Source organism: Candidatus Margulisiibacteriota bacterium (genome assembly GCA_041650855.1).
In the GTDB taxonomy this organism is placed as follows: Bacteria; Margulisbacteria; WOR-1; order O2-12-FULL-45-9; family XYB2-FULL-48-7; genus JALOPZ01.
The window spans coordinates 54,102-111,554 of sequence record JBAZKJ010000001.1; the positions used below are offsets into that span (position 1 = coordinate 54,102).

A 57,453-nucleotide genomic window follows, 5' to 3' on the forward strand; every position below is an offset into this window, starting at 1 on the left:
GCCGAGCGACTTGCTCATCTTCTGCTTGTTGACGTTGACAAAACCGTTGTGGAGCCAGTATTTGACCCAGGGGGACTTGCCGGTCAGCGCTTCGGTCTGCGCCGTCTCGTTCTCGTGGTGCGGGAATTCGAGATCGAGTCCGCCGCCGTGGATGTCGAACTGCTCGCCGAGATATTTGGTCGACATCACCGAACATTCGATGTGCCAGCCGGGACGACCCTCTCCCCACGGGCTCGGCCAAGACGGCTCGCCCGGTTTGGCTTTTTTCCATAACGCGAAGTCCAAGGGATTCTTCTTCGCCCCTTTAACCTCGACCCGGGCGCCCGATTCCTGATCTTCTTTTTTCTTACCAGACAATTTCCCGTAAGCCTCGAATTTATCGACTTCAAAGTAAACGCCGTCGTCCAACTGGTAAGCGTAGCCCTTTTCCATCAGGCCGGCGATCCATTTGATCATGCCGTCGATATTCTCCGTCGCTTTCGGGTACTCCGTCGCCCGCCGCACGTTCAGTCGGTCCATCACTTCGTAGAACGAAGCGGTATATTTCCCCGCGATCTCGCTAACCCCTACCCCCTGCTCCTTCGCCTTCGCGATGATCTTGTCATCGATATCGGTGATATTCTGGATATGTTTGACCTGATACCCGGAGTATTCCAGATAGCGCTTAATGACATCGAATGTCACGTACGCCCGGGCGTGGCCAAGATGCGTCTCGTCGTAGGGGGTAATGCCGCAGACGTACATGCCGACCGCGGGAGGCTGCAGCGGCTGGAACTCCTCTTTCCGGCGGGTGAGAGTATTGTAGACCTTAAGCGCCATTTACTTCAGCTTTTCTTCCAGTGCCTTGAGGCGGGTGTTCAGTTCGTCAAGCGCCCGGTGGACCGGGTCCGGCAATGCGCCGTGCTCCAGCGGATCGAGCCGCCGCCCTTCCTGCTTCAGGATCCAGGCCGGGTTGCCGACCACGGTCGTATCGGGCGGCACTTCCTTGGTCACCACGGCGCCGGCGCCGATCCGGGCATTGTCGCCGACCTTGATGTTCCCCAGCACGATCGCCCCCGCGCCGATCACTACGTTGTTGCCGATCGTCGGATGCCTTTTCCCCTTTTCCTTGCCGGTCCCGGCCAGGGAAACCCCCTGGTAGATCATCACGTCGTTGCCGATGACCGTCGTCTCGCCGATCACCGTGCCGTTGCCGTGGTCGATAAAAAAGCGCCGGCCGATGGTCGCGCCGGGGTGGATCTCGATCTGGGTCAAGAGCCGCATGATCTGCGAGATCAAACGGGGAAAGAACGGGATGTGCCAGCGGTAAAGGAGATGGGTTAGCCGGTGGACCCAGATCGCCCACAGCCCCTGGTAAAGCAGGACCTCAAGGTTCCTGGCCGCCGGGTCTTTTTCAAATATTACTTTGATATCGTCAAACATATTTCACTTCCTGTCAAAAAATGGGTTCTTGCTCGAAACGGACAGCGGTATTCCCAAGGCGATGGCGACTTCGGGACCGAGCAGTTTCATTTCGACCGCCGCTTTACCGACGGTGTACATCACCCGGTTATCGATCCGGTGGTCGGCCGCGACCGAGACCGCCGAACCGACCGCGATCCCCAGGTCGACGGAATTTAAAGCGCAAACCGCGCCGGCCCGCTCCGCTTCGTCGCACGAGGGGTAACCGCAGAATGAGCAATAGCGCAGCCCGACGACTTTCTGCTTCGTCCCGATCAGCAGTATCGCTTGGGCGCCTTTGATGTTCTCACTGTCGCGCAGGAAGGTCTGGTGTTTCTCCCGCTCGCCGATCGCCTGCATCTGGGCCGACAGCTTGGCAATATCGGCACCGGTCAGGACCAGTACCTCCAGCAGGTCCAAGCCGCGCCCTTTCGGAGCCGTCCTGGCCGCCAGCGCCAGCTCCTCGGCCACCCGGGCGACCGCGGCCGCGCGGAACGCCGGCTCCTGCCCGCTCATTTTATGCCGTCCCGCCGGTGCTTGATGGCGATATCGGCAATATGTTTGCCGGCCGTCAGGTAAGGCGAGATCACCCGGTTCGCTCCCGCTTTCTTCAATTTTTCTTCCGCGTCGGGATACCCGGCCCGGGCAATAATATACAGATCAGGGTTCAGGACGCGGGCGGAAAGCGTCACAAAGACGTTGGCGGTGTCGGAATCGGCCGAAGCGATCAGCCCCTTGGCCTGCATGATCCCGGCTTCCTTGAGGATCGCGTCCGAGGTGATGTCGCCGAGCAGGTGGGGAATGCCTTGCGGCTCCAGTTCCAGCGCGACTTCCGCCTTGGTGTCGATCACGACGCAGGGAACGCGCGCGTCGCTCAGCTCTTGGGCGATCTGGTGCCCTACCCGGCCGAAGCCGCAGATTATAAAATGGTCCTTCATCTCCCTGATCATGTTCTCCATTTTCTTTTTCCTCCTGTAACCGATGATCTGCCCTTCCAGGATAATTTCGATGATCTGGCCGGCGGCGTACAGCGCGGTGCTGACCCCGGTGATGATGATCACCATCGTTAAGATCCGCCCGGCCGCGTTGAGCTCGTGTACTTCGCGGAAACCGACCGTCGAGAGCGTAATGACGATCATGTAGAGCGCGTCGAGGAAATTCCACCCTTCCAGCACCATGTACCCGCTGATGCCGACGATCACGATCGCCAGGAGCAGCAAGCCCGGCACGATCAGCCGCCGGAGCGGGTTCATCTGGAACTTCACGATATCGAGTTTTTTGTTTTCCATTTCGTTATTTCAACATATAGACCGTAAAGTCGCCGGCATGGTAATCGTGCCGCAAAACGTAACGGCCGCACACGAACCGGACATAGCTCAGGATCAGCTCCGGGCTGAAAAAGAAATAGCGCCCGGAATTCAGGTCGCCCGGGTCGGCGATCGGCATCATCCCTTCTCCCAGAAAATTGAGCGCCGCCCCGTGCTTGGCCAGGTCGTACATCCGGAAGATCATCTCCTTGACGAACTCCAGATGCTCTTCCCGCCCGGCCGTCCGGATGTTCAGCGCGCCCGAACAGAAAACGTAATCGAACTGCGGCACCTGCCGGTCGGCCAGGATGTCTTTGAGCGCGAACCGGGCGTCCGGGTACTTTTTCCTGCCTACATCCAGTATTTTAGGCGAAATATCGTAGCCTGTATAGCTGATTTTATGCCGGTTCAGCAATCCTTCCGCTTTAAAAAAGCCGAAGAGGTCGCCAAACCCGCAGCCGACGTCCAGGACCGAGACCCCGGACCCTTTTTTGCCGTAAACGAAAAGCTCTTTCAAGACATGGTAGCGGAGCCGCTGGCTTTCCCGCGAGTTCCAGTCGAGGGCCTGAGGGCTGTCGCCGTGCTTCGCCAAGAGGTCCTCGTAATAATCGATCTGCGCCTGGTGGTCCATGGTTTGATTATAGCAAATCCGGACTGAAATTTATTGAGCTATCAGCCGACATTATGGTATGAACATCTTGGGCGTTTCCGCGGCCATGAACGCGATCAGACAGGTCGGCAAGCCGCCGATAAAATTTAACGGCTTCCATTTTGCCAAGCTCGATCACAAGAACCGCTTTGTGCTGCCGGCCGCCTTTCAGCGGATGATCGGTCAGAACCGCCTGGTAATGACCGTGATGCAGGAAACGGAGCGGATCATCGTCGGTTTCGAGGATGCTCAGTGGCGTGAGAACGTCGCCCGTCTCGCTTCACCGGCCTTGGAATCGATCACCGCTTTCACTTTTGAGCCAAAGGACTACCAGCACGGCCGCTACCGGATACCCGAGTCGGTCATGGAGCTAGTCGGCTTGCAAAAGAACGAGGAGCTGGCCGTGGTCGGGTGCGGCGATCATCTGCAGATCTGGAAAAAAAGCAGCTGGCTAGAACAGGTCCTGCCTAAATAAGTCCGTCCGCGATCATCCGCTCGGCGATCAGCACCGCGTTGAGCGCGGCACCCCGGCGCAGATTATCGGCCACGATCCACATTTCGATCCCGTTCGGGATGGAGATATCCTCGCGGATCCGGCCGACGAAGGTGTCGTCTTTGCCGACGCAATCGATCGGAGTCGGATAGCCGCCGTTCTTAGGGTCGTCCACTACGGTAACGGTCGGGAACTTGCCGATAAGCTCGCGGACCTGCTGCGCGGTGATCTTCTTTTTGGTCTGGATGTTCACGGACTCGCTGTGGCCGATCGCGACCGGCACCCGCACGGTGGTCGCCGTGATCTTGATGGACTCATCCTCCAGGATCTTCCGCGTTTCGTTGACCATCTTCAGTTCTTCCTTGGTGTAGCCGTTATCGGTGAACGCGTCGATCTGCGGGATCACGTTGAAGGCGATCCGTTTTGGCAGGTACTTGACCGGCACTTTGGCGTTCGGGTCGTCCAGCACGAGCCTGGTCTGCTCGTACATCTCCGCGATCGCCTCTTTCCCCCACCCCGAGGTCGCCTGGTAGGTCGAAATGACCAGGCGTTCGATCCCGACGGCGTCGTAGATCGGCTTGAGCGGCAAAACCATCTGGGCGGTTGAGCAGTTCGGGTTGGCGATGATCCCCTTGTGCTGCTTAATGGCGTGGCCGTTCACTTCCGGCACGATCAGCGGCACGCTGGGGTCCAGCCGGAAATGGCTGGTGTTGTCGATCACGATGCAGCCCCGTTTGGCCGCCTCCGGGGCCAGCGCGGCCGACGGCTTGGCGCCGGCGGAGAACAGGCCGATCTCCATCCCCTCGAACGAGCCCGGCTCGGCCAGTTCCACGGTATATTCCCGCCCCTGGAAAGTCACTTTGCTCCCGGCCGTCCGTTCGGAGGCAAGCGGCAGGAACTTATTGACCGGGAAATTCCGCTGTTCCAGGACCTTCATCATCTCTTTGCCGACCATCCCGGTCGCGCCCAAAACGCAGACGTTATATTTTTTTGCCATCGCTAGACCACCTTTCCGTCAAAGAACTCGGCGACCGATTTGACCGACAGGGTCGGCGTTTTCGGCCGATCACTAATTATACACTCGACCGGGATCTTGTGTCCCACCACTTCCCGGATCGAGTCTTCCAGCGCTTGCTTGTTCTTTTGCTCTTCGAGCCGCTCCTTGTGGAAGGAATAGCCTTTGCGGAAACCGATCACCAGCTTGCCGCTCGCCGCCAGTTCGATCGGCTCTCCTTCATGGAGGGAAACGAAACCGTAGATGCTTTTCTTGCGCATGTTTTCTAAGATAGACTCCCAATGCTCCTTGATCGAGGCCAGCGATCCGTCTGTTGGGGATCGTTGTTCGGTTGCGGTTGCAACGCGCGTTTCGTTGGACTCTGCAACGCGCTTCACTTCCGCTACCACAGGCCGCTCACCGAGCAGCTCCAGCAGCGCTACTTCCAGCACCAGCCGCCCGTAAGGATGCCACTTCATGTCGAGCTCGGCGCGGGAGAGCGCGCGCAGCACCTCTTTGACCCGTTCCGCCGAGAACTTTTGGGCTTGTTCGGCCAGCCGCTGCCGTTGGTCGGCGGTCAGCTCCAGCGCGTCGCCGGCGCCGGCCTTGACGTGCATGAGATTGCGGAAATGGAAGACCAGCTCGCGCGTTACCTGCTGCATCGAGCGGCCTTCTTCCATCCCGCGGCGGACCAGGTCGAGCACTGCGGCCGGGTCGTTCGCCGCCACCGCGTCGGCAAAGCCGAACAGCAGCGCCTCGTCCGCCGTGCCGAGCAGGGTCACCACGTCGTCGTAGGTGATCTTGTCGCCCGAAAAAGAGACCAGCTGGTCGAGCAGCGAGATCGCGTCGCGCATCGCCCCTTCGGCCGAGCGGGCGATCAGCTCCAGCGCCTGGTCCTCGATCTGGAACTTTTCGCTCTGCGCGATCTTCTTAAGCTGGGCGACGATCTCCGGCATCTTGATCCGGCCGAAGTCGAGCCGCTGGCAGCGCGAGGCGATCGTCAGCGGCACTTTCTGCAGCTCGGTGGTCGCCAGGATGAACAGGGTATGCGCCGGCGGCTCTTCCAGCGTCTTGAGCAGCGCGTTGAACGCCTCCGGCGTCAGCATGTGGACCTCGTCGATGATGTAGACCTTGTAGCGGCCTTCCAGCGGCGCGTAGCGGACCCGCTCGCGCAGCTCCCGGATCTCGTCGATCCCGCGGTTGCTGGCGGCGTCGATCTCGATCACGTCGGCCGCCTGCCCGCTCTTGATCTTGGCGCAGTTCTCGCATTCGCCGCACGGGGTCGGCGTCGGCCCCTTTTTGCAGTTCAGCGCCTTGGCGAAGATCCGCGCGGTGGAGGTCTTGCCGGTCCCGCGCGGGCCGGCGAACAGGTAGGCGTGGGCGATCCGGTCCAGCTTGATCGCGTTCTGCAGCGTCTGCACGATCACCGGCTGGCCGACGATCTCGGCAAAGTTTTGCGACCGCCATTTGCGGTAGAGGGAAACGTAGCTCATTTGTACACCCGCGGCACCCGCTTGCCGATGCTGCACACGACCTCGTATGAAATGGTGTCTTCCAGCGCGGCGATCTCGTCGGCCGAGATCCCCTGCCCGTTCTGTTCGCCGATCAAGACGACCTCGTCCCCCATCTCCACCCGGCCGGCGCCGACGTTGACCAGCGTCAGGTCCATGGAGACCCGTCCGACCACGGGATAGCGCTTGCCGCGGATCAGGACCGACCCCTTGTTGGAGAGGCGGCGGCTGAAACCGTCGGCGTAGCCGACCGGGATCGTGGCGATCGTCGTTTCCGCCGGCGTCACAAAGGTGCTGCCGTAAGAGAGCGGCGTGCCGGTCGGCACTTTTTTCAGGTAGGTGACGCGCGTCTTGAAAGAGAGGGCCGGTTGGAGGTTGATCAGCCGGCGCGAGTTCCCCTGCGGGTATAACCCGTAGATCATCAGGCCGCAGCGGACCATGTCCAGGTGGGTATCTTTATGGAAAAGCGCCGCCGCCGAGTTGGCCGTGTGTTTGAGCGGGATCTGCGGCAGGCGCGCGGCGATCTGCTGGAACCGGCTGAACTGGTCGACGGTAAAATGGTCTTCCGGGTCCTCGGCCTTGGCGAAGTGGGTGAATAAACCTTCCACGGCGAGCGCGGGGAGCGAAGCGACCTTGGTGACAAAGGCGATCGCTTCCGACGGCAGGACGCCGACCCGCCCCATCCCGGTATCGATCTTGACGTGGACCCGGACGGTTTTTCCCCGTTTTTGCGCTTCGTCCGACAGCGCTTTGGCTTCGGTGAACGAGTAGATCGTCTGGGTGAGGTCGTGCTGCACGATCTCGTCGGCGACCGAGGTCGGCGATTCGGTCAGGATCAGGACCGGGGCCAGGATACCCGCCTCGCGCAGCTCCAGCGCCTCTTTCAGGTTCGCCACGCCCAGGTAATCGGCCCCCGCTTCCACCGCCGAACGGGCGACCGCGGCCGCGCCGTGGCCGTAAGCGTTCGCTTTGACCACCGCCATGAACCGGGTGCCGGGTTGGAGCAGCCCTTTGATCTGCGCGATATTATGTTTGATCGCCGTCAGGTTAATTTCCGCGTGCGTGTTCATCTTTTAATTTCTCCACTACTTCGTCCGGGACCGGCAGCTCGCCGAGCTTCTGCTCCCGGGCGAAATTCGCCCCGTGATAATCCGAACCGCCGGTGATCAGCAGCCCGTGTTTAAGCGCCAGCGCCCGGTAACGCTCGATCTGGTCCGGAGAATACCCCGGATAGATCGCCTCGATCCCGCGCAGGCCGGCGCCGATCAGCTCAACGATCAGCTCGTCGCAATTGGTGATCACCGGATGGGCAAAGACCGGTATCCCGCCGCTCCGCTTGATCAGGCCGACCGCTGCCGCCGGCGCCAACTTGTAATGCGGCACGTAAGCCGGCCCCCGCGAATCAATGTAGCGGTTGAACGCTTCCTTGATCGTCGAGACGTAGCCGCGCTTGACCAGGACTTTCGCGACATGCGGCCTGCCCGGCGCTTTGCCGCCGGACGCGGCCAGTATTTCCTCCGGCTCAACTTCGACTTTCAAAGCCCGCAGTTTCTTGGCGATCTTATAGATCCGCTTGACCCGCCCCTCCTGGATCTGCGCCAGGGCGGCGGCCAGTTCCGCGTTGTCCGGATCGATAAAATAGCCGAGGATGTGGGCCTCGCACTGCTTGTTCTCGGTCGTGAACTCGATCCCCGGGATCACTTCCACGTTTTGGCCTTGGGCTTGCGCCTCCGTTTGGGCCCGCCCGATCCCGTCGACGATATCGTGGTCGGTCAGCGCGATCGCCGTTAACCCGGCCGCCTGAGCCAGCCTGACCAGTTCTTCGGGAGAATCGCTGCCATCGGACAGGTTGCTGTGCATGTGGAGGTCGGCTGGCATTAGGCTAATTATAACAAATTTTGGTGCGGCCGTAAATTGATCGAGAGCAGGTAATCGAAGACCGGGGGCGTCAGCTCCAGGCCGAGCAGCCGCTGGGTAAAGGACTGGGCGGCAACGTCGCTCAAGCCCTTGATCCGCCGCTCGATGACGATCGGCCCCAGCTGCCAGAGCTTGAATTTGAACCGCCGGGAAACGTCGCCGAGCCGCTCGACTTCCAGGTGGTGGAACAGCTCATGGGCGACGACCAGCTTCAGCAAACGGTCTGACAGCTCCCGGGACTCCACCTCGCGGAGCAGCTTTTCGTGGAACTTGCGGGAGATGACGATCTCTTTCTGCTCGCGGCGGTATTCGCTCCGCTTCAGCTTCCGGTGCTCCTCGCCGAAGACCTTCAGGCCCATTTTCACGGCGATCTTGCGCGGGTCGTCGGTCCCGTACTCGGCTTTCGCCCAGTCGGCCGCTTCGTCCCCAATCCGCATGACCTCTTTGAGCAGGGTCGCCTTTTCGTCGTCGGGCAAACGGGTAAAGAGCCGGTCGCCGGCCAAAAGCAAATGGGCCAGCGCCAGCCGGTTCCGTTCGGTGATCGCCTGATTATCGCGTTTGCTCTTTGCCTTGGCCGGTTTATTCATAGACCCGCCTTATTTTATCATCGATCCGGTCGCCGTTCACGTCGATCCGGAGATAATGGTAAAACCCGCCCAGTTCGGGCGGCAGGTGGAGCTGAGCGCCCCCGCCGCCGGAGATGGAATAAACCACGCCGTCGCGCTCCGTTTTGGCGTACCCGTGGACGTGGCCGGCAAAGACCCTGGCCACTTTGTATTTGGCGAACAGCCGGACCAGCTCTTCGGTCACCGCCCGGCCCGACATCACGTGGTCCCGGTAGATCTCCGACGGATCGAACGCCGGCTTGTGCATGAAGACAAAGATATGGCGGGCGCCGGTCCGGGCCAGTTCCCGTTTCAGCCAGTTGAACTGCGCCTGGTCAAAGCTCTCCTTAAAAGCGTTGTTCAAAAAAACAAAACGGTCGCCCTGATAATCGAACGAATAATAAAAGGCGCCGTAGTATTTGGCAAAACGCCGCCAACCGCCCCGCACCCCGTCGTGGTTCCCCATCACCTGGTAATAAGGGACCGGCAATTGCGCCATGATCTTGCGGTATTTTTGGTAATGGGAGTCTTCCCCGTAGGGAACGGCATCGCCGGTGTGCACGATAAAGTTCAAACCTTTTTCTTGTTTAACTTTGGCCAAAAGGTCGTTCAGGACCCGGTAATTGCCCTGATTATCCCCGAAGACAACAAAGGAATAAGCAAAAGTAGCAGTCGCTGACAGGACAACAAGGAAACAGGAGAAGAAAAGGCGAAAACCGCGACGTTCAGTCGCCGGTTTCCAAAATAATTTAGACAAGCCCGAGGTCCTTTAACACCTTTTGGATCTGCTCTTTCTCGGCCGCGGTCGCTTCGATCAACGGCAGCCGCGGAATGCCGACCGGCAGGCCGATCATCCCCAGCGCCGCTTTGACCGGCGTCGGGTTGGCCGTGATGAACAGGACGTTAAAGAGCGGCATTAGCCGGTCATGCAAGACCTCGGCTTTTTTCCGGTCGCCGGCGTGGTAGGCGGCGATCATCTGCGCGATCTCTTTGCCAGCGATATGCGAGGCGACCGAGATGACCCCCACCGCCCCGACCTTCATCATCGGCAGGGCCAAGGAATCGTCTCCCGACCAGATCGTGAAGCCCGGCGGGACCAGGGCAATCGTCTTTTTTGTCTGCTCGACGCTGCCGGCGGCGTCCTTCAAACCGCTGATGTTCGGACAGTCCGCGGCCAGGCGCGCGACGGTCTCGGGCAGCATGTTGACCACGCAGCGGCCGGGGATGTTGTAGATAATGATCGGCAGCTTAGTACTCTGCGCCACCGCTTTGAAGTGCTGGTACATCCCTTCTTGCGACGGCTTATTGTAATACGGCACGACGATCATCACGCCGTCCACGCCGATCTTTTCGGCTTCTTTGGTCGATTTAAGGGAAGTGGCGGTCGAATTGGAACCGGTCCCGGCGATCACTTTGACCCGGTTGCCGACCGCTTTCTTCACTACCCGGTAGAGCTCGTACTCCTCTTCGTGCGTCAGGGTCGGCGATTCGCCGGTCGTGCCGTGAACGACCAGAGCTTCCGAACCGTTATCGGCCAGGTAATTGGCCAGGCGGGCGGCCTGCTCGTAATCGACGGAGAGGTCTTTTTTGAACGGCGTCACCATCGCCGTCATTAATTTACCAAGTTCGGTCATCGGGACACCTCCAGATAGGATGATTTTAGCATATTGCCGGGCGCTAAAAAAGCGGGATCGACCGATCGCCGCTGCGCTCGTTCGCCGGACGGTCCCAACCATGTTTACAACATATCTTATTTACACACCAAGTGAAATTAGCCTAAAAAGGCCTCGATATAAAAGAGGCATGCAAAAACATCCTGGAGCGGGAATAAGATGATCGCGAAAGTAACGATCAGCCTGAAACAAAGAACGATCGGCCGGCTCGGCCTGTTATTCAACAGAATAACCCCGACCCGCGGCGCCAAGACCGTCGCGACCACCCTGTTCGGCTTCAACCTGGATAATCATGCCCGGATCATCGTCTCGCCGGAACACCTGTCGCTGCAAACCCCTCAGAAACAGATCGTCCTGCACCGCTCGGAGCATTACGCGCGCGCGCTGGCAAAAGCCGGGGTACAGGAGATCGATCTCGCGCCAGGGCTGGGATCTTTGCAGATCAAAGAAATGCTTAATCTTTTGACCGATCACAGTTTAAGCGTAACCCGCCGCCTCCTTGGGCAGGCGGATGGGGAGCTCTACTTGCTGGACGAAAAAACGCCTCTGCTGCGGCAACAGCTCCGGCGGCGCTCGCTTTTAGCGACCGCGCTCTTTGGCGGGCTGGAACCGCAATGGCCGTCTTCCCGGACTACCTTGTTCAGCGTGCTCGGCCTGCTCTTTGGCTGCGGTGCCGGCTACATGCTGAGCGAGCCAAATCCCCACGAACCACTGGCCAAGTATCTGGCGACGACCCTGGTGATCTTAAGCGCGGCGGCCGGCACGGTCACCGGGCTTTTCGCCGCGACCAGATGGACCCGGCCCCTGCATAACATCGCACACCTGCGCGAGCGCTACGTGCAGACCCGGGAGCGCCTGCTCTGGCCGGAAAAGGGAGCGGCCGCCATGAGTCCGGACGCTGACCCGGAAACCGTGGTGCAATTACTGCGGCATCTGCCCAAAGACGAATATCTGAAAGGCTACCGCTTCGAACATTTTCATGAGGTCAACATCGACACTTATGAGGTCACGGCCAGTTCGTCGAAGCCGCGGGGTTGGCGGCCAGCCTTCGGTTACGTCGGGGAAAGCCTGAAGATCGCCCGGAAGGCCATCGAACGGCACGAACAGGACCGTGAACAGATCATGGCCGGTTTGGCCGGCGTTAATCCCGAACTGCACCTCGCCCTTATTTCAGACCGAACGCCTTCTTCAGCTCCTTGATCCGGTCGCGGATCTCGGCGGCCTGCTCAAAATTAAGCTCGGTTGCCGCCATCGCCATCTCGCCTTCCAACGCCTTGATCAAGTCCGGTATCTCGTTGGCCGGAATGAACTCCTTGATCCGCTTGACCTCCGACAGCTTGCTCTCCCGGACCCGGTCGGAGATGTCGGCGATCTCCTTGACGATCGTCCGCGGCGTAATGTTATTTTTCTCATTGAACTCGATCTGGATCTTCCGCCGGCGGTTGGTCTCGGCCAGCGCCCTCTTCATCGAATCGGTCATTTTTTCCGCGTAAAGCAGGACGGTGCCGTTGGCGTTGCGCGCCGCCCGGCCGATCGTCTGGATCAGCGAGGTCTCGCCGCGCAGAAAACCTTCCTTATCGGCGTCGAGGATCGCGACCAGCGAAACTTCCGGCAGGTCCAGGCCCTCGCGCAGCAGATTGATGCCGACCAGCACGTCGAACTCCCCTTTCCGCAAGCCGCGCAGGATCTCGATCCGGTCGAGCGTCTCAACGTCGGAGTGGAGATAGCGGACCTTGATCCCCGCCTCGTTGAGGTATTCGGACAGGTCCTCCGCCATCCGCTTGGTCAGCGTGGTGACCAGCACCCGCTCCGTCCTGGCGACCCGGACCTTGATCTCCTGCAAGAGGTCCTCGACCTGCCCCGCCGCCGGCCGGACCTCGGTCGCCGGATCGATCAGGCCGGTCGGGCGGATGATCTGCTCGACCAGCCGGCCGGAGATCTCCCGCTCATATTTGGACGGCGTGGCGGAAACAAAAACGGCCTGTTTGACCTTGGCCGCGAACTCCGCGAACTTAAGCGGCCGGTTGTCGAGCGCCGACGGCAGGCGGAAGCCGAAATCGATCAGCGTCCCCTTCCGCGCCCGGTCGCCGTTGTACATGGCGTGGAGCTGCGGCACGGTAACGTGCGATTCGTCGATAAAGACCAGGAAATCGTCGGGGAAATAATCGATCAGGGTCGAGGGCGAATCGCCCGGCCGGCGGCCGTCGAAGTAGCGGGAGTAATTCTCGATCCCCGAACAGTAGCCCATCTCCTTGATCATTTCCAGGTCATACTTGGTCCGCTGTTCCAGCCGCTGCGCTTCGACCAGCTTGTTCTGGCCGCGCAGCGCGGCTAGTTGTTCGTCCAGATCGCGTTTGATCGCCTGCAGCGCCCCCTCGATCTTGTCCTCCACGGTGACGTAATGCGTGCCGGGGAAAACGATCGCCCGCTCCAGCGCCTCCAGCTTCCGGCTGGTCACCGGCTCGAGCGTGGTGAGCCGGCCGATCCGGTCGCCGTCCAGCTCGATCCGGAGCAGGTTCTTTTCATAGGCAGGCAGGACCTCGATAATGTCGCCGCGGACCCGGAACCGCCCCCGCTTCACCTCAAAATCGTTCCGCTCGTACTTGATCCCGACCAGCTGTTTGATCAATTCTTCCCGGTCGACCGGATCGCCGGGCTGGAACACCAGCGCCGCCTTCAGGTAATCTTTGGGGGTCCCCAGGTTGTAAATGCACGAGACCGAAGCGACGACGATCACGTCGCGGCGGGAGAGCAGCGAGGCCGTCGCTTCGTGGCGCAGCCGGTCCAGCTCGTCGTTGATCGAGGAATCCTTCTCTATATATGTATCGGTCTGGGGGACGTACGCTTCCGGCTGGTAGTAATCGTAGTAGCTGACGAAATATTCGACCGCGTTCTTAGGAAAGAACGACCGGAACTCCTGGCAAAGCTGGGCGGCGAGCGTTTTGTTCGGCGAAATGATCAGCGTCGGCCGCTGCACAGCCTGGATCACGTTGGCCATGGTAAAGGTCTTGCCCGAACCGGTGATCCCGAGCAGCGTCTGGTAACGGTCACCCGCTTTAAGGCCGGCGGCCAGCTGCTCGATCGCTTTTGGCTGGTCCCCCAGCGGGGCGAAATTTGCGACCAGTTCAAACTCGCTCATGCTTACATTATAACTGAAATCCGGCGCCACCGTCCACGATAACCAATCGGCCATGTCAATGATCGATAAAACCAGCGCGGTCGCTTTTCATCTGCAGCAGGGAAACCTGGTCCGGCTGGGGAAATGCGTTAGCGGCGTCCTCGGCAAACACCCGCTCTACCGGCACCTGGCGCTCGCCACCGAACCGGCGCTGGAAAAGCTGGAGCGGGAACAAGCCCTGCGCGACCAACTGACCCAGGCGCTGTTCAAGCACGGCCAGATCGATTTCCCGCGGCTCTCTCAGGCCGGTTTCGACCATTTTTCCTACAGCGGCCGGTCGTTCGGGATCTTACGCCTTAAACCCGCCATCGATTTCGGCTACAGCGAGGACTGCGACTACGTCACCGCGGAAAACATGATGATGAAACTGGAGCCGGGCGAACATCGCTTGATCTTTCTGGGAACCTGGGGCGTCAGCGCGCCGCCGGCCGTTACCAACCTGCCGACCCACCTTTACTCGGCGCTGATCGCCCGCATGGCCAGGGTCGCCCAGGACCCGACTTTCTCCCGGACCAGCGCGCTCGAACTCTCCCGCTTCGGCCTGGACCAGATCAAAACCAATACCGACCGGACGCAAACCTATGTCGTTTCCCTGGCCCAGCTGGAGAAAGAAAGCCTTGGCGGCCGGCTGGAGATGGGCAGCGTGCGGATCGAACTGGGGAACGGGCCCAAACCCACCCCGCCGGCTAAACCGTTGGCACGGTTCCTAGCTTGGCTCCGAGAGAGACTCTAACCTTTCACCGCGGCCCAGGCCCGCAGGACGGCGGCCGTTAACTGCAATTTGGTCCCATTGTTGTTGATGACCTGGTCGGCGATCGCCAGATATTCTTTCTGCGGCGGCTGGGCATCGAGCAAACGCTCCGCTTCCTTTTTATTCAAGCCCCGCCTCAATAAGCGTTTTAACCTGGTCGCGCGGAGCGCGTTGACCGTCCAAACCTGGTCGACCGCGGGGAGCAAACCGATCTCTTTGAGCACCGCGGCGTTGACCACTACGGTCTCGCGTCGCGGGTCGCAGGCCGCGAGCTCGGCGCTGACCGCGGCTTTTAAATAAGGGTGGATGAGCTTGTTCAATTGCCGGAGTTTTTGGCGGTCGGCAAAGACTATCTCGCCCAGTTTTTTCCGGTCGATCTTGCCGCCGCGCATCAGGACCCGGGAACCGAAATTCCTGATCAGTTCCCGCCAGACCGGCGTTTGGGCGGCGTACAGCCCGTGCGCGACCTTGTCCGCGTCGATCACCAGCGCGCCGCGGCGCCGCAACACGCGGGCAACTTCGTTCTTGCCGGCGGCCGCCGGACCGGTCAACCCAATGATCGTCATGGCGCGATTATAACACGCGGTAATTCCGTTGACAAAACCGGACGGCAGGCATAGAATGGGGCGCAATGAGGTTCGCACGCGCCCTGATAGCGGTTTTGATCATCTCCGGCGTCGCCCTGGCCGTCGTACCCGGTTCCGATTTCCCCTACGGCCGTTTCCAATTGCAGACCAATCCGCTCGATAATCCGTTCCCCGGGCTGGGCAATTATTATTCCGCGCTGGACAAGGGGATCGAAACGGTAATGTGGAACCCGGCCTCGCTCGGCAAGCTGAAGAACACCCAGGCCGACCTCTCCCTGATCTCCGAGCTGGGCCCGGTCAGCTACAACGCCAAATACCAGACGACCGACCAGCAGGAAACGCTGGGGGGAATGACGCAATTCAAGTGGAGCCTCTTTTTCACTCCGGACCAAAGCGTGACCGTGCCGGCCACCCGGGAACACACCGGCCACGCCATCTACGAGACCGCCGGCACCGGCATCAACTTCAAGGCCGGTCACCGGCTTAACGACTGGCTCAGCTTCGGCATTGTCGAGCGCGGCGCCACCGCCGCGACGATCGACATGTCCGGCCAATTCACGGCCAACAGCAAGATGTCCGCGCAGTTCGGCGATTCCAGCTTTAATCTCAGCGACCAGCTGACGATCAACATCAACAACAGCGGCCAGGCGACCCTGCTGATCACGCCGGAAGGGAGCGCGACCTACACCAAGACGCTGGACCAGTCGATGTGGAGCGGCTTCGTTTCCCAGACGTCGAACGTGCCGCTCGTCACGATGATGGAAGCGCGCAACGACGTCAGCGTCAGCGCCCCGCTGACCATGGTCGGCGCCGCCCACTGGCAATCCTGGAACGTCGGCCTGAGCCTGACCCCGATCAGCGCCAGCTCCAACATCAATAACAGCGTCCGGGCGATCATCCCCGACGGCACCCCCGACATCACCCTCTACCAGCCGAACTTCGACCCGAGCGACGAGCAGAGCCTGCTGAACTGGGCGGACAACCCCGACCAGTACGCCACCGAGGTCGGCTACAAGAAGAACGTCGTCAGCGTTCCGGCCGGCGAAGTGGTCGGCGAAGCGCGCTACAAAGGCTTTTACCAGGCGAGCGGCACCCGGCTCGACCTCGGCGCGAGCTACGACCTGAACGACGCGGTGACGTTCGGTCTGGTCTTTGAGAACCTGGCCGGCGCGACCCTCGATTTTCGCGGGACCGGCCGGGTCGCTTACGTCAACAGCCGCGTTTCCTCGATCGAAGCACCCGCACTCGATCCGACCAAGGAGTTCACCTGGTCGCCCTTCTCGGACACTTTCAAGCCGGTGGACGGGACCGAGAACTATTACCTGGAGGAACAGCTGACCGCCATCCTCCCCAGAAAAATGCGGGTCGGCCTGGCGCTCCGCCGGCCGATCCTGATCGCGCTCGATTACGAGAGCAATTCCGCGCCGATCAAAGTGAAATACGAGGACAGCACGACCAAACAAACGAAGACCGGCACGGTCAGCAACATTAACCTGCTCCGGATCGGCAGCGAGACCCGGCTCTTTGCCGCGCCGGTCTGGCTCCGGGGCTCTACCGTTTTAATGTTCAAGCCGTCAATCGAGAACTTCGACCAGAAGGTCATGGAGAACGCCGACAAAGCCTTTAAGTTCGGGGTCCTGCCGGTCGCCCTGGAATTCGGCGCCGACGGCAACGCCTGGGGGGTGATGCCCGGCGTCAGCACCGGGCTCAATCTAACCCCGCTCCTCTCCCTGGCGCAGCTCGACACGCTGAACCTCGACCTGAGCAAGCTGGCCTACTATAGTATGTACGTCGGGTACGGCTACTGGCAGTTCAGCTATCTGGCGGCGGTCGACCCGGGCGCCACCGCCGGCGCTTACGGCAACCGGACCGATCCCAACGCCAAATTCGATCCGTCGTTCATCCGGTACGTCCAAACCATGAAAGTGAGCTATAAATTCTAATGAAAACAAATAAAAGAGCCGGTAATTGGTTATTGATCATCACTTGGTCATTATTGCTTGGTTATTGGTCATTGGCCGGAGCCGCTCCAACCATCTCGCTCGACGAAATAGTCTCGGTCGCCGACGACAGCGTGGTCATCACCTGGCAAACGACCGATGAAGCGGCGACGACCGGCATCAAGTACGGGCTTTCCCTCCCCGTCTCCACCATTTACACGGCCAACGGCGGCGCGACGGCCAATTTCCATTATCTGACCCTGACCGGCCTGAGCGCCAACACGACCTATTTTTACCGGCTGTTCAGCCAGTCGGCGTCCGGCACGACCGAGAGCATCATTAAATCGTTCAAGACCCTCGCCCGGCCGAGCGGCAACTACCTCTTCACCTTTGCCGTGCTCAGCGACCTGCATTACGCTCCGAACAAGGCCAACACCGAGAGCGTCCGCGGCCGCCCATACGCCGCCAGCGACGCGATCGTCGACGCCCTGGTCGCTTCGGTCAATCAAGTCAACCCGGCGTTCACGATCATTAAAGGCGACATGCTCGACGCCGGGGTCGACACGCCATCCACCCGGGTCACCCAGCTCAAGGCCCGGCTGGACAACCTGACCGCCGCCGGCGCCACCAAGTACTACCCGATCCCCGGCAACCACGACAAATACATCAATTACGGAGCGGGGAACGACTGGGTCTCCGATAATCTGGGCGTGCTTTATCCGGCCGGGGCCGGGCTGCCGGCCGGCGACGCGACTTTCAATTACAGTTTCACCTATCAGGGCTACCGCTTCATCATGCTCGATTCGTCGACCGTCCTCGGCACCACCGCCGAGGCGAACATCGCGACACTGGAAGCGGAACTGGCGGCGGCCGAAGCAGCCAAGCAAAAAGCGTTCATCTTCATGCACCACGAGGCATCCGAGGAAGCGGACATCCCGACCAGTATCCTCAAGGCGGTCTTGGACGAGGCCACTTGGGAAGATTCCGACTGGGACAAAGTCAGGTTAACCAACAAGACCGCATTCTTTAATACCTTGAACAGCCATATCTTGAGCAATGGCGAACCGGTCACCGCCGGCGTTTTCATGGGCCACTTCCACGACAATCGCTACCGCCAGTTCAACAATATCCCGTTCGTCCGGACCTCGTCCGGCCTCCAGTTCCCGACCGGCTTCGCGGTCTACAAAGTTTACAGCAACGGGTTCCTGCAAACTTTCTACAAGCTGCCGGGCTATTCCGATCCGGTCGCCCGCCCGCTGATCGTCGGCACCGAAGAAGTTTCGCAGGACCGCGCCCAGCAGTTCTACCTGGGCGGCGGTTCCAGCCGCAACTACGCGTCCGCCTACTCCGCCAGCGGCACGGGGATCGCCCCCACCGTCGGCGCGCTGCAGCCGGGTAACGGCGCGACCGGCGTGGCGCTCAATCAGCCGGTCGTTATCACCTTTACCAAACCGATGGCCAACGATACGGCGGTCGACACCTGGCTGACGCTGACACCGGGCACGTTAACCAGCGCCGACTGGAGCTGGAGCGCGGACAAGACCACCCTAACGATCAGCAAAACCTTGACCGCCAGCACCGCTTACGCCTTAAAGGTCCTGGCGAGCGCCGCGGCAACCGACGGCACCGTCTTCGGCGCCGATTACACCGCTACTTTCACCGCCGGCACGGCGGCCGCCTCCGCCCCGCCGGTCGCTACGGTCGACCGGATCCGCAACGAGAGCGGCGTCGCCACCGACGTCACCACCGATTCGACGCCGACCCTGACCGGCATTGCGACCGATGAGAACGGCTCCTCCGTCAGCAACGTCGAGTTCCGCATCCTCAACGGCGGCTGGAGCGACTGGCAGGCCACCCTGCCGCTCGACGGCGCCTTTAACGCGCCGACCGAGCGGTTCGTCTTCACGATCTCCAGCGAAGTGACGCGCGGCGAACACTTGGTCCAGCTGCGGGCCGCCAACGCCGCCGGGATCACGGCCACCGCCGATTTCCCCAGCTATGCTTTCTGGGAGATCACCGGCCGGCCGGAGCTCACCCTTAAATCCGACGGCACGACGATCATTAACGGCGACCCGATCGACCCGACCCCCTCGTTCGAGGTAACGGTCGTCACCGATCAGACGCTGGCGGCGCTCTGGTTCTCGCTCGACGGGGTCCGGACCGGCATCATGCCGGCCGCGCCCGGCTTCGTGAACCGCGTCACCTACCTCGCCACTATCCCGGAAGGGATCCACAACGTCCTGATCGAGGCGGCCGACGTCGATCCCCTCGGGAATTACCGCTTCAGCACCAAGGAAGCGGTCAATCTGATCGTCCAAACGACCGGCGACCTGCGGGTCTACGGCGCGCCGCTCAGCTACCCGAACCCGTTCAACGCCGGAAGCGAGACCGTTCGGATCTCCTATATCCTGTCGCGGGCCGGTAACCTGACCCTGAACATTTTCGACCTGACCGGTAATTTGATCTATAAAAAAGACATCGCGGCCAATGATCCCGGCGCCTGGGCCGGTTATAACGAAGTGGTGTGGGACGGCAAATCGGGGGCCGGCGACGTCGCCGGTAACGGGATCTACGTCTATATCCTGGTGGCCGACGGCAAGGTCGCGGCCAAAGGGAAATTAACGGTCTTGAAAAGATGAAAAAACTTATCGGCCTGATCTTAATACCGCTCCTGGCCGGCGCCGCGCTGGCGGTCAACGGCGTGACGCTCGATCCGAGCCGGACCCTTTTTAACGCCAGGCAGTTGGGCATGGGCGGCGTGTCGGTCGCTTTCGCCAATGACGCCAACGGGGTGTTCGCCAACCCCGCTTGCCTGACCGGTTTTGAATTCCCGCAATTGACCACCTCGTCGCGCCGGCTGATGCTCGACGAGAGCCAGTACCTCCTTCTCGGCTGGGCTATGCCGACCGACTACGGCACTTTCGGGCTCGGTTATGCCGGGCTGGGCGTCGGCGGCTCGCTGCCGACGGCGATCGATCCGGGGACGAACCGGATCATCCAGGACCCGACCCAGGAAGCGGGGAGCTACAGCAACAGCGTCCTCGCCCTCTCCTACACCCGCGACCTGACCGCGCCGGTCAAGATGACGGTCGGCGCCAACTTGAAATTCTTTACCCAGGCGATCACCGGCACCGGGGCCAGCGATAAGGGAACGGGCATGGGGATCGACCTTGGCGCGACTTACCGGCCCCTCTCCTGGCTAACGGCCGGCGCCGTCCTGCAAAACCTGGTCGGCGGGTCGGTCAAGTGGACCAACGCGGAAGACAAGATGGGCGGCTACTATAAGCTCGGGATCGCCGCCAATGTCCTCGGCGCCAGCGGCGAAGCGCTCTACCAGAACGCGCAGCCGCTGCGGGCCGGCATCGATCTCGACCTGCCAGCCGGCGTCCTCGGCGCCAGCAACTCCCTGCTCTACCATCTCGGGCTCGAATATTTCCCGGCTAAGAACATCGCTCTGCGCGGCGGCCTTAACCAGGAGCAAGCCGGCAGCGGCCTAACGCTCGGCATCGGCATGGTCAACGGCGGCTTCCGCTTCGATTACGCCTATTACCAGCGGCCGGGGATGCCGGGCGATACCCCGCATTACTTCTCGCTCTCCTATGTCGGCGAGCGGGTACTGACCTACGACCGCCAGCTCAAGAAAAAACTCTCCAAGTTCCGCGTTATCCATCCCAAGGACCGGCTGATCACCGACCAGGACCTGGTCGACGTCTCGGCCGAAGGCTACACCGAACTGGTGATCGACCAGAAACGGACCTGGACCGTCACCTCGGTCTCCGCCACCTCGGACGCTTTCGAGGTCACGACCAGGGAAGCGCTCACCTCGGCCTTCGCCAACGGCCGGCCGATCGCCACCCCGGCCCATTTTGCTTTCAAGGAACCGCTGCGCGAAGGGCGGAACGTGATCCAGCTGGTCGGTTTCACCAGCGCGGAGATTATTTCCCCGAGCCAGATCTTCCAACCGAGCCAGGGAACGGCCGAGATCAGGGTCCTGCGGATCGTGCCGTTCAAGGATACGCCTGTCACTTTCTGGGCGATCGAGCCGATCATGCTGAACGGGATATTGGGACTGGTCACCGGCTACCCGGATAACACCTTCAAACCGGACAAGGGGATCACGCGCGCCGAGCTCGTCACCCTGCTGGTCAAGAGCCTCGGCGTCCGGCCGGAAGAGCTTGATCCGCTCGCCAGCAGCGAGGTCTTTACCGACGTCCAGAAGAAGCACTGGGCGGCCAAATATATCGTTTACGGCAACCAGCTCGGCTATGTCACCGGCTACAAGGACGGCACCTTTAAACCGAACAAGGTCCTGACCCGGGCCGAAGGGGTCACGCTCCTCGCCCGTTACGCCAAGCTGGCTGAAGCGGCCGACTTGAAAGAAGCGCCGTTCCCCGACCTCAAACCGGAGTTCTGGGCGAGCAAGTTCATCGAGCCGGCCAAGAAGATCGGGATGTTGAATTACCTGGCCGGCAAGGAATTTAAACCGGCTGACATCTTTACCCGCGCCGAGGCCTGCGAGGTCCTCTACCAGGTTCCGGCCATCAAGAAACGGGCCGAAGAATGGTGGAATACCGGGATCGTCTCTGCGGCTCATCCCTAACCCGTCGACCATCGGTCTTAATGACGATCGCCCCGTCCCGATCGGTCCGATAGGCCTTGATCCCCCTCGCCTGCAGCTTGGCCACGGTTGACGGCGCCGGATGGCGGTAACGATTCCCCTTGCCGACCGAGATCACGGCGATCCGCGGCGCGACCGCGCGCAGGAAACGGTCGGTGGTCGAGGTCCGGCTCCCGTGATGGCCGACCTTCAAGACCGTCGACCTTGCCATACCGGCCGCGATCAGTTCTTCGCCCGGCGCTTCCAGGTCACCCGTGAACATGAATGATATTTCCCCGTAGACCAGGCGCATGGCCAGCGAATCGGAATTAACCTCACCGACCCGGGGCCGGAACAACCGGCCGCGGATACCTTCCCCAAAATCCAGGGACTGACCGGTCCGCCCGGCGGAATATTTGATCTTATTTGCCGCGATCAGCGCTTTGAACCGCCGGTAGGCGGCCGAATCGTAAACGGCGCCGTTGTCGATCACCCGGTCGACCTTGATCTTCGCCAGCACCGGGTTCAGGCCGCCGACATGGTCGTTATGCGGGTGGGACAACATTACCAGGTCAAGTTCATTGATCCCCCGGCGCCGCAAGAAAGGGACCACGAGCTTCGCCCCGACGCTATCTTCCTGCGCCGGCCGGTCCGTCCCGCCCCCGTCGATCAGGATCTTCTTGCCGTCCGGCGTCTCGATCAGGGAGCAATCCCCCTGGCCGACGTCGAGAAAAGTAACGGTCAACTCGCGGCCGCCGATGCCGGCCGGCAACAAAGCGAAATGCCAGACCACGGCCAGCAGCAATATCCCCGCCAGGAGCGACCAGCGCTTTTTTAACAGCGCGATCAGCCCGGCGTAATAGCCGATGACGAGCGCGCCGGACGGCGGCGCAATATAGAAACAGGCGCCCGGTAGGCTGGCAACGACCGCCGCGATCCGGTCAAGCAGGACCAATGCCAGCCAGAGCGTATTGCCGAGCAGCTGGGCGAGCGGCAGGCAGATAAACCCCAGCAGCGTCGCGGACAATCCCAATATGACCAGGCATTCGACCCAGGGAAGCACTAAGATATTTGACAGTAAAGCTCCCGGAGTGATCTGGCTCAGATTAAAAGCGATGATCGGCGAAGTCGCCAGGATCGGGGCCAGGGAAACGGCTAGCAGCTGCGGCAGCTTTTTTTGCAGCAGAGGGGCGACATATACCAGCGCCCAGGTCGCGGCGAACGAAAGCTGGAAACCGAGATCGAACAGGACATTGGCGTCGGCCGCCAGCAGGAGCAGCGCCGACAAAGCGAGCGACGTATATACCTCTTTTTCCCGCTCGAACAGCATGCCGACCAGCATCACCTCCCCCATGATCGCCGCCCGAACGATCGAGGCGCCCGCCCCGGTCATGATCACCAGCAGGAAATTGAAACCGGAAGTGAGCGCCACGCTCAACCAGACCGGAAGACCGGCCCCCCGGGTCAAAGCCAGACAGACGCCGATCAGGATCGAGACCTGCGTGCCGGAGACGACCAGCAGGTGGATCAGCCCGGCCTGGCGGTATTTCTCCTTGGTCTCATCGTCAAGCGGCGAGACTTTGCCGCCGAGCAGAAAACTCCCCAGCAGCGAAGCTTCCTTTTGCGGCAAGAGCTTGTTCAGAACGCCGTTGAACCGGCCGCTCAGCCAGAGCGTCAGTTTGACCAGGGGGTTGCCGCCCGATCCTAGCTTCTTAGCGTAGAACGACCGGAGAAAAAAGACTTTACGCCCTGCGGGGAGCAACGGGTTGGCGAACTGGGCCGATTCGGTAACGATCCCGCGCACCTCGACCCGGTCACCGTAAGCCAAAGATCCCTCCTCACCGGGGATCGTCACGTAGACAAGGCCTTGGGCCGGACTTTTAACCAGCAAAGGGAAAGAGATCTTTCCCTCTTTAGACTTTGGCTCACCGTCAACCTGACCGTTTAACGTCAGATATCCGCGGTCGACAAAACGAGAAAAGTCGTTGGCTGACGGCAGGTTGCGGACCTGATACGCAAATATGCCTGCCAACAGGCAGCTGGCCAGGATAAAAATGGTCAGATCATACTTTTTGCCGGCGGCAACGGCCGTCAGCAGAAAAAATAACAGCAGGCAGAAGATCGTCAACCAGAGCGGCAGGCAGAGGTTTTTCGCCAGGGCAATCCCCACAGCAAACGCAATTGTAATTATTGGAATCGGTCCGCCCACTAAGGCACCTCACAGCGTCAGTCTGTCTTTTATCTTCTCAAACTTAGCCTTGCCGAACCGGGGGACCTCCATGATCTGTTCCAAGCGGACAAAAGGCCCGTTCTTCTGCCGCAGCTCGACGATCTTTTCCGCGGTCGCCTTGCCGATCCCCGGCAGCGCGTCAAATTCTGCAACACCGGCAGTATTAATGCTTACCCTGGCAGACTGTTCGGTCGATTTGCCGGCTTTAACCGGCAGCCTGTCGGGAACAATGATCTTCTGGCCATCCTTGACCGCTTCCGCCAGGTTCAGGGCCGAAAGATCGGCGCCCGGTAACGCGCCGCCCGCCAGGGCAATGACCTCCAGCCAACGGCTCCCCGCCGCGACCCGAAAGACCCCCTGGCGCGCGACCGCCCCGCAAACGTGGACCATGATCCGGTCATTGCTCTCTCCCGTCGGCTGTTCGAGGTTTATTTCCCCGGTTTGGCCGGGGCTGAATTGGCGCACCGCCATCACTCCCAGGCCGACCACGACCGCAACAATTAAGCCGATCAGTAAAAGCTGCTGCTCTTTGGTCAGATCAAGGTTCACGCAAAGCCGATAGCAATCTTATTGCCACGCTGGAGCAGAGGGAAATAGTCAGCGGGGGCTACATTTTATAGTAGATCTTGTAGATATCTTCGACATACGAGCGGGTATGCGCGGAGATCGTCCCGTCGCGCTTGACCGCGTTCGGGCCGACCAGGTAGCCGGCTACCCCGGCCGAGACGTTGCCGCTGAACCGGTCGATCAGCGATTTCAGGTAGCGGACAGTCCCCCGGGCGTTCTGGTCGATATCGAACCCGTTCTCCACGCCCAGCCCCTTGGCGGTCGACGGCAGGAGCTGGCCCAGCCCCATCGCGCCGGACGACGACAGCGCCCGCGGGTTGAACTTCGACTCCCGGGCGATCAGCGCGGCAGCCAACTTGGGATTAAGGTCGTAGGTCTGCGCGTGTTTCATGATGCTACCGGTGATCTCCGCGGCCAGGTCGCTGGAGCGGTATTTCTGGATATAGGTCTTGATCGCGGTCGAGGTCTGGGCCGGGTCAACCGCGGCAAAGCCGGCGGGGGGCGGCGCAACAGCCACTCCCGTGTCGATCGCGCCGGCCGGGGCCGGAACGGTTGGCGCGGCAACCGGGAATTTCGGGGCCGGCGGCGGGGTGTAACCTTTATTGTTCCCCATGCCGGAAAAGATCGAAATGATGAAGATCAGGACGATCGCGCCGGTCGTCGCGTCCATCAGCGGCTCCTTAGCAGCTCGGGCAGAGCGTTAAAATACCTCTCTTGCAATTTCGTTACCGGCAGTTTGACCAGGGTCTTTTTGTCCCGCATGATCGTCAGCTCCTTGCCCCCCACTTTGCCGATGATCGAGCACGGCACCTGGTAAAGCATTGCCACGTCGGAGAGCGAAAAGATCTTGTCGGGAGCGATCGTCAGGATGATCCGGGACTGGGTTTCGCCAAATAAGAGTGAATTATTCCCCACCCTTAAGTGTGGGGAATTACCTGATAAATTAATGACGGCCCCTTTCCCGGCGTGGATGGCGCACTCCGCCAGGGCGACAGCCAAGCCCCCTTCGGAAAGGTCGTGGGCCGACTTGACCATGCCGATCTGGATCGCTTCCAGGCAGGCCAGCTGGACCCGCCGTTCCAGGTCAAGGTCAAGCTCCGGGATCTCCCCTTCTTCCCGGTTATGGCCGAGCAGGACAACGATATCGCCGTTATCCTTGAAGGGGACGGAGCACCGTTTTTCAATATCCTTGATGATGCCGACCATGCCGATCGTCGGCGTCGGCAGGATCGGCCCTTTCGGGCTTTCGTTATAGAGGGAGACGTTGCCGGAGACGACCGGCAGTTCCAGGAACCGGCAGGCGTCGGCGATCCCTTCAACGCAGCGCTTGAACTGGTAGAAGCGGTCCGGCTTCTCCGGGTTGCCGAAGTTGAGGCAATCGGTCACGGCGGCCGGTTCCGCCCCGGTCACGACCAGGTTGCGCGCCGCTTCCGCGACGGCGATCTGGGCGCCGGTGTACGGGTCGGCCAGACAATACCGGCCGTTACAATCGGTCGTCGCGGCTAAACCCCACGTTTTCCCTTTCAAACGGATGACCGACGCGTCGCCGCCCGGGTAAACCGTGGTGTTCGTCTGGACCATGTGGTCGTACTGCTCGTAAACCATCTTCTTGCTCGCGATATTCGGGTCCGATAATAGTTTGAGCAATTGGATATTGTGATTTTTGGCCCATTTTGTTTTGAAGTTTGAAGTTTGAGGTTTGGGTTTCCTGAAGGCCATATCATATATCGGGGCTTTAGCCAGTTCTTCCGTCGGTGCTTTAGCAATGACTTTCCCGTTTTGTTTGATGATCGCCTGTTTTTCGGCCAGGACCTTGCCGACGACGACCGCGTCGAGCCCCCACTTGTGGAAGACCTTGAGGACCTTATCTTCTTTCCCTTTCTCCACGCAGATCAACATCCGCTCCTGCGATTCGGACATCATGATCTCCCACGGTTCCATCCCCGTTTCGCGGAGCGGCACTTTGTCCAGGTCGATCTCAATGCCGACGTCGCCGGCCGCCGCCATTTCCGCTGACGAGCAGGTCAGCCCGGCAGCGCCCATGTCTTTAATGCCAACGACCACCCCGGTCTCCAGCGCTTCCAGCGTCGCCTCGATCAAACATTTCTCGGTGAACGGGTCGCCGACCTGGACAGTCGGCCGTTTTTCGATCTCCCCCGCCTCGAACTCGGAAGAAGCCAGGATCGAGCAGCCGCCGATCCCGTCGCGGCCGGTCTTGCTCCCGGCATAGATGATCGGGTTGCCGACGCCGCCGGCCCGCGCCCGGGCTATTTTGTCCTTGGGGCCGACGCCGATGCACATCACGTTGACCAGGCAGTTGCCGGCGTAGGCGTCGTCAAAGTAGATCTCGCCGCCAATCGTCGGCACGCCGACGCAGTTGCCGTAGAATTGGATCCCGTCGATGACGCCGTTGAAGATGTATTTATTCAATGGAGTATTAAGCTGACCGAAACGAAGCGAGTCAAAAAGGGCGACCGGCCGGGCTCCAGTGGTAAAAATGTCGCGGATAATGCCGCCGACCCCGGTCGCCGCCCCTTGTTTGGGCTCGACCTGGGAGGGATGGTTATGCGATTCCATCTTAAAGATGATCGCCGTGTCGTCGTACACGATCCCGCCGGCGTCTTCGCCGACGAGCGGCGAATATTTGCCGGTTTGCGGGAACAGTTTCAGCCATTTGCGGGACCGGGGATAGCCGCAATGCTCCGACCATTCGACGGAAAACATCGCCAGTTCGGTCGGGGTCGGTTCGCGCTTGAGGATGGAAAGAATACGCTGGTATTCCTGATCGTTGAGGCCTAGTTCGCGGTAGACTTTAGCTTCCATTACAACCTTATTTTATCATCTTAAAGAGAAGATGACAATTAATCGAGTAAATATGGTGCTCCTAACAATTTACGCATGTTCAAGCTAAACCCTTCGTCTTTGCAAACACAATTCAAATGCAAATAGTGCTTCATTGTATTTTTTTTCTGCCTTACGAATAGTTGCAGCAGTCGAAATACATTGGAAGCCATTATAACCAAGATCCTTAACCTCTCTTAAAAGATGGAGATTTACCTTTAATGCCCTCACAACCGCTTTTCTGCTCATATAACCTGGGGTCATTATCTTCTTTCTTTTTCTGTCATAATCCACATAAATAGCCCTCTGCTTTCTTCTGTCTATACTTTTCCTAAAAAACTTTTGATACTGCTTACGTATCCCTGAATGGAACTCGCATGCTGCCCAGCCCTGTTTGTTTTTATGAGAATAAAACATATCCCTGGAAAAAAGATGAATCAGGAATCCTCTCCTATCTTTGTTCAGAATAATATCGTCGCATATATGATCGACCATGTGTAACTTACCTATCTCCTCAATTGATATTAAAGACAAATAATAACTTGAAGGATAAGAAGCATGTTCGCACAAACAACAAGCATCTACAAACAGCCGAACTGCGTTCTCATAAACAGTTTCTTTAATTCTTGATAATGTCTTATTTTTTAGCATTATTAGTTTCACTCACATATACTTTCAATCCCATTCCCTTATGCCTTACCAATCACCCTCATATCCAGATCCCAAATCATTTTCACTTCTTTTGCCTTTCTAGTTTTAGTCTTCTCATCATAATGGAAATTGTCCAAGAAGGCTAAATAGTCCTTTTTAAGTATTTCGTAATCAAGAGAGTCGTCTGCTCTTTTACGGCCCGAAAGCCAGCACTTAAAGGTTTTTTGCCTCAACCTTACCTCAACGGACTTTACAAATTCAGTTATAAATACTCGCATATTATTTAATTCTTCTATGGTAATGACTGGGAATTCTCTAAACATATAAACAGCTGGAAAGACTTCTAATCCCTTAATATCCGGTCGTGTTTCCTGGTGCTTATGGACAATCCTATGGCGCAACGCTAATATATCTTCCATTCTCTTTTTGCTTTCTCCATCAAATATATCTTTATTTAATATTTTCCCATAGGCCTCATTTATCTCTTCAATATTTTGATAATTATACTGATTAGCGATAATGTCCCCTAAATACGGATTAATAACAGTGCCTCTTAATATTTCATTTTTATATAGGGTTGATATCTTTATTTGTTTATCATAAAACGCTTTATTATAATAAGGGAATTCATTTAGAATCGTTATGAATCTATGTTCAAGATAACCTTCAATAATAGAAACAAGCCTCACAATAACAAGCTGATAAAGTGTTTGCGTGCGAAGCTTAAGTTTTACATCGTTTTTTTCGTTTTTTGTTTGAAAATACGATACTAAATCAAACAAATCAGCTAATGATCCCACAAAATTATCGTAAGGCTTTCCAAATATCATTTTAAACCTCCCCCTCCACCACTCAGGCATCCTCATCCGTCAACCCATAAAGCTTATAAACTTGATAATTAATACTACAGCTCAATTTTTAATCCTTTTATGTGTTGTTTTAACCCATCAAGAGTTTCCGTTAGATAAGAAGCTACTAATTTTCTGTTTTCTGGGTCACTAACATCAAACTCCATTAACCAATGTTCAAACGGAGGATATATTATTTTCCCACCATTCCTATTGCGTTTTCTCCCCTCTTCTTTTGCTATGCTAAGATATTCACGTTTTTCATCAACATCAATGGGTCGAGCAAACGGCAAACTTGTTACTTCGGGGTGCGCCAACGCATCCCTACATCCCTTAATGTTTTTTCGATCAAAAGGTTCTTTATTGGCTTCGATAAGCACCTCATTAATTCTGTTGAAGACAACAAACAAAAATAGATATTGGGCCCAAAGCTCGTAGGACTGTTCGAGCTCTTTTAACTCTTCCCTTAATTGGTTTATCCTCGTTTCAACTTTTTCAGCGACAGAGAGAAGATTTTTTAGTTTTCGCTTTAATAATTTATTGGGCATTTTATTAATCTCCACTTCCACCAAGCCATATGGTAATTATACCTTAATTACGCTTATAATCGGGCAACGCGCTACAAGCAACAAAAAAGGCCGGGAATAAATTCCCGGCCTTTTGTTAATAAACTAAATAGACTGCTTAAATGGCCCGCTTTTTGTCTTCGTCGGTGACGCCCTTCATGGTCAGGTTGATGCGGCCCATGTCGTCGATCTCCGTCACCTTGACGATGACTTCCTGGCCCATCTTCACGGCGTCTTCCACCCGGGCGACCCGGCTGTTGGAGAGTTGGGAGATATGGATCAACCCGTCTTTGCCCCCCGGCAGGTCGACGAAAGCGCCGAAATTCATGATCCGGACGACTTCGCCCTTGAAAACGTCGTCGATCTTCGGGGTAAAGGTGATGGCGTCGATCCGCGCCTTGGCGACTTTGGCCGCTTCGGCGTCGGCGGTGGTGATCAGGACCGTTCCGTCGTCCTCGATATCGATCTGGACGCCGGTCTCTTCGGTGATCGAGCGGATCATCTTGCCGCCCGGGCCGATGACGGCGCCGATCTTGCTCGGGTCGATCTTAATGGTAATGACGCGCGGCGCGTACGGCGACAGCTCGGCCCGCGGCGCCTTGATCGTCTCATCGATCTTGTCGAGAATGAAGTTGCGGCCCTCTTTGGCCTGCTGCAGGGCGCGCTCGATGATCTCGAACGATAAACCTTTGATCTTGATGTCGACCTGGATGGCGGTGATCCCCTTGCGGGTCCCCGTCACCTTAAAGTCCATGTCGCCCAGGTGGTCTTCCACGCCCTGAATGTCGGTAATGGTGACCGCCTTGTCCCCTTCGGTGATCAGACCGATCGAAATACCGGCGACCGGCGCTTCGATCTTGACCCCGGCATCCATCAGCGCGAGGGTCGAGCCGCAGGTCGAGGCCATGGAGGTCGAACCGTTGCTCCCCAGCACTTCGGAAACCAGGCGGATGGTGTAAGGGAAAGTATCCTCGCCCGGAATGACCGGCAGGAGCGCTTTTTCCGCCAGGGCGCCGTGGCCGATCTCGCGCCGGCCAGCCCCACGGAGCGGGCGAACCTCGCCGACCGAATAGGCCGGGAAATTATAATGATGCATGTACCGTTTTTCGGTCTCTTCCAGATCCAGCCCTTCGAGCCGCTGCCCTTCCCCGGCCGAACCGAGGGTGACCACGGTCAGGACCTGGGTTTGCCCGCGGGAGAAGATGGCGGACCCGTGCGTCCGCGGCAGGACCCCCAGTTCACAGCTGAGCTGGCGCATATCCTTGGGCCCGCGGCCGTCGATTCGCTTGCCGTCCTTTAAGATCATCCGGCGCATCGCGTCGTATTCGATATCTTCGATCACTTTCTTGATGTCGCCCGGGTTCTTGGCAACCAGCTCCGCCAGGGGGGCGTTGCCCTGCGCGCTTTGCTTGATCTCTTCGATGATCTTCTTGATCTCCGCGCCCTGCTTGTCCTTGTCGGCGATCTTCAAGGCCGCTTCGATCTTGGCCGCCTTGTCGTGGACCAGCTTCTCGATCTGGGGGTCGATCTCGTGGCAAACCACGGCGATCTTCGGCTGTCCGGCCTGCTTGACCAGCTCCAGCTGCAGAGCGATCAATTGTTTGATCACGGCATGCCCGGCCTTAACGGCCGCCAGCATGTCGGCTTCGCTCACCTGGTCGGCGCCCGCCTCGATCATCGAGATCGAGTCGTTATTGCCGGCAATTACCAGGTCCAGGGAGGATTCTTTCATTTGGGTCGAGGTCGGGTTAACAATGAACTGGTCGCCGACCTTGGCTACGCGAACGCCGGCCAGCGGGCCGTCGAACGGTATTTCCGAGATCGAGAGGGCGGCCGAGGCGCCGATAATCGCCAGGATGTCCGGCGGATTCTCCTGGTCGACGGAGAGCGGGGTCACGACGATCTGGACGTCGTTGCGGAAACCTTCGGGGAACATCGGGCGGATCGGGCGGTCAATTTTACGGGCGGTCAGGATCGCCTTTTCGGACGGGCGCCCTTCCCGCTTGAAAAATCCGCCGGGTATGCGGCCGGCGGCGTACAGTTTTTCCTCAAAATCGACCAGCAGGGGAAAGAAATCGATCCCCTCGCGCGGGGTGGCAGCCATGGTGGCGGTCGCCAGGACCATCGTGTCGCCCAGGCGGACGATCACGGAGCCGCCCGCTTCGCGGGCTACCCGGCCGGTTTCCAGCGAGAGGACTTGCCCGTTGCCCAGGTCTTTTTCAACTTTTTTGATCATCGGAGTTCCAGCGCGGAAGTCAGTTCTTCGAACTTTTTCACGTCTGTCCTTTTTAAATAGTGGAGAAGCCGCTTGCGCTGGCCGACCATCATCAGCAGGCCGCGGCGGCTGTGGTTATCGTGGGAGTTCTTCTTCAGGTGGCCGACCAGCTGCTCGATCCGGCTGGTCAGGAGGGCGATCTGGACTTCTGTCGACCCGGTATCCCCAGTATGCTGTTCAAACTTCTTGATTATCTCACTCTTTTTATCTCTTTTTAATGGCATTATGGTCTGATTATATCACAGGCGGCGGGCGCGGGCAATATCTTTTTTGATCCGCTCGATCAGGTCGTTGACATCGGCGAACTGTTTTTCCGCCCGGAAACGGCTGGCCAGGTCCACCGCCAGCGTTTTTCCCCGTAAATTGCCGCGAAAACCGAGCAAATGGACCTCGACCTGCTTCGCCCCCCCGCCAAAAGTCGGCCGCGAACCGATATTGACCAGGCATTTGCGCCGGCCGACATGCCCAAAATAGACCCCTTCGGCAGGGACCAGCTTGCGCCGGTCAACTTTCAGGTTAGCCGTTGGGAATCCCAATTTAACCCCTACTCCCTTCCCCCTAACAACTTTCCCCGTGATCCGGTAGGGATGCCCCAGCAGCTTGATCGCCCGGTTGAACTCGCCGTTAGCGACTAATTCCCGGATCTTCCCCGATTTCGCCAGGTGGTGGCCGCGCTTGACCGGCGGGACAATAAAGACCGCAAAACCGTACCGGCGGCCCAGGCGCCGCAATTCAGCCACCCCCGCCCGGCGGCCGCGGCCGAAAGCGTAGTCGTAGCCGACCACGACCCCCCTGACCCCCAGCTTGCCGACCAGGTAACGTTCAATAAAAGCGCGCGAAGTCAGCCGTCGCAGCTGCGGCCGGAAGCGGAAGACGATAACGGCGTCGATCCCGAGCGAGCAGAATAGTTCTTCCCGCTCCTGCAGCGTAGTCAGCAGCTTTAAGCCCCGTTCCGGGGCGATAACTTCCTGCGGATGGGGATCAAAAGTGATGACCGCGGAGTGCGTGCCCAGCTTACCGGCTTCCTTGCCCGCGCGGAGCAGGACTTGACGGTGCCCCAGGTGAACGCCGTCAAAAGTCCCCAAAGCCACAACTGGCTTCCTCAACCTTGTTCTGACTGGATGCCTGATTATTTTCATTGTTGCCTGCTGTAACATTATATTATAAAGCGGAGCGATTGACCATGCCGGGAAAAAATGGTAAAATGGTTAGACAATGAACCGAACAAAGATCGTCTTTGGCCTCATTTTCATTGTCCTGCTCGCCGGCGCCGCTTTTCTCTCTTTCAGTTGCGCCGAATACCCGGTCATCGACACCACCACCATCCCGGTCTCAACGACCAGCACGATCGTGACCACCACGACCGGCGGCAGCGCTACCACCACGACCGGCACGCCGGCCACGACAACGACCACGGTCACGACAACAACCACCACCACGACCACGACCGTTCTCAATTTAACCTGGGTCCAGGCCACCGGCAGCGCCGCTTTCCCGCCGGTCAAGGATTTCGCCGGCATCATCTATCCCGCCCCGCCGCCCCCCGGCGGCGACCCGGCCCTCTTTATCTTCGGCGGCACTACGGACCTCGATCTTGTAACCAACGAGGTCTGGTATTCCACCGACGGCGCCACCTGGAACAGCGTCGGGCTGATGGACGTCGCCTACCGCCGGCAGCATACCGGCCTGGTCTATAACGGCAAGATCTGGATCATCGGCGGGAAAGGACAAAGCGGCCTGACCAACGAAGTCGGCAACATATCGTATACCGCTCCGGCGTCCAGCGCGCTCGGCAGCTTCACCCCCCGCAAGTATCACGCCAGCGTCGTTTTCGCTAATAAAATGTGGGTGATCGGCGGGGTCATTAACGATTCTTCGCCCGACGTCTCGACCAACGACGCCTGGTCATCGACCGACGGCACTACCTGGACGAACGAAACTCTCACCCCGTTCTTCCCGCCCCGCTCCAATTTCGCCGCGTTCGTTTTTAACGGTAAGATCTGGGTGATCGGTGGGCTCTATGCCGACCAGGCAAGCGCCTACCATGTCCTGAACGACGTCTGGAGCACAGCCGACGGCCAGCATTGGATCCGCGAAGGGGATATTTCCGCCCAGGCGCCGGTCTACGTTACCAGTCCGGAAGCACGCGCTTTCCTGCAGGGGATCACTTTTGAAGCAGCCGGCACCGGCTACATGGCCTTGACCGGAGGCGCCACTATTGTTGGCGGTTCCACTACTTACTATTACGACGGGGTCCGTTATTCCGTCAACGGCACCCGCTGGATCTCGGCCGAAGCCGGCGCCACTTACCCGGCGCGCATCAACCACGTCTCGCTGGTCAATGACGGCAAGATCTGGGTGATCGGCGGTTCGGACGGTTCCAGCAAATTGAACGACGTCTGGTACGCGCCGATCCCGTAATATTATGGAGGAAAAAAACATGAAACCACGCTCCGTTATTTTGCTCGGCTTGTCGGTCGCCCTGCTCGTTGGTGCCTTGTCTTTCTTCTTCCTCGGCTGCGGCGGCGGAGGGGGGAGCGAAGTCCCGACCACCACCGTGACCCCAGTCACGACAACTATCCCTTCGGGCCCGACCACGACCGGCGCTCCCGCTTCGACCACCACGACCGGCGCGGCGGCAACAACGACCACAATCATTGCCACGACTACGACAACAACTACCACTTCCCTCCCCGATTTCGCCTGGACGCAGGCGACTGGGAACGCTTTCCCTAAAGGCGTTTCCCAGCACACCAGCGTCGTTTTTGACGGCAAGATGTGGGTGATCGGCGGCCGCAACGCCGTCTACGGCCAGGGGACCAGCGAAGTCTGGTCGTCGACCGACGGCGCAACCTGGGCGTCCGAAAGCGTTGGCTCGCTGCCGTTCCTCCGCCAGCATTCCAGCGTCGTTTACACCACCGGCGTCGTCCCCAAGATCTGGGTGATCGGCGGACAGAACAACGGCATCGTCACTTCCGAGATCTGGAACAGCAGCGACGGCGTCACCTGGAACGATATGGGGCAGGCGAACTTCACGCCCCGGATCCAGCACTCCAGTATCGTTTTTGACGGCAAGATCTGGGCGATCGGCGGTAACGTCAAAGGCGTAACGGACAGCGATGTCCCCACCAATGAAGTCTGGTCCTCAACGGACGGAAAAGCCTGGACCGAAGTCGCGCGAAGCGGCGGCACTCCCTTTTTCCCGCCGCGCATCGGTCATATCACCCTGTCGCATAACGGCAAGCTCTGGGTGATCGGCGGCGCTTACAACGATATCGCGGGCGGGAAAATGTATCTGCTCAACGACGTCTGGTCCTCGGTCAACGGCAGCACCTGGACCAGGGAGGGAGTCCTCTCCTCTTTTGCCGCAGTGACACCGGTCTTTAGCGCTGAAGCCCGGGGATTAGGGAACGGCGGAACATTGTCGGTGGACGGGACACCTTACATGTTCATCTTCAGCGGCATCTCGTCGATCGACGCCTCTAACCGGTACGTTTATGACGACGATCTCCGTTATTCGCAGAGCGGGACCGGCTGGCCGACCGCGACGACCAGCACTAAGTACACCGGACGCGCCGCCGCCACCTCGCTGGTTTACAACAACAAGCTCTGGCTGATCGGCGGCTGGAACTTGACCAACACTTATTATAACGACGTCTGGCATACTACCAATCCCTAAAATGAAGGAGCAGAAAATGGCACGACGCTCAATATTCCTGCTCGGGTTATCGGCTATTTTGGTCGTCGGCGCTCTTTCCTTCCTCTTCCTCGGCTGCGGCGGCGGAGGGGGCGGCAGCGTGCCGACGACCACGACGCTGACACCGGCCACGACCACTACCGGAGTGCCCTCTTCGACCACCACCACCGGGACCCCAGCCACTACCACGACCGGCACGCCGGCAACCACTACCACTACAGCCGCGCCGACAACGACCACCACTACGACGACCACCACAACCACGACGACCACTTTCCCACTGACCTGGTCGTTCACTACGATCGCCAACCAGGATGTCGGACAGGGGGTCGGGCTGGCGCTGGCCACCGACAATAAACCGCACTTATTCTGGGCGCTCAACAACGAGACCACGGGAGCGGCGGCGATCAAACACTCATATTTAAGCGCCATCGGCAATTGGGTCGCGGAAACGCTCGCCACTCTCCCGGACCATTCCCAGCCGCAATGCGCCAACGGCGCCGTCAGCGGGGCCGGCGATCTTTATTGCGCCTTCACCTCTACCGCCTCCCGGGCTGTCCAGGTTATGAACAAACCTTCCGGCAGCAGCTGGTCGCTGATCACCCCCGATGCCTCGACCCAGGTCGCCATCTACGATCTGACGCTCGATTCGGCCAACGAACTGCACCTGGTCGGCCTAAATAACAGCGGCACCAGCGCCCTTTATTACCTGACGAATATGGGGGGCTGGGGTTACGGGGATATCACCGGTACGTCCGGTCTTTATCCGAACCCGGCCAGCATCGTAGTTAAAAGCGGCGGGGATCGGCATATGGTCTATTCCAGTTATAATGCGTCCCCTCGCGGGGTCTATCATGTCTACAGCGATGGCGGTTGGCAGACGGAACAACTGGCAACGGTCGACACTCAAAATAACGATGCGAGCCTGGCGATCGATCCGACAACCGATAAACTCCATGTTGCTTACCAGGGAGTGACTTACAACGGCGATCTCTATTACATCTCCGGAGAAAGCGGCGCCTGGTCAACTCCCCGGCTGATCAAGGCCGATTCGGGGTACAAGAACATGATCGCGGTCGGCGGCAACGGCCTAGTGCACGTCGCCCACATCAGCGCTGATTACAGCTCGCTGTATTATTCGACCAACGCTCACGGCAGCTGGACGACCTACACCGTTTCCCAGGAAAGCGGCAACATCAATACCGTCGCGATCGCCCTGGGCACCGACAATGTGCCGTACATCGCCTATCAGGTCAATTCCAGCAGCAGCTACCCTTATACCGGCATGTTAAAATACGTCACTCTGGCCACCGATTAAAAGAGGCAAGCAGCCGATTAGCGGAAAAAACCTTTTACCAGCAGGGTAGCGTTGCGGATATACTCGGCCGCCGGCAAAAAGAGCAGCTGTGAAAGCAGCAGTGTCCCCACTACCCTCCCCAAAATGATATAGAAAACCATCGCCCGCACGTCCGACTCTTTTCTCTTCCCCCGGACGGCCTGATCGGTAATATAGGCGCAGGTCGGGTCGACCAGGGTGACCAGCAGGATCGTGGCGATGCCGTTGACGATCGCGGAGAGCTGCGACGCGGTGATGCGAAACTCCGGCACCAGCGCCCCCGCGTAGAGCGACGACAAGACGCCGATCGCGTAGACCGAGACGACGATCAGGTTCGTCCAGAGAAAGCCCTTGGGCATATCCTGGAGCGATAAATTGATGAACGATGCCCTGGTCGGCAGGCGGAAGCGCCGGCCGATCGCCAGCAGGTTTTTCGGGCGGAAAGCAGCAACGATCAGGACCGGGACCGAACCGACCTTTTCAAAGCGGAAGATCGCCTTGGTGAAGACGGCGACGAAGAACGGGGTGCAGATCGCGCCCAGCAGGTTGCCGATAAAAGCGGCAAAAATAACATTACGGAACCCGGTGACCAGCATGGTCGGATCGCCTTGCATGATCGCGTGGTCGACCAGGCCGCCGATCAACGGCGCCTGGAGCATGTTGGAGGTGCGGGTGATCAGCAGCGTCGCGTTGACGAACGAGAGCGAGGTGGCGATCTGCCGGGTCCTGACCCCGGCCAGCCGGAGCGACGAGGCGGCCGTTTCGGTGAAATGGATGATGCCGGTCAGGACGCAAACGATCAAGAGCGGATTCATGGGGGAATTATAGCATAAAGCCGCGGGCCCGGAGCCGGCAGCTGTCACAAACGCCGCACGGTTTAGCGCCGCCCTGGTAGCATGACCAGGTAAGGTCAAGCGGGGCTTTCAGCTTCCGGCCCAGGGTGACGATCTGCTTTTTGGTCAATTTAAGCAGCGGGGTAACGATCTTGATCTTTTTAGCCTTGGTCCCCTGCTCCGCCACTTTCCGGAAAGCCCGGTAAAAGGCCGGCCGGCAATCCGGATAGCCGGAGAAATCAACGGCGTTGGCGCCGATAAAGATCGCTTTCGCCCCGATCGCCTCGGCATAAGAAAGCGCAAAGCTCAGGAAAATCGTGTTCCGGGCCGGAACGTAGGTAGAAGGGATGCCTTTTAGCTTGCGGTTAGCCGGGATATTTTTCTTCTTATCAAGGAGAGAACTCCCTTTCCAAGGGAGCTTGATCTGTAATACCTGATGCTTAACGCCGGCGCACTTCGCTACCGCCATCGCGCTCCGCAGCTCGCGGCGGTGCCTTTGCCCGTAATCAAAGATCAGGGCAAAGCACTGATAACCTTTGCTTTTGGCATAGTAGAGGGTCGTGGTAGAATCGAGGCCTCCGGAGAGGAGGACTACCGCTTTGGCCATACGGCCATTCTATCAGTCGTACTCCCGGCCGTCAAAGATCTCGTCGCGAAAAACGGAGTAAATATAATCCCAGGCTTTTCTCTCCCTGCTCCCGAGAGCGCAAGCGTCGATTTTCGCCCGGAGCTGCGGGCCGGCACAGACATAGAGCAAATGCATCTCGGCCAGGAACTCATTGAAGAAAAGCTGATACTCCCGGCGGTATTCCGGGCCGCCCATGATATCCAAACCGATCAGGTCGTGCTTGATCCGGCGGTGGGCCGACGCCAGCCTGACCAAGGTTAGAGGATCAAGGCTATTCTCGGTGCTGTGGCCGATCTCGTGGATGATCTTGGCGATCAGCTCGCGGCGCGACCCTTGCAGCGCGCCGGCATAGAGATAAACGGCATGGTTGTCGTACGCGCTGGCCAGGGCGGCTCCAACCCGGCCAGTGCCGATCTTGAGCTCGTGCAAGTCTTCGTTCCGCAATAATTTATCCGGCAGGATATTCAGGACCTCGTCAATGATCCGCCAGGCCTCGCCGTTCTGGACCAGCCCGGTTAACGGATCGCAATAACCTGCTCCGAACTGATTTTCCAGGACTATGCCGAGGGACTTTAGCCGGTCGCCGACCGACCTCATGTGCCGCATCGTCTCTTCCTTGGCAAGGTCGCCAAGCCCCTCGGCGGCGCGCCACTCCCGGTAGATCTCGTAAAGTGCCCGGTCGCATGGCGTCCCGTCGATCGTCATTGCGCCCGACGGTAATCTAATAAAAAAGTAGCGGCCGGGAAGAGGGAAATCCTTATTGACCGATCCGCCCTGCTCGAAGGCGGAACGGAGCACCGGGGACAAATTGGCAACCTGGTTCTTCGGCTGCCTGAGCGCGGCGATCTCCGGCGGCAGCCGGTAGTAACCCTGACGATAGCGGGTCGGAGCAACCGCTACCGAGGCTAAATGGAAAAGAGGCAATGTAATGGTCGGTCTAATGGCGCTCATGGCATCTCTATTATATTATCGGCAAAAAGCGGAGGATATTTCAGATCTTTATGCGGAAAATAACCCCGGCGTATTCGCACTGGTCGTTCAAGGCCTGCAAATGATCGGGGCTGAGAGTTTCCCCCTGGTTACGAAGCGCTTCTGCGATCCGTAAATTAATGAATAAGCCGGCATATTTCCGCAGCGTCCTGTATTCCCCGTCGCTGGCCAGTCCAAGCTTTTCCGCGGCTTTGCGGTTCAACGTCGGCAGCAATTCCGTGGTCGGATGCCAGCGCCGGTCGAGCCGGGGCTTATAGTGGTAAAAATCGATCTTGGCGTTCTCAACCTGCATCCCCCGCTCGAGCGCTTTCTGATAGGTGAAAGTCAGCAAGTCATCCAATCGGGCAATTTCATAGGAGATCACGAGCGCCGAGCGTGTTTTAACAATCGCGAAAATATTCTCCAGGGCCGTATCCCACTCCCCGTAGGTCAACGGCCCGATCTTAAGCCCCCGGGGCCACGGTTTTCCCGCGTCCAGCCGCATGACCTTACCGGTCAGGCGGGCGGCATAGTATTTAATGCGATCTTTTACGGCGCTAATGCCCATTTGGTTATATATCGGTAAAAAGCGGGGAAAATTGCAGGTTTTACAGTTTAATGATCTGGCCGCGCTCGGCCCCGACCGAGATCAGCGAAACTTTGGCCTCGGACAACTCGGACAATTTATCAAGGTATTTCTTCGCGTTGGCCGGCAGCTGGGCAAAATCGGTGATCTTGGTGATATCCTGTTTCCAGCCCGGCAGTGTTTCGTAAACGGGGCGGCATTTCTCCAGCCGCCGGATGTCGGTCGGAAAGTCCCGGACCTTTTTGCCGTCGCACTCGTAGGCGACGCAAACGTCGATCTTTTCCAGCGCATCGAGCACGTCGAGCTTGGTAATGGCCAGCTGGGTAATGCCGTTCACCTTAGCCGCGTGGCGCATGACGACGCCGTCGAACCAGCCGCAGCGCCGCGGCCGGCCGGTCGTCGTCCCGTATTCCCCGCCCCGTTCGCGCAACTGGTCCCCCATCCCCCCCTCGATCTCGGTCGGGAACGGACCGCCGCCAACCCGGGTAAAGTATGCTTTGGCAACACCGATCACTTCGTCGATCTCCACCGGGCCGAAACCGGCGCCGCTGCAGGCGCCGCCGGCGATCGGGTTGGACGAAGTGACGTACGGATAAGTGCCGTGGTCGACGTCGAGCATCGTCCCCTGCGCCCCTTCCATCAATATCCGTTTGTTCCGGTCGATCGCTTCGCCGATCACCACCGTCGATTCCTCCACGACCAGTTCCCGGAACTGCTCGTAGAGGGCGAAATAGTCCTTGATGATCTGGTCGGCGTTGTAATCGACCTTATAATCGTAAAAGTTGTTCAGGAGGAACGATTTTTCCTTGATGTTCCATTCCAGCTTCTGGCGCAGGACGTCGGGGTTCTGGAAATCCCAGACCCGAATGCCGCGCCGGTTGAACTTGTCGACGTAACAGGGGCCGATCCCCCGGTTGGTCGTGCCGATCCGGCCGGCCTCGTGCTTCTGCTCCTGGGCGGCGTCCAGGTCACGGTGGTACGGAAAAATAACGTGGGCCTGGGAAGAGACCTTGAGGTTGCCGCAGGCGAAACCGCGGTTGCGCAGCCCGGCGACCTCCTGGACCAGCACGGCCGGGTCGATCACCACGCCGTTGCCGATCACGCAAGTAACCCCCGGGTAAAAGATCCCCGAGGGGATCAGGTGGAGCTTAAAGGTCTCGTCCTTGATCACGACCGTATGGCCGGCGTTGTTCCCCCCCTGATAGCGGACGACCATGTCCATGTCGCGGGCCAGAAGATCGGTGATCTTCCCCTTTCCTTCATCGCCCCATTGAGTACCGACAATAACTGTAACTGTCATATTTATCCGCCTGCGGCGGGTCACAAAAAGACCCCGCGTTAAGCAGGGCTCGTTTATTTTATCACATCATCTCCAAGTTGCAAGTGCCGGGCGTAATTGCTACGATATCGGGCATGACTTGCCGGCGCGTTTTCTCTTTCCTGCTCGGCTGCCAGTTGCTGGCAGGCGCCGCGGCCGGTTATTCTGCGGAATTGTCCGGCATCAGCGCCGGTGGCGGCGCGGGCTCGTCCGGCAGCTACACCGGCATCGCGGTGATCGGCAGCCCGGCGGCCGGCACAGCGGCCAGCCCCGGCTACACCACGATCGCCGGGACCGGGGTCATCATCGTCACCGTCGGCACCAACCCGCCAATGGTCAGCGACCTGCGGGTCGACGGCACCCCGGTGCTTAATAACGATTACGTGAAAAATAACGGCACGCTGACCGCCGTCGTCTCCAGCGATGCCGGGCTCGACCTGATCGCCAGCTCGCTCGAGGTCGACGGCGCCGCCACCAGTTTTGCCGCTCTCTCCGGCGGCTCCTCGTACGACGCCGATTCCAAGCTCCTGATCTACAAGCTTGCCCTCTCCGCCGACGGCGCTCATCCGCTCGTCCTGCACGCGGCCGATAACGCCGGCAATTCGACCACGCTCTCCCTGACCCTCAAGGTCGACAGCGGCGACTTGAAAGCGGTCGCGGTCTACTGTTATCCCAATCCTTACAATCCCGCGGCCGGCAGCGCCCGGATCGCCTACCAGTTGAATCGCGACGCCGATACTTCGCTCTATATTTTCAACTCGGTCGGCGAATTGCTCTATAAGCGGGATTACCCCGGAGGCTCGATAGGCGGGTTGACCGGTTATAACGAAGTTGCCTGGGACGGCAAGTCCGACTTCGGCGGCGTCGTCGGCAACGATATCTATTTCCTCCGCGTTGTTTCGGGCGGCAAACCGGTCGGCAAGACCAAGATCGCGGTGCTCAAATGAGATGCCTGATCGTCCTGCTCCTTTCGGTCCTATTGACCGTAACGGCAATGGCGGCAAACACCTCGGTCGACCCGAGCCGGATAGCGGTGGGAGCCAGGTCCCTGGCCATGGGCCGGGTTTCGGCGGCAGACCCCGGCAACATCAATTCGCTCTTCATCAATCCGGCCAACGCCGCGGCGCTCAATAACTGGGGCGTGACTTCCATGTACACTTCCCTGCTCGAGGGGGAGATGAACTACCAGCTGCTCGGCGGCGCCAAGAATCTGCTAGGCGGGACCGTGGGACTCGCCTACCTGGGCGGAAGCTCAACGGGCCTGGCGGTGACCAGTTTGGACGCGACCGGCCGCGTCGTGCCGACCGGCACCACTTTCGATTACGGCAACTCGACGATCACCCTGGCCTACGGCAAGGCGCTCAACCCGGCGCTGGCCGCCGGCAGTTCGCTCAAGGTCGTGAGCAAGAGCTTCGGCAGCCAGGGGAGCGGCAACGGCTACAGTCTCGAACTCGGCGTTCTTTTTAATCCGCGGGAGGAGCTCAACCTCGGCCTGGCGGCGCAAAACGTCGTCGGCAGCCTTAACTGGGGGACCGGCGCGAATGAAAGCCTGGCGTTCGGCCTCAAGGGGGGCTTGAATTATAAGGCCGGCGCAGACTTCACCCTGGCGGCCGACGCCGACCTGACCCCGCTGGCGTTCCACGCCGGCGCCGAATGGAAACCGTCGCCGCTCCTCGCGGTCCGTGGCGGGCTCGAGCGGATCCCGACCGGTAATTCCTCGGCCGCGCTGAACCTGATGGCCGGCCTCGGTTTCGCGCTCAAGGGGATCAATTTCGATTACGCCTATCTAATGGACGGCGCGCTGGCGGCTAACTCGACGCACTACTTCACTCTCGCCTTCCTCCCCGCTGTCGCGCCAACCTCGGCCGCGCCGGCCATCCCGGTCGCCGCTCCGCCGCCGGTCACGCCGGCACCGGTCATTGCCCCCGCTCCGGTCGTGCCGGCAATAATTCTGCAGCCGGTTAAACCGGCGCTCAAAAAAGCGCCGGCCAAGAGCAAGAAAAAGGTCCCGGCCAAGAAAACGTCGAAAAACAATAAAAAGCTGAAGAGAGCGTCGCGGCGTTAAAGAACGTTCTTGATATGCAGCTCTTTGAGCTGATGCGGATCGACCACGTCGGGCCCCCCGGTCAAAGGACACATGGCCGACTGGGTCTTGGGGAAGGCGATCACGTCGCGGATCGAGTCCATCCCCGCCAGCAGCATCACTAAGCGATCCAACCCCAGGGCGATACCACCGTGCGGCGGCGCGCCGTACTCCAGCGCTTCCAGGAAATAACCGAAGCGGCGCTTGGTCTCCTCTTCGGTCAACCGGATGATCTGGAAAATAGTGTTTTGCACCGCCGACTGGTGGATCCTGATCGAGCCGCCGCCGATCTCGGTCCCGTTCAGGATGATATCGTAGGCCTGCGCCCGGAGCGCTCCCGGATCTTGCTGGAACCGCTCCGCCAGATCGTCCCAGCGGCCGTGCGGCGCGGTGAACGGATGGTGGTTCGCGACCCAGCGCTTCTCGGTCTCGCTGTACTCAAAAAGCGGAAAATCGGTGACCCAGAGGAAATGGAACTTGTTCTTGTCGATCAGGTCCAGTTTTTGCCCCAGTTCGAGCCGCAACTCGCCGAGAACGGCGTGGACGACCTTAAAAGTATCGGCGCAGAAGATCAGCACGTCGCCGGTCTCCCCTTTCAGGCGCGCAACGATCGCGTCAACCTCGGCCGGTTTCAGGAACTTGATGATCGGCGACTTCATTCCGCCGGCGGACAGTGCGATCCAGGCCATCCCTTTGGCGCCGAGCCCTTTGGCGGTCGCTTCCAGGTGATCCAGGTCGGAACGGGAAAGCTTTTCGCCCCCCTTGATATTGATCCCTTTGACCAGGCCGCCCTTGGCGACCGTTTCGCGGAAGACCTTGAACTCGGTCTCTTTGACCAGATCGGAAACATCGACCAGTTCCAGACCGAACCGGGTATCCGGCTTATCCACGCCGTAGCGGCTGATCGCCTCGTTCCAGGTTAACCGGGGGAACGGCAGGCTGATCTTCGGGATATTCTTGCCGCGGAAAAGATCAATGTCCTTTTCCAGCGCGTCGAGCGAATGCTTGAGCAGCCCTTCGATCAGGGCAATGACGTCGTTCTCTTCCACAAAAGACATCTCCAGATCAAGCTGGGTGAACTCCGGCTGGCGGTCGGCCCGCAGGTCCTCGTCGCGGAAACAGCGGGCGACCTGGAAATATTTTTCCAGCCCGGCGACCATCAGGATCTGCTTGTAAAGCTGCGGCGATTGCGGCAGGGCGTAATACTTGCCGGGGTTGACGCGGCTCGGGACCAGGTAATCGCGCGCCCCTTCCGGCGTTGACTTGCCGAGGAACGGCGTTTCGATCTCCAGGAACCCTTGCTGGTCGAGGTAATCGGACATCGCCTTGATCACTTTGTGGCGAAAGACCAGGTTCTCGCGCATCTGCTGTTTACGCAGGTCGATGTAGCGGTATTTAAGGCGGACGGTCTCGTCCGGTTCGGTCCGCGGATCGGCGATCTCAAATGGCGGGGTCTTGGCGGTGTTCAGGATCTCGAGGTAAGAGGCCATGATCTCGATCTGGCCGGTCGGCAGGTCTTTATTAACGGTTTCCGGGGAGCGCTTGACGACCGTCCCCTTGACCTCGATCACGTATTCCGAGCGGAGGTCCTGGGCCTTGACGTGCAGTTCCGCGTCCTTGCTGCTAAAGACGACCTGGACCAGGCCGGAGCGGTCGCGCAGGTCGATGAAAATGAGCCCGCCGTGGTCGCGCCGCCGGTGGACCCAGCCCAAAAGTTCGACCTTCGTCCCTTCATCCTTGGTTTTGATCTCGCCGCAGCCGTGCGTCCGTTTCATACGGACTGATTATAACATAGAGGAAGGCCGTTAGCCCAATCTATAGCGTTGGTAAAGATCGGCGGTTTGCCGGACGAACGGGGCAAGTACTCCTTCCGGTATTACCAGATCTTTCGCCGTCTGCGCCAGGCTCGGGTTTTCCTGCAGGACCAGGCTGCGGAACAGCTGGAGATGGAACAGGCCGAAGACGATATTTTCGCCGTTCGGATACTGCCCCACTTTCCACGGCTGCAGGAATAACAAGCTTAACCGCCGGACCGTATCGTCGGTCTGGGTCGCACCGAAGATCTTGAGCTGCTCGGTCGACCGGTACAGGTTCGGCCGGGCGCCGGCAATGGCGTTCTCAAAAAGGACTTCCCAGAGGAGCGAAGCGGAACCGTAGGTCGACCGAGTTTCCGCCGCCTGGTTCCAGGGAGCGTTTTCCATCAACCAGAGGTTGGTCGGCTCGTGAAAAATGCCGTAGGCCTCGATCCGCATCGTCTCGTAATCCCTGACCGCCAGGGTCCGGCCGGCGTACCATTCAAGTTTACCCGCCAGATCAAAGTTCAGGATCCGTTCGGCCGATTCTTGAGCCCGGTCGAGCGGGTTTTGCAGCGTATATCCAGCGGTTTTCTGCCATTCTGCAAAACCGGCGCGCAGCTCTGCCGCGGTCATCAGGCCGACTTCCACCTCTTTCGGCTGGAATTCCGCGTCGGGGAGCAGCGCGATCTTCCTGACGCTTTCGTGCGCCGGCTGCAACCGCGTGTTGAGCCGGAAGAAAGCATTTAGCCCGTGCCAGCTCGGTTTGACCGCGGTTTGCGGCGCGATCGCCTGCAGCCGCTGGTAAAACAGCCGCCGCAGCGCTCTCTGCCCGCTCACCCTGGTATTCATTGTCGCGTTTACCATCATTCTGCCCTTCTTATTATCGGCAAATTTATGCTATAATTTCAGCGTTATGCAGTGGCGCGGCGTGATCGAAGAATATCGCGACTACCTGCCGGTGACCGACGAGACACCGGTCATTACCTTCTGCGAAGGCAACACCCCCCTGCTCAAGGCCCACAAGCTCTCCGAACTGACCCGCTGCCAGGTCTATCTAAAATATGAGGGAGCGAACCCGACCGGCTCGTTCAAGGACCGCGGCATGACCATGGCGATCAGCAAGGCGAAAGAGCGCGGCTGCAAAGCGGTGATCTGCGCCTCGACCGGCAATACTTCGGCTTCGGCTTCAGCTTACGCCGCCCGGGCCGGGATGGACTGTATCGTTATTATCCCCAAGGGGAAGATCGCCCTCGGCAAATTATCGCAGGCGATCATGCACGGCGCCAAAGTTTTTGAGGTGGACGGCAATTTCGACCAGGCGCTCGACCTGGTCCGCGAGCTCGGCGACAAATACCCGGTCGAGATCGTCAATTCGATCAACCCGTTCCGGATCGAGGGGCAAAAGACCGGCGCCTTTGAGATCGTCAACCAGCTGGAAGCCGTGCCCGATTATCACGCCATTCCGGTCGGCAACGCCGGCAACATCACCGCCTACTGGAAAGGGTACAAAGAGTATTACGGCGCCAAGAAGATCTCCACCCTGCCGAAGATGATCGGTTTCCAGGCCGAAGGGGCTGCCCCGATCGTCCGCGGCCACCCGATCGAGAAACCGGAAACGCTGGCCACCGCCATCCGGATCGGCAATCCGGCCAGCTGGAAGACCGCGGTCGAAGCGGCCGAACAATCGGGCGGTTCAATTTCGATCGTCACCGACAGCGAGATCGTTGCCGCGTATCAGCTTGTTGCCCGGTCGGAAGGGGTTTTCTGCGAACCGGCCTCCGCCGCCTCGATCGCCGGCGTGCTCAAGCTCGTCAAAGCCGGCAAGATCCCCGATGGCTCGACCGTCGTCTGCATCCTGACCGGTCACGGCCTCAAGGACCCCGACAACGCCATCATGTTCGGCGAAAAGCCGGCGTTCATCCCCTGTAAAGCCGCAGCAGTCGCCAAAGCCCTTGGCTACTAGAGTCTCGATCACCCGCTGTCCCGATTATCGCCAAATCGATCTCGGCCAACTCCTCGCTCCCCTCGGCGGCATTCAAGCTTTTGTTAAACCGGGCCAAAAAGTCCTGATCAAACCGAACGCCCTCCTCGGCAAAGCACCGGACGACGCCGTGACGACCCACCCCGCCCTGATCGCCGCGGTCATCAGGGAGGTCAAAAAAGCGGGCGGGATCGCGCTGGTCGGCGACAGCCCCGGCAACGCCCACAGCAACGTGCCGCACACCATGGAACAGACCGGGATCAAACAGGCGGTGAAAGAAGCGGGCGGGATCCTGATCTACTTCCAGCAACAGGGAGTTGTGGCGGTGCCGAGCCCGAGCGGGAACAAGCGGCTGCCGACGCTGATGATCGCCAAACCGGCGCTCGAAGCCGACGTCATCATCAACCTGCCGAAACTCAAGACCCACAACCTGACCCAGTACACCGGCGCGATCAAGAACATGTTCGGCGTCGTCCCCGGGTTCAACAAGACCAGCTTCCACGCCGCCCATCCCCGCCCCCGCGATTTCGCCGAGTCGATCGTCGACGTCTTCCAGGCGGTCAGGCCGGCGCTCAATATCATGGACGCGGTGGTCGGCATGGAGGGACCGGGCCCGTCGAACGGCTCGCCGCGGAAATTCGGCGCGCTCCTCGCTGCGGCCGACGCGGTGGCGCTCGACGCCGTCTGCTCCGACCTGATCGGTTATAAACCGGCGGAGATCTTTACCACCACGGTCGCCGCCCGGCGCAAGCTGGGGGAAATGGACCTGGCCAAGATCGAGGTGGTCGGTCCGCGGCTGGACGAATTCCGGCAGGCGGACTGGAAAAAAGCTTTCAACGTTCAGGGGCTGGTCAACTGGCTTCCCGATTTCATCGTCAACCTGGCCGGGCCGATCGTCCGGCAATTGACCATTTATCCGGCCATCGACCAGGCTAAATGCGTCCAGTGCCTGGCCTGTTTCCATAACTGCCCGGCCAATACCATTATCCACGACCAGGCGGCCAAGGTCGTCTGGATCGACCAGAAAAACTGCATCAGCTGTTTCTGCTGCCACGAACTGTGCGAATACGACGCGGTCAAACTGGAACGTTCCTGGCTGGTACGCCTCCTCCGCCTCGGTTAATCCCCTGAAATTTACCGCCGATCGGCCGGAAATATAACCGGCCAACATGAGCATCATGCCGTTACCCAGAATATTACCGACCACCCGGGGGACCCGCCACCTGGTCACCCATTTGCGGGTCAACCTACCGGCCAGCGTCCCCGATCGCGACGAGATCGAGCTCCGCTGCGTCCACTCGTACGAGCGGTTAGCCCGGACTTACCGCGACGATCCGCAATTGTTGCTCCAAGCGGGCGCCCGGCAGGACCTGGCGCTTTATTCCCGCGAGTTCGGGGTCGACCTGGCCAGTCTGGATGTCCCGCCCGGCAAGCCGCGGGGCAAAGCGCTGTTCATCAAGCCCGGCTTCGCGGTCGCCGAACGCCAGTTCCAGCATCTCTACGGCAAGTCGCTTGACGTCGTCTGCGTCGATTCCGCCCTCCTGCCGCAATACGACCTGCCGCTGGAACCCTGGGCCAAAACGGTCGGTGTCGTCCCGGGCGCGCTGGAAGCCCTGCCGTTCCCCGACAACACGTTCGCTTATGTCATCGCCCGCCCCAGCCTGAAAGGGATCATTGATCCGCTCCGGGCGCTCGACGAAGCGATCCGGGTCGCGGCGCCGCAGGGAACGGTCTTGGCCTATTTTCTCAGCGCCGAGTGCGCCCGCGGCCTCTTCAATTTCCGGCACGAGGAGCTGATCACCCGGCTGGACGCGTATCGCGCGGAGCACGGCGCCGTTTATCGGGAATTCACCCCCCTGGTCGATCCGCGCAAAGGAGTGGGCCTCCGGGCGGTCAAATTGTGCGACTTCCCGCTTCCGCCGCTCGCTTAAATAATAACTGGCCTGAAATAATCCGCCAAATCTGCCGATATACATCCGTATGGGTATCAAGAGCGCCCTGACGCGCCTGTCGCTTACCGCCCGGACCAAACTGATCAATAAGGGGATCGGCCGGCAATATTTTCTCGGCAGCCAGAACCCGGTCGTCCGGGCGACCGCTTTTTGCGCCCGGCTTAGCAGCCAAACGCCGATGCAGGCGATCGCCGACGCGATCTTGAACGACTGCCTGAACGGCGATAAGATCATTGAAGCGGCCGCCAACGTCTACCGCGATCATTTCCGCCGGTTCCGTTTCAACGCCCATGAAAGCGACGCCCTAGCCATTCTGTTGCTCGAAAAGCCGCGCGTCCAAGAAGATCTGCTTTACGGCCTTTCGGTCGTCAATCTGCTCAAACACCTCGATCTCGGCTAAATTCTTCGCCCAAAGCCTCCGCCCGGCGCCAGCAACGGCGGAGTGCTATAATATCCCCATGAAAAGCGCCCCGTTTCTCCAGCGCGACAACGACCCGACAATCTGGTCGCTGATCGCCGTCAATTTGCTGACCATTCTGCTGGCGCTCAAGTTCAATTGGAGCCTGCTGGAGCTGATGTGGATCTACTGGGCGCAGAGCGTCACGATCGGCGTCTTCAATTTTTTCCGTTTGCTGACGGCCAGTTCCCCCTTTCCCGTCCACGTCACGATCAACAAGCAGTCGGTCACCCTGCAGACCAATTGGGCCAACGCGGCTTTTTTCGCCCTCCACTACGGCTTCTTTCACTTCATCTACGCGATCTTCCTGCTGGTCTTCACCTTCGCCGGCAGCGAGGTCTTTCCGGGCGCGGCCGCGATCAACTGGTGGTCGGTCCTCGGGGTCTCGGTGATGTTTATCGCCAACCACGGGTTCTCTTTTTTCTATAACCGGGAAAAGGACGCGGCCAAGGCCGACGCTTCCCGGCTGATGATGTTCCCCTACGCGCGAATCATCCCGATGCACCTGACGATCATCCTGGGAGCGGTAGTCGGCGAAATGTTCAGCTCACCCACCCTGGCCGCTTATTCCCCCCTCCTCTTATTTATGGGCTTAAAGCTGGCGGCCGACGTGATCATGCACCGGATCGAGCACCATTAAGCCATGAAAAAGCCGATCGTTATTGCCGTCGCTGTTCTGGTTTTCTGCCTGCCGGCCTTTGCCCTCTACCAGTTCGCCTTCCCGGCCGAAATGATCGGCCGGCGCTACGCCGCCGAAACCCGGCTCAAGAAAGACGGTTCCCTCTTTGGCCAGTCAACCACCAAATTCGAGAAATTGGCCTATCAGGGAAAAACCTACCTGGTCATGACCAGCCGGTCGTCCGGCACCATGCAAGGGAAACCGTTCACCAGCACCCTGGTCCGCTACTTCCTGCTGGCCGAGGGAAAGATAACCAGCTACTCGCTCAAAGGAGAAACCAAGAGTGACGGCAAGCCGTGGACCGATTACGACCTGAGATTTGACTGGCCCAGCCGGTCCGTTCGGGTGGACTACAACGACTATGTCAGAAAAGACAAGGTCGGCAAGACCGTCCCCCTTGAACCGGCGCTGGTAGCGGTCATGGACCTCGATCTTTATCTCCCATCACTGCCGGCCAGAGGCGTCCGGGAAGAGAAGGTGAAAACGCTCCTCCCCAACGGGCAAACATTCGGTTTTTTGCTGAAACTGACCGATCAGCCGGAAACCGTAACGGTCAAGGGGAAAGCCCTGCAAGCCCGGCGCGTTGAGCTTAAGCCGGACCTGGGCCTGATCAGCGCGGTGATCCCCAACGTCAACTACTGGCTCGACAACGATCCGCCGCACGGGCTAGTCCGCTTTGCCGGGCCGATCAGCGGGCCGGGCTCACCGGACGTTTTTCAAGAGATATTCCCCCTCGATTAATGGTATAATAAGGGTTCAAAGGAGTTGCCAATGGACATTTGCCAAAGCTGCAGCATGCCGCTGAGAAAAGATGAGGACCGCGGGACCAACGCCGACGGGAGCCGGAGCCGGGATTATTGCCATTTCTGCTATGCCGGGGGGAAATTCACCGATGAGGGGATCACCATGGAACAGAAGATCGAAAAAATGATCGCCCGGGCCAAAGAAGTGAATATCCCGCCGGAGAACGCCCGTCTCCTGGCCCAAAACACCCTGCCGACACTGAAGCGGTGGCGCTCCGCCGGGAAATAAGGCCATGTCAAGCACCCTGGACGGTCTTTCCAATCTGACCGCGGTCTCCGCCCGGATCGAGGCGCTCAAGAACGCCAAACTTAACAGCGCGGCGGCGCTGAACGCCACCGATTCGACCGCCACCGGCACCAATGTCGATTCTCTCCTGATCCAGAACGAACAGAATTTCAGCAAGATGCTGGATATTCTGACCGCCAGCAGCGACGATCAATCCGGCTCGGCCGATTCGACGTCCTTCCTGGGCGAACAGGATTCCACCCTGAACAGCCTGGCCGAGCAGCAAACGACCCTCAACCTGAAACGGCTTGCCGCCATGGAGGAAACTTCCCCGCTGATCGGCCGGACCGTCTCTTATTATACGGCCGACTCGGCCGCGCAAAAAAGCGGCGTGGTGAGCAGCGTCGCCTTCACCGACGGGTCATCCGGCGCGATCCTGGTCCTGGCCGACGGCGCCCGGGTCCCGACCGGCGCCGTGACCGAATTGAAGTAAGACCGACCTTTATGAACAAAGACATCGTCCTCGTCGCCAATAGCCCCGGTGAACTCTCCGCGCTGGTCCGGCCGATCGTGGCCGAACTGGCGCAGCGGCCCGGCTGCCGGATCATCCTGGTCCTGACCCCCTGCCAGTACACCAGCGGCGTGGAGGTCGAGTTCAGCCGGCAGATCAAGGGGATATCCGAGATCATCACCGCCGGGGAATACCGCAACTGGGCGATCATGAACCACCAGCCCAAAGTGAAGTTCGCGCCGCAGGGCGTCGTCCTGTTCCTCGGCGGCGACCTGCTCCACGCCATGCTCATCGCCAAAAAACTGAACTACCCGGCTTACGCCTACCTCAACGAGCGGATCGCCTGGAAGAATTTTTTCCGGCGGTTCTATGTCCCGGACGAGGCCGCCCTCAAGAAGTTCACCCGGCAGGCTCCCCGGGGCAAGGTCTCCCTGGTCGGCAACCTGATGGTCGACTCGATCGCCGAGCTGAAAAGATGGGCGCCGGAAAAGAACGTTGTCACCTTCATGCCGGGCAGCCGCAAATGGGAGATCGACTACATGACCCCGTTCTACAAACAGGTAATGGAGCTGATCCGGGCGGAAAACCCGGCGGTCAAGTTCCAGATCGTCAGCTCGCCGTTCATCCGGGCGCACGCGATCCCCGGCGCGAAAACGGTCCACTTCGAGGACATCCACAATTCCGAGCTCGTCGTAACGATCCCGGGGACCAACACCGCCAAGATCGCCGCCCGCGGCATCCCGCAGATCATCGTTTTCCCGCTCAATCACCCGGAAGTCATCCCCATGGAAGGGCTGGCGGACCTGCTCGGCAAGCTGCCGGTCATGGGGAAGCCGTTCAAGCGCTGGGTCGCAAATCTAATTGTGAAAAAGACCCAGTTCTTCGCCCTGCCGAACCAGAAAGCGGGGCGCGAGATCGCCCCGGAGATCCGCGGCGAGATCGAACCGCTCGGGGTCGCCATGAAGGTCGACGAACTGCTGCGCGACCGCGCCGCCCGGGAACGGATGTCGCTGGAACTGACCGCCGCTCTGGGCAAACCGGGCGCGGCCAAAAAGATCGTGGAGGAGATCTGTGGGGGAATATAACCGGCTGTTCAAGTACCTGCGGCCTTACCTGCCGCAGATCGTCGTCACCTGGTTCTGCACCATCCTGGTCACCGCCACCACCCTGCTCCTCGCCCCGCTGGCCGGCTACGCTTTCCAGGCGATCGGCGATAAAAACCTCGGTTCGCTCAACCTGGCCGTGCTCGGCGTCATCGGCCTGTACGTCCTGAAAGGGTTGTTCACCTACGGGCAGGAATACCTCTCCTACCTGGTCTCCAACCGGGTGATCGTCGACCTGCGGGTCCGCCTCTACGAACACCTGCAGGAACTCTCCCTCGATTTCTACGGTCGCTGGCATACCGGCGAGCTGCTTTCCCGGATGATGAACGATATCGCCAACCTCCAGCTGACGATCCTGACCAGTTTTACGGCGATCATCCCGCAAAGCCTGCTGCTGATCGGCCTGCTGGTCTACATCTTTGTCCTGAACTGGCAGCTGTCGCTGCTGATGCTGGTCGCTTTCCCCCTGATCGTCCAGCTGATGCGCTGGTTCGCTTCCGGCCTGCGCCAGATCAGCGAGCGGGTCCAGCAAAAAACGGCCGACATCACCGCCCACGTCCAGGAAACGGTCTCCCAGATCCGCGTCGTCAAGGCGTTCACGATGGAAAAGGCCGAGACGGAAAAATTCCGCGCGGAGAACGCCAAGGCGCTCAAGATCACCATGGGCGCCGTCCAGATCCTTTCGACCCAGAGCCCGGTCATCGCCCTGCTCCAGGCGACCGCCGCCGTCGGCATCGTCTGGCTCGGCGGCCTGCAGATCATCAACGGCCAGTTGACCCTGCCGCAGCTGATCTCGTTCGCCACCGCCCTCGGCATCATGACCGACCCGGGGAGCACGCTGAGCAAGGCGTTCGCCGTTATCCAGCAGGGGCTCGCGTCGAGCAAACGGATCTTCGAGATCATCGACACCGTGCCGAGCGTGGCCGACCGGCCCGGCGCCCAGCCGCTGCGGGAGATCGTCGGCCGGATCGAGTTCCAGCACGTCACTTTCGCTTACGACCGGGAACCGGTCCTGAACCATATCGACCTCGACGTCAAAGCGGGCGAAGCGCTGGCGCTCGTCGGCCGGACCGGCTCCGGCAAAAGCACCCTGGTCAATCTGCTTCCCCGTTTTTACGACCCGCGCGCCGGCCGGATCCTGATCGACGGCGTCGACCTCCGGGACGTGACCAGCGAATCGCTCCGCAAGAAGATCGCCATCGTGCCGCAGGAGATCGCCCTTTTCCGGGGGACGATCGAAGACAATATCGCCTACGGCAAACCGGACGCGACCTGCGATCAGATCCAGGCGGCGGCCAAGGCCGCGAACGCCCACCAGTTCATCAGCGCCCTCCCCAACGGCTACCTGACCGAGGTCGGCGAGCGCGGCGCCAAGTTGTCGGGCGGCGAAAAACAGCGGATCGCCATCGCCCGGGCGGTCCTGCGCGACCCGAAGATCCTGATCCTGGACGAGGCGACCTCGTCGCTCGACGCCGAGACCGAAGCGCTGATCCGCGAAGCCCTGGACAAACTGATGAAGGGACGGACGACCTTCATCATCGCCCACCGCCTTTACACCGTCGAACACGTTGACCGGGTCATCGTCCTCGACGGCGGGCGGATCGTCGAACAGGGGAACCACCGCGAGCTGCTGGCCAAGGGCGGCCTGTACCAGAAATTATACGAACTGCAGCTCCAGAACAAAGGATGATCGCCTTACTCTCTTTTAGCCAAGCGTGCTGCGGCCTGATCTTCCGGCTGCCGCCGCGCCTCGCGCTCGGGTTCATCCGCCTGAAGGCCAAAGGACTTTTTTGGATCGCCCGGCTGACCCCGCTCCGCCGGATCGTCAGCGCCAATTACCGCTGCTTTTTCCCGGAAGCCGACGCCGACGCGCTGGCCGACAAGCTGCTGGACAACGTCAGCCGCTCGATCATGGAAGTGCTCTGTTTCCCTTTTTTCCGCGCGGAGCATTTTCGGCTGCTCGGCCGGCTGGAAGGCCGGGAGAATCTGGACCTCGCCCTGGCCGACGGCAAAGGGGTCCTGCTCCTGACGATGCACACCGGCAACTACGAGTTCATGCAGGTCCTGCTGCCGCAGCTGGGGTACCATCTTAACGCGGTGATGAAAGCGCCGCCCGGCGACCGGCTTTTCCAGTTCATCAACCGGAGCCGAACGGCGACCGGCTGCCGGCTGATCAATGTCGAGACCGCCGACATGTACCGCGAATCGCTCGCCCGCCTGGCGGCTAACGAGATCGTCGGCCTGCTGATCGACACCGGCGCCCGGGAAAGCCGCAACGAAACGATCGTTTTCCTCGGCAAAAAAATGCCGGCGGCGACCGGCTGGCTGACGCTGGCGCAACGCTCCGCGGCGACGCTGATGATCTGCACCTGCCGGCGGGAAAACGGGCGGCTGGTGGTCAAGCTCGAGCCCCCTTTCCGGATCACCGCCGGCAACCGCGAGGCGATGCGGGAGCACGTCCGCCGCTCGTTCGACGAGTTCGTCCGCGCTTACCCCGACCAGTGGGCGCTCTTCCTCAATAAGGACGAGATCAGCGGGATCATGGACGAGAACCGATGAAAAAGAACGCCATCCTCCTCTGCCTGCTGGCCGCGGCGCTCTATTTCTTCCGGCTCGGCGCCTTTTCGCTCTACGACGCGGCGGAGACGACCTACGGCGAGTTCACCAAGAACATTTTACAAATGAACGATTGGCTGACGCTGCATTACAACGGCCAGGTCATTTTCGACAAACCGCCGCTCTACTATTGGCTGGCCGCCCTGCTTTCCCGGCTGGTCGGCTTCAACGAATGGGCGATGCGCTTTTGGGCGGCGCTGGCCGGCGTCCTGACCGTGCTGGCAACCTACGCCTTCGGCCAGCGTTTCTATAATGAGCGGGCCGGCTTCCTCTCCGGCGTCGTGGTGATGACCGCGTTCCAGTTCCTGGTCCAGTCCCGGATCGCCGAGCTGGACGTCGTGCTGACCCTTTTTCTCTTTAGCGCCCTTTTTCTTTTCCTGGCCGGTTATCAGACCAACGACCGACGTTATTATGTTTTAATGTATTTCCCCCTGGCTTTGGGGGTCTTGATCAAAGGGCTACTGGCCGTCGCCCTCCCCGGCTGCGCGATCTTTCTTTTCCTGTTGTTCAAAAAAGAGCTGGTCAAGATCAAAGGATTGGCGATCATCCCGGGCATTTTGATCGTCGCCGTGATCGGCCTGCCGTGGTATATCGCGGAATATCTGATCCACGGCCAAGTATTTTTGAATTTTGCCCTTGGATTTTTGTTTTTATCCCGGTTTCAGGGGGTGGTCGCCGGCCATACCGGCCCCTGGTACTACTATTTCCCGGCGCTGCTGATCGGCTTCGCCCCGTGGTCGCACCTTTTGCCGCTCGGCCTCTGGCAAACCTGGCAGGCCAAGAAAAACGACCCTGAATTATTGGCGCTCTGTTTTATCATCCCCGCCCTGATCGTCTTTTCGGTCGCCAAGACCAAGATCCCGAACTACGTCCTGCCGCTCTATCCGTTCCTGGCCCTGATGGTCGGTGCCGCCTGGGACAAATTACTGCGGGAACCGGGAACGGAGCGGCGCGGTTTCCTGATCGCGAACCTGTTCTTGGCCGTTGTCGTCGCGCTGATCTTCGCCGGGGTGATGATGGTCGGCAATAACCAGTACCCGGCGCAGTACGCGACACTGGTCCCGCCGCTCCAGGCGCTGGCCGCGGCGCTCCTCCTCGGCTCCGCCGCCGCGATCACGCTCTTTTTCCTGAAAGCTTACCGCCTTGCCTTTGCGGCGATCCCGGCGATGGTCTTTGTCATCGCGCTGGTCCTGACCCTTTGGGCGCTGCCGGCGGTCGAGCCGCTCAAGGGGGAAAAAGAGCTCGGCCAAAAGGTCACCGCCGTTATCCGGCCGGCGGAACGGATCGCCGCCTATAGTGTCGGCAACCGCCCGGGCATCGTCTTTTATAACAGCCGGACAGTCGTCATGCTCAGCACCGAGGCGGAAGCGCGCGGTTTTCTCAACGCCCGGCAAGGTTTTCTCTTTACCGCCGAACGCCCGCTGGCGTTCGGCCGCCTGTTCGCCAGACAGGGGGAGCTTTTTGTCTACCGCTGATGATATAATATAAACCATGAACAAACCGGAGCTGTCCGTCGGCATCCCGACCTATAACGAAGCAAAGAACATCGAAACGATGATCGTGCGCGTCAGCGAAGCGCTGAAGCAGCGCCACATCAAGGGCGAGATCATCGTCATCGACGACAGCTCGCCCGACGGCACCGCCCAGCTGGCCGACAGCCTGGCCGCCACTTTCCCGGTCCGGGTCTATATCCGGACCAAGCGCGAAGGCCCCGGCCCGGCCATCCTCGACGGGATCCGCCTGGCGCAGGCGCCGGTCGTCTGCATCATGGACGGCGACCTGAGCCATCCGCCTGAAACGCTGCCCGACATGTACCGCCTGATCAAGGACCAGAAAGCGCTGCTGGTCGTCGGCAGCCGCCACGTCAAGGGGGGCGGCACTTCCAAGTGGATCTGGTACCGGAAATTCTTTTCCTGGGGGGCGCGGATGCTCGGCCGCTTCCTGACCCCGGTTAACGACCTGACCGCCGGCTACTTCATGCTCGACAAAAAGATCCTCGAGGGGGCGCAGATCAACCCGATCGGCTGCAAGGTCGGCCTGGAGCTGATGGTCAAGGGGAACCATCAGGGCAAGGTCGTGGAATTCCCCATCGTTTTCCGCGAGCGCGAGGCCGGTGAAAGCAAAATGGGCTGGCGCGAGACCAGGCAATATCTCCAGCACCTGGTCAACTTGACCCTCTGGAAGCTCGCCCACCCGTTCCGGCGATGATCGATCTCTCGGTCATCATCGTCAACCGGAACGGCCGCCAGTTCCTGGCCG

Annotated in this window: 56 protein-coding genes (2 of these 56 running past the window's edge); 25 read left to right on the plus strand and 31 right to left on the minus strand. The window is 59.6% G+C overall.

Annotation, left to right across the window (positions count from 1 at the left end; translation table 11 throughout):
* The 5 genes in view from cysS to WC529_00335 are tightly spaced (at most 4 nt apart) and all read right to left on the minus strand, a layout consistent with a single transcriptional unit that may run on beyond the window.
* Positions 1-819 carry the 5' portion of a cysteine--tRNA ligase gene (gene cysS, locus WC529_00315; protein MFA5112722.1) on the minus strand. 603 nt of this gene lie to the left of the window's left edge, so only the first 819 of its 1,422 coding nucleotides appear in the window; the start codon lies at positions 817-819; the stop codon falls past the left edge of the window.
* Complete coding sequence (gene cysE / locus WC529_00320) at positions 820-1,422, minus strand: serine O-acetyltransferase (GenBank protein ID MFA5112723.1); 603 nt, start codon at positions 1,420-1,422, stop codon at positions 820-822.
* 3 nt (positions 1,423-1,425) lie between these two features.
* A complete protein-coding gene (locus WC529_00325; protein ID MFA5112724.1) occupies positions 1,426-1,956 on the minus strand; it encodes a DUF2148 domain-containing protein in 531 nt (176 codons plus the stop codon).
* A complete protein-coding gene (locus tag WC529_00330; protein ID MFA5112725.1) occupies positions 1,953-2,729 on the minus strand; it encodes a potassium channel family protein in 777 nt (258 codons plus the stop codon). Before WC529_00330 ends, WC529_00325 begins: the two co-directional genes overlap by 4 nt.
* 4 nt (positions 2,730-2,733) lie before the next feature.
* Positions 2,734-3,378, minus strand: coding sequence for a class I SAM-dependent methyltransferase (locus WC529_00335; GenBank protein MFA5112726.1), 645 nt, complete (start codon positions 3,376-3,378; stop codon positions 2,734-2,736).
* 58 nt (positions 3,379-3,436) lie between these two features.
* Between WC529_00335 and WC529_00340 the strand changes: the two genes are divergently transcribed.
* Positions 3,437-3,871: a hypothetical protein gene (locus tag WC529_00340; GenBank protein MFA5112727.1), complete on the plus strand. Its 435-nt coding sequence runs from the start codon at positions 3,437-3,439 to the stop codon at positions 3,869-3,871.
* On the opposite strand, the gene WC529_00345 is transcribed toward WC529_00340, so the two are convergent.
* Genes WC529_00345 through dapA form a run of 7 tightly spaced genes read right to left on the minus strand, consistent with a single transcriptional unit; the run spans position 3,864 to position 10,550 of the window.
* Positions 3,864-4,886 (minus strand): aspartate-semialdehyde dehydrogenase, encoded by a 1,023-nt coding sequence (locus tag WC529_00345; GenBank protein ID MFA5112728.1) that lies wholly within the window; start codon positions 4,884-4,886, stop codon positions 3,864-3,866. The two genes, WC529_00340 and WC529_00345, sit on opposite strands and share 8 nt — an antisense overlap.
* A gap of 2 nt (positions 4,887-4,888) precedes the next feature.
* Positions 4,889-6,376 (minus strand): DNA polymerase III subunit gamma/tau, encoded by a 1,488-nt coding sequence (gene dnaX / locus WC529_00350; GenBank protein ID MFA5112729.1) that lies wholly within the window; start codon positions 6,374-6,376, stop codon positions 4,889-4,891.
* Complete coding sequence (alr, locus tag WC529_00355; protein MFA5112730.1) at positions 6,373-7,464, minus strand: alanine racemase; 1,092 nt, start codon at positions 7,462-7,464, stop codon at positions 6,373-6,375. The genes dnaX and alr overlap by 4 nt, the downstream gene beginning before the upstream one ends.
* Positions 7,442-8,272 carry a PHP domain-containing protein gene (locus WC529_00360; GenBank protein ID MFA5112731.1) on the minus strand — a complete coding sequence of 277 codons (831 nt, stop codon included), beginning with the start codon at positions 8,270-8,272 and terminating at the stop codon, positions 7,442-7,444. Before WC529_00360 ends, alr begins: the two co-directional genes overlap by 23 nt.
* Positions 8,273-8,280: 8 nt before the next feature.
* Positions 8,281-8,898, minus strand: a complete 618-nt coding sequence (locus WC529_00365) for a hypothetical protein (GenBank protein ID MFA5112732.1) — start codon at positions 8,896-8,898, stop codon at positions 8,281-8,283.
* Positions 8,891-9,673 (minus strand): metallophosphoesterase, encoded by a 783-nt coding sequence (locus WC529_00370; protein ID MFA5112733.1) that lies wholly within the window; start codon positions 9,671-9,673, stop codon positions 8,891-8,893. Before WC529_00370 ends, WC529_00365 begins: the two co-directional genes overlap by 8 nt.
* The gene (gene dapA, locus WC529_00375) at positions 9,666-10,550 is read right to left on the minus strand and encodes a 4-hydroxy-tetrahydrodipicolinate synthase (protein MFA5112734.1); all 885 of its coding nucleotides are present in this window, start codon (positions 10,548-10,550) and stop codon (positions 9,666-9,668) included. The genes WC529_00370 and dapA overlap by 8 nt, the downstream gene beginning before the upstream one ends.
* A 198-nt stretch (positions 10,551-10,748) precedes the next feature.
* Between dapA and WC529_00380 the strand changes: the two genes are divergently transcribed.
* Positions 10,749-11,789 (plus strand): hypothetical protein, encoded by a 1,041-nt coding sequence (locus tag WC529_00380; protein ID MFA5112735.1) that lies wholly within the window; start codon positions 10,749-10,751, stop codon positions 11,787-11,789.
* On the opposite strand, the gene uvrB is transcribed toward WC529_00380, so the two are convergent.
* Positions 11,755-13,728 (minus strand): excinuclease ABC subunit UvrB, encoded by a 1,974-nt coding sequence (gene uvrB, locus WC529_00385; GenBank protein MFA5112736.1) that lies wholly within the window; start codon positions 13,726-13,728, stop codon positions 11,755-11,757. The two genes, WC529_00380 and uvrB, sit on opposite strands and share 35 nt — an antisense overlap.
* 52 nt (positions 13,729-13,780) lie before the next feature.
* Between uvrB and WC529_00390 the strand changes: the two genes are divergently transcribed.
* On the plus strand, positions 13,781-14,500 hold the full coding sequence (locus tag WC529_00390; GenBank protein MFA5112737.1) for a hypothetical protein: 720 nt from the start codon (positions 13,781-13,783) through the stop codon (positions 14,498-14,500).
* On the opposite strand, the gene coaE is transcribed toward WC529_00390, so the two are convergent.
* Positions 14,497-15,084, minus strand: coding sequence for a dephospho-CoA kinase (gene coaE, locus WC529_00395; protein MFA5112738.1), 588 nt, complete (start codon positions 15,082-15,084; stop codon positions 14,497-14,499). The genes WC529_00390 and coaE overlap by 4 nt on opposite strands.
* A 65-nt stretch (positions 15,085-15,149) precedes the next feature.
* Between coaE and WC529_00400 the strand changes: the two genes are divergently transcribed.
* From WC529_00400 to WC529_00410, 3 genes are read left to right on the plus strand one after another with little or no spacing between them, the layout of a single operon-like run.
* Positions 15,150-17,048: a hypothetical protein gene (locus WC529_00400; GenBank protein MFA5112739.1), complete on the plus strand. Its 1,899-nt coding sequence runs from the start codon at positions 15,150-15,152 to the stop codon at positions 17,046-17,048.
* Positions 17,048-19,684 carry an Ig-like domain-containing protein gene (locus WC529_00405; GenBank protein ID MFA5112740.1) on the plus strand — a complete coding sequence of 879 codons (2,637 nt, stop codon included), beginning with the start codon at positions 17,048-17,050 and terminating at the stop codon, positions 19,682-19,684. Before WC529_00400 ends, WC529_00405 begins: the two co-directional genes overlap by 1 nt.
* On the plus strand, positions 19,681-21,645 hold the full coding sequence (locus WC529_00410; protein MFA5112741.1) for an S-layer homology domain-containing protein: 1,965 nt from the start codon (positions 19,681-19,683) through the stop codon (positions 21,643-21,645). Before WC529_00405 ends, WC529_00410 begins: the two co-directional genes overlap by 4 nt.
* Here WC529_00410 and WC529_00415 read toward each other — a convergent pair.
* The 10 genes from WC529_00415 to ribF form a co-directional block, all read right to left on the minus strand.
* Entirely contained in the window at positions 21,587-23,812 is a 2,226-nt protein-coding gene (locus WC529_00415) for a DNA internalization-related competence protein ComEC/Rec2 (protein ID MFA5112742.1), read from the minus strand. The two genes, WC529_00410 and WC529_00415, sit on opposite strands and share 59 nt — an antisense overlap.
* Positions 23,813-23,860: 48 nt before the next feature.
* On the minus strand, positions 23,861-24,421 hold the full coding sequence (locus WC529_00420; protein ID MFA5112743.1) for a ComEA family DNA-binding protein: 561 nt from the start codon (positions 24,419-24,421) through the stop codon (positions 23,861-23,863).
* A gap of 58 nt (positions 24,422-24,479) precedes the next feature.
* On the minus strand, positions 24,480-25,109 hold the full coding sequence (locus WC529_00425) for a lytic transglycosylase domain-containing protein (protein MFA5112744.1): 630 nt from the start codon (positions 25,107-25,109) through the stop codon (positions 24,480-24,482).
* A complete protein-coding gene (purL, locus tag WC529_00430; protein ID MFA5112745.1) occupies positions 25,109-27,262 on the minus strand; it encodes a phosphoribosylformylglycinamidine synthase subunit PurL in 2,154 nt (717 codons plus the stop codon). Before purL ends, WC529_00425 begins: the two co-directional genes overlap by 1 nt.
* 84 nt (positions 27,263-27,346) lie before the next feature.
* The gene (locus tag WC529_00435; protein MFA5112746.1) at positions 27,347-27,943 is read right to left on the minus strand and encodes an AbiV family abortive infection protein; all 597 of its coding nucleotides are present in this window, start codon (positions 27,941-27,943) and stop codon (positions 27,347-27,349) included.
* A 26-nt stretch (positions 27,944-27,969) separates the two neighbouring features.
* A complete protein-coding gene (locus WC529_00440; protein ID MFA5112747.1) occupies positions 27,970-28,791 on the minus strand; it encodes a hypothetical protein in 822 nt (273 codons plus the stop codon).
* 44 nt (positions 28,792-28,835) lie between these two features.
* The gene (locus WC529_00445) at positions 28,836-29,348 is read right to left on the minus strand and encodes a hypothetical protein (protein MFA5112748.1); all 513 of its coding nucleotides are present in this window, start codon (positions 29,346-29,348) and stop codon (positions 28,836-28,838) included.
* 115 nt (positions 29,349-29,463) lie between these two features.
* Positions 29,464-31,581 carry a polyribonucleotide nucleotidyltransferase gene (locus WC529_00450; GenBank protein ID MFA5112749.1) on the minus strand — a complete coding sequence of 706 codons (2,118 nt, stop codon included), beginning with the start codon at positions 31,579-31,581 and terminating at the stop codon, positions 29,464-29,466.
* Positions 31,578-31,844 (minus strand): 30S ribosomal protein S15, encoded by a 267-nt coding sequence (gene rpsO, locus WC529_00455; GenBank protein ID MFA5112750.1) that lies wholly within the window; start codon positions 31,842-31,844, stop codon positions 31,578-31,580. The genes WC529_00450 and rpsO overlap by 4 nt, the downstream gene beginning before the upstream one ends.
* A gap of 15 nt (positions 31,845-31,859) precedes the next feature.
* On the minus strand, positions 31,860-32,726 hold the full coding sequence (ribF, locus tag WC529_00460; GenBank protein MFA5112751.1) for a riboflavin biosynthesis protein RibF: 867 nt from the start codon (positions 32,724-32,726) through the stop codon (positions 31,860-31,862).
* A gap of 109 nt (positions 32,727-32,835) precedes the next feature.
* On the opposite strand from ribF, the gene WC529_00465 reads away from it, so the two are divergent.
* Genes WC529_00465 through WC529_00475 form a run of 3 tightly spaced genes read left to right on the plus strand, consistent with a single transcriptional unit; the run spans position 32,836 to position 36,635 of the window.
* Complete coding sequence (locus tag WC529_00465; GenBank protein MFA5112752.1) at positions 32,836-34,041, plus strand: kelch repeat-containing protein; 1,206 nt, start codon at positions 32,836-32,838, stop codon at positions 34,039-34,041.
* Between the two features lie 19 nt (positions 34,042-34,060).
* On the plus strand, positions 34,061-35,299 hold the full coding sequence (locus WC529_00470; GenBank protein ID MFA5112753.1) for a hypothetical protein: 1,239 nt from the start codon (positions 34,061-34,063) through the stop codon (positions 35,297-35,299).
* A gap of 16 nt (positions 35,300-35,315) precedes the next feature.
* Positions 35,316-36,635, plus strand: a complete 1,320-nt coding sequence (locus WC529_00475) for a hypothetical protein (protein ID MFA5112754.1) — start codon at positions 35,316-35,318, stop codon at positions 36,633-36,635.
* Positions 36,636-36,652: 17 nt separating this feature from the next.
* On the opposite strand, the gene WC529_00480 is transcribed toward WC529_00475, so the two are convergent.
* Genes WC529_00480 through WC529_00500 form a run of 5 tightly spaced genes read right to left on the minus strand, consistent with a single transcriptional unit; the run spans position 36,653 to position 40,969 of the window.
* Entirely contained in the window at positions 36,653-37,468 is an 816-nt protein-coding gene (locus WC529_00480; GenBank protein MFA5112755.1) for a DUF2837 family protein, read from the minus strand.
* Between the two features lie 7 nt (positions 37,469-37,475).
* Complete coding sequence (queC, locus tag WC529_00485; GenBank protein MFA5112756.1) at positions 37,476-38,093, minus strand: 7-cyano-7-deazaguanine synthase QueC; 618 nt, start codon at positions 38,091-38,093, stop codon at positions 37,476-37,478.
* A gap of 12 nt (positions 38,094-38,105) precedes the next feature.
* Positions 38,106-39,065, minus strand: coding sequence for a hypothetical protein (locus WC529_00490; protein MFA5112757.1), 960 nt, complete (start codon positions 39,063-39,065; stop codon positions 38,106-38,108).
* Positions 39,066-39,105: 40 nt separating this feature from the next.
* A complete protein-coding gene (locus WC529_00495) occupies positions 39,106-39,651 on the minus strand; it encodes a hypothetical protein (GenBank protein ID MFA5112758.1) in 546 nt (181 codons plus the stop codon).
* Positions 39,652-39,691: 40 nt separating this feature from the next.
* Positions 39,692-40,969, minus strand: coding sequence for an adenylosuccinate synthase (locus WC529_00500; protein ID MFA5112759.1), 1,278 nt, complete (start codon positions 40,967-40,969; stop codon positions 39,692-39,694).
* Positions 40,970-41,082: 113 nt separating this feature from the next.
* Between WC529_00500 and WC529_00505 the strand changes: the two genes are divergently transcribed.
* Both WC529_00505 and WC529_00510 read left to right on the plus strand, forming a co-directional pair.
* Entirely contained in the window at positions 41,083-41,934 is an 852-nt protein-coding gene (locus tag WC529_00505; GenBank protein ID MFA5112760.1) for a hypothetical protein, read from the plus strand.
* Positions 41,931-43,052, plus strand: a complete 1,122-nt coding sequence (locus tag WC529_00510; protein MFA5112761.1) for a hypothetical protein — start codon at positions 41,931-41,933, stop codon at positions 43,050-43,052. The genes WC529_00505 and WC529_00510 overlap by 4 nt, the downstream gene beginning before the upstream one ends.
* Here the strand turns inward: WC529_00510 and aspS are convergent.
* Both aspS and WC529_00520 read right to left on the minus strand, forming a co-directional pair.
* Positions 43,049-44,845: an aspartate--tRNA ligase gene (gene aspS / locus WC529_00515; protein MFA5112762.1), complete on the minus strand. Its 1,797-nt coding sequence runs from the start codon at positions 44,843-44,845 to the stop codon at positions 43,049-43,051. The two genes, WC529_00510 and aspS, sit on opposite strands and share 4 nt — an antisense overlap.
* 30 nt (positions 44,846-44,875) lie before the next feature.
* The gene (locus tag WC529_00520) at positions 44,876-45,733 is read right to left on the minus strand and encodes a hypothetical protein (GenBank protein MFA5112763.1); all 858 of its coding nucleotides are present in this window, start codon (positions 45,731-45,733) and stop codon (positions 44,876-44,878) included.
* A gap of 46 nt (positions 45,734-45,779) precedes the next feature.
* Between WC529_00520 and thrC the strand changes: the two genes are divergently transcribed.
* The 14 genes in view from thrC to WC529_00590 are tightly spaced (at most 58 nt apart) and all read left to right on the plus strand, a layout consistent with a single transcriptional unit that may run on beyond the window.
* On the plus strand, positions 45,780-46,829 hold the full coding sequence (gene thrC / locus WC529_00525; protein MFA5112764.1) for a threonine synthase: 1,050 nt from the start codon (positions 45,780-45,782) through the stop codon (positions 46,827-46,829).
* Positions 46,819-47,970 carry a DUF362 domain-containing protein gene (locus tag WC529_00530; protein ID MFA5112765.1) on the plus strand — a complete coding sequence of 384 codons (1,152 nt, stop codon included), beginning with the start codon at positions 46,819-46,821 and terminating at the stop codon, positions 47,968-47,970. The genes thrC and WC529_00530 overlap by 11 nt, the downstream gene beginning before the upstream one ends.
* Before the next feature lie 46 nt (positions 47,971-48,016).
* Positions 48,017-48,778, plus strand: coding sequence for a methyltransferase domain-containing protein (locus tag WC529_00535; protein MFA5112766.1), 762 nt, complete (start codon positions 48,017-48,019; stop codon positions 48,776-48,778).
* 49 nt (positions 48,779-48,827) lie between these two features.
* The gene (locus WC529_00540) at positions 48,828-49,199 is read left to right on the plus strand and encodes a hypothetical protein (protein ID MFA5112767.1); all 372 of its coding nucleotides are present in this window, start codon (positions 48,828-48,830) and stop codon (positions 49,197-49,199) included.
* Positions 49,200-49,257: 58 nt separating this feature from the next.
* A complete protein-coding gene (locus WC529_00545; protein MFA5112768.1) occupies positions 49,258-49,896 on the plus strand; it encodes a DUF6498-containing protein in 639 nt (212 codons plus the stop codon).
* 3 nt (positions 49,897-49,899) lie between these two features.
* Complete coding sequence (locus WC529_00550) at positions 49,900-50,676, plus strand: hypothetical protein (protein MFA5112769.1); 777 nt, start codon at positions 49,900-49,902, stop codon at positions 50,674-50,676.
* Between the two features lie 30 nt (positions 50,677-50,706).
* Positions 50,707-50,967 carry a zinc ribbon domain-containing protein gene (locus WC529_00555; protein MFA5112770.1) on the plus strand — a complete coding sequence of 87 codons (261 nt, stop codon included), beginning with the start codon at positions 50,707-50,709 and terminating at the stop codon, positions 50,965-50,967.
* A gap of 4 nt (positions 50,968-50,971) precedes the next feature.
* Positions 50,972-51,457 (plus strand): hypothetical protein, encoded by a 486-nt coding sequence (locus WC529_00560; protein ID MFA5112771.1) that lies wholly within the window; start codon positions 50,972-50,974, stop codon positions 51,455-51,457.
* Between the two features lie 11 nt (positions 51,458-51,468).
* Positions 51,469-52,560 (plus strand): hypothetical protein, encoded by a 1,092-nt coding sequence (locus tag WC529_00565; protein ID MFA5112772.1) that lies wholly within the window; start codon positions 51,469-51,471, stop codon positions 52,558-52,560.
* Entirely contained in the window at positions 52,547-54,268 is a 1,722-nt protein-coding gene (locus WC529_00570) for an ABC transporter ATP-binding protein (protein MFA5112773.1), read from the plus strand. The genes WC529_00565 and WC529_00570 overlap by 14 nt, the downstream gene beginning before the upstream one ends.
* Positions 54,265-55,137, plus strand: coding sequence for a lysophospholipid acyltransferase family protein (locus WC529_00575; protein MFA5112774.1), 873 nt, complete (start codon positions 54,265-54,267; stop codon positions 55,135-55,137). Before WC529_00570 ends, WC529_00575 begins: the two co-directional genes overlap by 4 nt.
* Positions 55,134-56,669 carry a glycosyltransferase family 39 protein gene (locus tag WC529_00580; GenBank protein ID MFA5112775.1) on the plus strand — a complete coding sequence of 512 codons (1,536 nt, stop codon included), beginning with the start codon at positions 55,134-55,136 and terminating at the stop codon, positions 56,667-56,669. Before WC529_00575 ends, WC529_00580 begins: the two co-directional genes overlap by 4 nt.
* A gap of 16 nt (positions 56,670-56,685) precedes the next feature.
* A complete protein-coding gene (locus WC529_00585) occupies positions 56,686-57,402 on the plus strand; it encodes a polyprenol monophosphomannose synthase (GenBank protein MFA5112776.1) in 717 nt (238 codons plus the stop codon).
* A protein-coding gene (locus WC529_00590; protein MFA5112777.1) for a lipid-A-disaccharide synthase-related protein crosses the window boundary here: on the plus strand, positions 57,399-57,453 show its start. Its footprint extends 1,922 nt past the window's final position; 55 of the gene's 1,977 nt are visible here — the first part of the coding sequence; the start codon lies at positions 57,399-57,401; its stop codon lies off the right edge, out of view. The genes WC529_00585 and WC529_00590 overlap by 4 nt, the downstream gene beginning before the upstream one ends.

Excerpts from the sequence above, each read along its gene's own strand:
- cysE (MFA5112723.1), bottom strand. The coding sequence starts at position 1,422 with ATGTTTGACGATATCAAAGTAATATTTGAAAAAGACCCGGCGGCCAGG.
- WC529_00325 (MFA5112724.1), bottom strand. The coding sequence starts at position 1,956 with ATGAGCGGGCAGGAGCCGGCGTTCCGCGCGGCCGCGGTCGCCCGGGTG.
- WC529_00330 (MFA5112725.1), bottom strand. The coding sequence starts at position 2,729 with ATGGAAAACAAAAAACTCGATATCGTGAAGTTCCAGATGAACCCGCTC.
- WC529_00335 (MFA5112726.1), bottom strand. The coding sequence starts at position 3,378 with ATGGACCACCAGGCGCAGATCGATTATTACGAGGACCTCTTGGCGAAG.
- WC529_00340 (MFA5112727.1), top strand. The coding sequence starts at position 3,437 with ATGAACATCTTGGGCGTTTCCGCGGCCATGAACGCGATCAGACAGGTC.
- WC529_00345 (MFA5112728.1), bottom strand. The coding sequence starts at position 4,886 with ATGGCAAAAAAATATAACGTCTGCGTTTTGGGCGCGACCGGGATGGTC.
- dnaX (MFA5112729.1), bottom strand. The coding sequence starts at position 6,376 with ATGAGCTACGTTTCCCTCTACCGCAAATGGCGGTCGCAAAACTTTGCC.
- alr (MFA5112730.1), bottom strand. The coding sequence starts at position 7,464 with ATGAACACGCACGCGGAAATTAACCTGACGGCGATCAAACATAATATC.
- WC529_00360 (MFA5112731.1), bottom strand. The coding sequence starts at position 8,272 with ATGCCAGCCGACCTCCACATGCACAGCAACCTGTCCGATGGCAGCGAT.
- WC529_00365 (MFA5112732.1), bottom strand. The coding sequence starts at position 8,898 with ATGAATAAACCGGCCAAGGCAAAGAGCAAACGCGATAATCAGGCGATC.
- dapA (MFA5112734.1), bottom strand. The coding sequence starts at position 10,550 with ATGACCGAACTTGGTAAATTAATGACGGCGATGGTGACGCCGTTCAAA.
- WC529_00380 (MFA5112735.1), top strand. The coding sequence starts at position 10,749 with ATGATCGCGAAAGTAACGATCAGCCTGAAACAAAGAACGATCGGCCGG.
- uvrB (MFA5112736.1), bottom strand. The coding sequence starts at position 13,728 with ATGAGCGAGTTTGAACTGGTCGCAAATTTCGCCCCGCTGGGGGACCAG.
- WC529_00390 (MFA5112737.1), top strand. The coding sequence starts at position 13,781 with ATGTCAATGATCGATAAAACCAGCGCGGTCGCTTTTCATCTGCAGCAG.
- coaE (MFA5112738.1), bottom strand. The coding sequence starts at position 15,084 with ATGACGATCATTGGGTTGACCGGTCCGGCGGCCGCCGGCAAGAACGAA.
- WC529_00400 (MFA5112739.1), top strand. The coding sequence starts at position 15,150 with ATGAGGTTCGCACGCGCCCTGATAGCGGTTTTGATCATCTCCGGCGTC.
- WC529_00405 (MFA5112740.1), top strand. The coding sequence starts at position 17,048 with ATGAAAACAAATAAAAGAGCCGGTAATTGGTTATTGATCATCACTTGG.
- WC529_00410 (MFA5112741.1), top strand. The coding sequence starts at position 19,681 with ATGAAAAAACTTATCGGCCTGATCTTAATACCGCTCCTGGCCGGCGCC.
- WC529_00425 (MFA5112744.1), bottom strand. The coding sequence starts at position 25,109 with ATGGACGCGACGACCGGCGCGATCGTCCTGATCTTCATCATTTCGATC.
- purL (MFA5112745.1), bottom strand. The coding sequence starts at position 27,262 with ATGGAAGCTAAAGTCTACCGCGAACTAGGCCTCAACGATCAGGAATAC.
- WC529_00440 (MFA5112747.1), bottom strand. The coding sequence starts at position 28,791 with ATGCCTGAGTGGTGGAGGGGGAGGTTTAAAATGATATTTGGAAAGCCT.
- WC529_00450 (MFA5112749.1), bottom strand. The coding sequence starts at position 31,581 with ATGATCAAAAAAGTTGAAAAAGACCTGGGCAACGGGCAAGTCCTCTCG.
- rpsO (MFA5112750.1), bottom strand. The coding sequence starts at position 31,844 with ATGCCATTAAAAAGAGATAAAAAGAGTGAGATAATCAAGAAGTTTGAA.
- WC529_00465 (MFA5112752.1), top strand. The coding sequence starts at position 32,836 with ATGAACCGAACAAAGATCGTCTTTGGCCTCATTTTCATTGTCCTGCTC.
- WC529_00470 (MFA5112753.1), top strand. The coding sequence starts at position 34,061 with ATGAAACCACGCTCCGTTATTTTGCTCGGCTTGTCGGTCGCCCTGCTC.
- WC529_00475 (MFA5112754.1), top strand. The coding sequence starts at position 35,316 with ATGGCACGACGCTCAATATTCCTGCTCGGGTTATCGGCTATTTTGGTC.
- WC529_00480 (MFA5112755.1), bottom strand. The coding sequence starts at position 37,468 with ATGAATCCGCTCTTGATCGTTTGCGTCCTGACCGGCATCATCCATTTC.
- queC (MFA5112756.1), bottom strand. The coding sequence starts at position 38,093 with ATGGCCAAAGCGGTAGTCCTCCTCTCCGGAGGCCTCGATTCTACCACG.
- WC529_00490 (MFA5112757.1), bottom strand. The coding sequence starts at position 39,065 with ATGAGCGCCATTAGACCGACCATTACATTGCCTCTTTTCCATTTAGCC.
- WC529_00495 (MFA5112758.1), bottom strand. The coding sequence starts at position 39,651 with ATGGGCATTAGCGCCGTAAAAGATCGCATTAAATACTATGCCGCCCGC.
- WC529_00500 (MFA5112759.1), bottom strand. The coding sequence starts at position 40,969 with ATGACAGTTACAGTTATTGTCGGTACTCAATGGGGCGATGAAGGAAAG.
- WC529_00505 (MFA5112760.1), top strand. The coding sequence starts at position 41,083 with ATGACTTGCCGGCGCGTTTTCTCTTTCCTGCTCGGCTGCCAGTTGCTG.
- WC529_00510 (MFA5112761.1), top strand. The coding sequence starts at position 41,931 with ATGAGATGCCTGATCGTCCTGCTCCTTTCGGTCCTATTGACCGTAACG.
- aspS (MFA5112762.1), bottom strand. The coding sequence starts at position 44,845 with ATGAAACGGACGCACGGCTGCGGCGAGATCAAAACCAAGGATGAAGGG.
- WC529_00520 (MFA5112763.1), bottom strand. The coding sequence starts at position 45,733 with ATGATGGTAAACGCGACAATGAATACCAGGGTGAGCGGGCAGAGAGCG.
- thrC (MFA5112764.1), top strand. The coding sequence starts at position 45,780 with ATGCAGTGGCGCGGCGTGATCGAAGAATATCGCGACTACCTGCCGGTG.
- WC529_00535 (MFA5112766.1), top strand. The coding sequence starts at position 48,017 with ATGAGCATCATGCCGTTACCCAGAATATTACCGACCACCCGGGGGACC.
- WC529_00540 (MFA5112767.1), top strand. The coding sequence starts at position 48,828 with ATGGGTATCAAGAGCGCCCTGACGCGCCTGTCGCTTACCGCCCGGACC.
- WC529_00545 (MFA5112768.1), top strand. The coding sequence starts at position 49,258 with ATGAAAAGCGCCCCGTTTCTCCAGCGCGACAACGACCCGACAATCTGG.
- WC529_00550 (MFA5112769.1), top strand. The coding sequence starts at position 49,900 with ATGAAAAAGCCGATCGTTATTGCCGTCGCTGTTCTGGTTTTCTGCCTG.
- WC529_00555 (MFA5112770.1), top strand. The coding sequence starts at position 50,707 with ATGGACATTTGCCAAAGCTGCAGCATGCCGCTGAGAAAAGATGAGGAC.
- WC529_00560 (MFA5112771.1), top strand. The coding sequence starts at position 50,972 with ATGTCAAGCACCCTGGACGGTCTTTCCAATCTGACCGCGGTCTCCGCC.
- WC529_00565 (MFA5112772.1), top strand. The coding sequence starts at position 51,469 with ATGAACAAAGACATCGTCCTCGTCGCCAATAGCCCCGGTGAACTCTCC.
- WC529_00575 (MFA5112774.1), top strand. The coding sequence starts at position 54,265 with ATGATCGCCTTACTCTCTTTTAGCCAAGCGTGCTGCGGCCTGATCTTC.
- WC529_00580 (MFA5112775.1), top strand. The coding sequence starts at position 55,134 with ATGAAAAAGAACGCCATCCTCCTCTGCCTGCTGGCCGCGGCGCTCTAT.
- WC529_00585 (MFA5112776.1), top strand. The coding sequence starts at position 56,686 with ATGAACAAACCGGAGCTGTCCGTCGGCATCCCGACCTATAACGAAGCA.